Raw genomic sequence first — 47224 nt, forward strand, 5'->3', positions numbered from 1 at the left:
TCAACAACCTGCTTTTTGAATTCATAACTGTATTTTGCCATAAAAATACCGACCTCCAATCGTTAGATTTTTAGGTCTAACTTTTGGGGGTCGGTACAGTAATATCTATATTTCCGGCTTTTAAAATTCATTTTAATATTGATTTAAATTATTTAATATTTCTTCCATTTCATCACTGGTAAAACACCTATCTCTTTCCACTGGGAATTTATTATACTTTGGAAAAAGAAAACGCTTTCCAGCTGTCTTTATGACAAAACTTTTTACTGTCTCCTCTAATCTAACCTGTCCATTTATATAATATTTTTTCAATGTGGAATAAAATATAACGCTACCTGTTTTGTATTCAACTTTATATATAGTAATCATATTATTATAATATATAAGAAATAAAATCATAATAGTTGCAACTATGAATCCTGCTATTAAAATTAATATGTCTTCCCAGCTCTTTGCTATAACCATTGCTAATGCTTCAAAGCAAAAAAGTATAAAAGCCATTATCACAATCATCACTAATGACCTTCTCTCCATTTTTCTTAATTTATTCTTTTCTATTGTCATCATTACCTCACCTTATAATTTTATTTTCTTCTTTTTATAATAATATTTAATTGTTTTTTTAAACCTTGACACTTTAATTTTAACATAGTTCTTTTTCTTTGTGTACTTATATGTGAATCCCCATTTACTTTTCTTTTTAGTTTGATTTCTTTTCATTTTATCTAATGATTTATAACTTACATATCCTATTTCTTTTGTATATGTAAAACTAGAGCCCAAAGTTACTGGAAATAAACTTGCTGATCCACCCCCTGATCCTTTTGCTCCTCCTCTCATATTTGCAAAATCAAATGATATTCCTGTTGAAACATATGCTCCCCAAGAATAAGCTGCTGATAAATCTAGCCCCCATCCTAACATTTCTTTAAGACTTTTCATACGTGGAAACCATACAAAAGCCACTGAGCAACTAGCCGAAGCATTTATTTGGAATTGTACCCCTGGTGTAACTGTTACATTAAAGCCATGTTCATTTGCATTCACTCCAAAGCTGAGAACTCCACCCAATACACATGCTGCTTGTAATTCCAAATACACACCAACTACCCAATGTCCACTCGGATCAACATAATTTATCGGATTTCCAGCACAATATGCATATAGATTCCATGTATTTTTGTCAGTTCCTGTGCCTCTATAGGTATCCTGGCTTAAAAATTCTCCATCATTTGAATCATAATATCTTGTCTTCTATAATTAAAATTTTCATTCTGCCACCTCCTGAAATACTTAATTTATAAGTTTTTTCTCTTCAACTCAATTTCATAGGTTATTTAACACTATCAGGGTTCATTTTTAATTTGTCCCCGATAGCCAACCATTAATTTATAACTATTTTCTTACACGTATTTCTACTTTATTTAATCATAAATATTTTTTTAATTCTGTGTAATAACTATTATTCTGCGCAATAGCTATTATGCCAATATCAATCCTACAAAAGAAACATTAAACGAATATTAAATTTTCTCAATTTGCTATTCCTAACATAATCCTTGATTTTTTCAACTTACTATCCCAGAGCTAGTCCTTGAAATAGTTAATAATTTATATAACTTATTAATATATGAAAAACTCAAATCAATCATTTATACAACAATATATAACAGAGCAAAGAATGTCGCTTGCGACATTCTACGCAACCAGCGCGTGCCTATTTAGCAATATTTTTCCATTCGTGCGAGTGCGCATCCAAAGTGGAACGTTTCTTATTACATAATAAAAGATGCAGATTAAAGAACATATCTTTTTTCTGCATCTTAATTTTTCATATTTTATATCTGTTTTTATTTTGTATCTACGGCTATTTTATTTTTAACTTTTTAAATTTCCAAACCTTACCCTCTACTTATAAATATCAATCGCGAAAAGTTCTTCTCCGGCTTTGACTTCTCCTACTTTTATTACTCGGATTTTCTCATTGTCTTTTAATTCCGTACACATAACCGGTGTATCAAGAGATGGTGCATTTTTCTTCAAATAATCAATGTCAATTTTCATTATTGGCTCGCCTTTTTTCACCTTCTCACCCTTTTGTTTTAGAATTTCAAAACCTTTTCCCTGTAGCTTTACAGTATCAATTCCCACATGGATAATCAGGCTCACCCCATCATCTGTTGTAAAACCTATTGCATGTTTTGTATCGAAGACAAAAGAAATCTCACCATCTGCTGGAGCCTTAATAACACTATCTGTTGGTGTAACTGCTACTCCGTCTCCCATCATTCTGCTTGCAAAGGCCTCGTCATTTACTTCACTTAAATCTTTTGCCACGCCTATAACTGGACTATAGATAATTTTAGTGTCTAATGGAAACTTTCCAATCTTATCTTCATTATTTTGCTTCTCCAAACTGCCACCATTATTTTCACTACTGTTAATTCTTTCATGCCTGCTATCGTTGCTGTTTCCAGACTTCTCACCAACATATTCTATATTTTCCGCAGTTTCTAAATAATCTTCCAAATTAGATTTTATTACAGTAACTTTCGGTCCATAAATAATCTGCACGCCGTTGCCTTTGTGAATTACTCCCGAAGCTCCAGATGCTTTTAAAATATCATCATTTACAAGTTCAGATTTAAAAACCGTACATCTAAGTCTTGTTGCACAGCAATCTACATCCGAAATATTTTTCTTGCCACCTAGTCCATTGCAAATCATTTGGGAAATTTTGTCTGCTGCTTCTTCATTTGCAGATTTATCATTCTGCCAATCGTTCTTACCTTTTTTTGCTTCCACATCACTTCTGTTATAAAGCTTTACTTCATCGCTATCATCTCTACCTGGAGTTTTCAAATCCATTTTTTTAATAAGAAGTGTAAAAAGAAAATAATACACGATAAAATACACTACACCAACTACCACAATCCATATCCAGCTTGTCTTTCTGTTTCCCTGCATTATTCCAAATAGAAACATATCAATAAGTCCACCTGAAAAAGTCATTCCTACGCCAACGTTAAATAAATGCATAAGCATATATGCAAGTCCTGCCAACACACAATGTATTCCGTAAAGAACAGGTGCTACAAAAAGAAATGTAAATTCAATGGGCTCTGTTATCCCTGTAATCATAGATGTTAAGGCTGCTGACAATAACAAACCTGATACTGCTTTTCTTTTTTCAGGCTTTGCAGTTTTGTATATTGCAAGTGCTGCCCCCGGCAGTCCAAAAATCATTAAAGGGAATTTACCTGACATGAATCTGGTTGCAGAAACTGCAAATTTTGAAACAGTTGGATCTGCTAACTGGGCAAAGAAAATATTCTGAGCCCCTTCAATTAACTGGCCGCCAACTTCCATGGTTCCACCCACTCCTGTTTGCCAGAACGGTAAATAAAATACATGATGCAAACCAAATGGTATAAGAAGTCTTTCCATAAATCCGTACACCCATGTGCCAACATAACCTGAATTAAGAACAAATTCCCCCACAGAATATATACCGTTTTGTATTACCGGCCAAACAAAAAACATTAAAATTCCTACCAATGTGTAAACCAACGCACTAATAATGGGTACAAACCTAGTACCTCCAAAAAAGGACAACACCTGATGTAATTGAATTTTGTAAAATCTGTTGTGAAGTGCCGCCACACCTAAACCTACAATAATTCCACCAAACACACCCATTTGAAGAGAGGTAATACCTACTACATCGGCTGTTGCACCCCTAAGCATATTTTCCGCTCCACCGTTAATTGTAATCATGGCTCCAATTGATGCATGCATTATAAAAAAAGCAATTGCTGCTGAAAGTGCTGCAACTTCTTTTTCTTTTTTTGCCATACCAATTGCCACGCCCATTGCAAAAATAATAGGTAGGTTGGTAAATACAATATTCCCTGCATCACTAAGAACTCTGAAAATCCCATTTGCAATTGTTCCCGGTCCCATTAACTTCCACAAACCATAGGCTTTAAGCATTGTTTCATTTGTGAAGGAACTGCCAATTCCAAGCAATAACCCAGCCACAGGTAGTATTGCAATAGGCAACATAAATGATCTTCCTATACGTTGCAACACACCAAAAATTTTATCTTTCATAAAAAACTCCTTTTACCAAGAATAACTTTTATTCATCTAATTATTATTCTTAATAAAAGGAGTCAGTTTATACCTGCTAAAATATATTCGATTTGGAAACTTTTGTAATTATCACTTTCAACTATTTTATATTAAACTATACTTTGTTATTATTCTAATTTGAATTTTTCTTCTCTTAAATTTCTTAATTATACATCTATATTTTTTTGTTTTAAGCATTGTTATTCCGTTATTAAATTTTCTTTTCTATTTTTTATATATGAAAATACATTATTAAATACATGGTCAAACAAAACTGTATATAATGAAGCAAAAATATTTGCACAAATTCTTAACAATACTGCTGTCTTTACACCGAAAATTCCAGAGGCAATATACAACGCTCCAAATGTATTGTAAACTGTCTGCCATGAATAGCCGGCTGAATAACCAACACCAATTCCACCTATAATTCCAATATATGGATGCACCCACTTAGGGAGGGCATAGTAAAGGGCAACAAATATTAGGCTGCCCACAATGTTAAATGGTGCTCTTTTCTTTGCCTTTGGTGCAATGTCACTGGAAAATGGAACACATACTGACATGCAGGCAATTCCTACCCACATTGCCCTTGGTATATTTAAAAGATTAATAATTAACATTGCTGTTGAAACTGTAAGTGTTAATTTTAAATACCAGTTATTTCTAGCAGAGTGTATATTGAATTCTCTAAAAATATCCATAAAACCTCTTTTATGAGGTCTGTTTTTCTGATTTTTATAAAAAACCCCCATACAAATTAGCATACCTACAACAAGGCTGACTACACGTAACTGATAACTTTTTCCTGAAACATCGTAACCTTGAAGTAATAAATATCCCAGTACAAAAGTTGAATGATTGTACATTATTACATTATGGCATCCAAACATCATTAGTAAAAATATGCAAACAATATTAATAAGAAAGGCTGTAAAAGGATCAACCATGTTGCTTAACCTTGGACCGACTATTAATATTGCAAATATCCCGGCTATTGAGATTAGTCCATGGGTTGTTTTTATTCCAAAATCTGCCTGTCGCAACACAAGTATTGCAAGAAGTACCACAACTCCCGGCACACTGTTGTCATTTCCAAAAATCATGCTAAATGCTGTTACTACCAAAAAGCAAAATGCTACAACCAAATATACTTTGAAATTATAAATTAAAATGTGTCGTGTTTTTTCTTTTTTGTCTGTTGTGTTTTTTATTAATTGTTTTGAGCCTGTTGAGCTTAACTGTAATTCCTGATAAAACGTCATCTTCTATTCCTTTCATTTATGTTAAACAACTTTTAATAATCCGCGGCTAATAAAATTTAGCTATCACCAATCTGTATTTGCTAAAATTAAACTATTTCCAAATCTGCGTCTAATAAAATTACGAAAGCACGCTCCCGCTGCTTCCACCTCGTAGCGGTTCTATCAAGCCGACTACGCTGCCTTGATGAACCGACGGGTTCCAAGCACTTTCTTTAATTTTTATTAACCGCAGATTTTGTTTATATTTTCGATTTTATATTGTTGGCGGTTTATTTTGCCAATATACTATTTGCCTGTTTTATTAGTTTGAATAATTGTTCAAATTCTTCCTCCGCCATATTTTCCTTTAATGCATATAGTGGATTTAAATAATAGTAATACATATCATCAATTTCTTTTTTTCCTTTTTCAGTTATTATCAATGTATAACTTCTTTTATCCTCATTTGTGCGGATTTTTTCTATAAGCTGCTTGCTCTCTAGTTGCTCTATTAATCTGCTTATGATTGTTTTGCTTATGCCCATTGCATCTTTTAAGTAACCGGGTGTTACTTTTTCTTTGGACAAGGCAACTCTAAACAGCATATCCAGTTCCTGTGCTGATGTACTCTGACCTTTGTGGGCTTTCTTTATTGCCATACTACTGAAGAATCTAAGCTCTCCATGTTTTTCTATCATGTCTTTCCAATTTTTATCTTTCATTTTCTGTTACTTCCTATTTCTTTCTTTTTAAAATAGTTCACTTTATGAACTATTTATTTAAGTAATATATACTATTTTATATATTTAGTCAAGAAAAAATTAGTGATTTACTAAAACATAATAGTTGACACAAGTCCGAAATCATACTAGAATGTGTAAAGTATGCTTTCGGACTTATTAAGCCTATTTATTTTTATAAATGCAAATATTTTAAATTATTTTACCTAACTTATTTATTAATAAGATTTAGTTACAATTGCAAAGGAGTATTGTTATGGAACAATTTAATAAAGCATATATCAGCCCTAACTTAATGGCATTTAACAGAATTTATCAGACTTTTGATGGCATCTATCATGACATAGCTTTGAAGCTTGGATTATCTGATAGCGGATTTGTAATCTTATATACTATTTGCGAAACAGGTGACGGTTGCCTGCAAAAAGACCTAAGCACTATGCTTTCAATGTCAAAACAGACAATCAATTCATCTATCCGTAGATTGGAAAAAGATGATTTTTTAACCTTAACCAGCGGTAAGGGACGACAAATGCACATTTACCTTACCCCAAAGGGCAGACAGTTTTGTGAAAAAAAAATCTTTCCTCTCATAGCTATGGAAAATAAAGCTTTTTCCTGTATGAAGAAAGATGAATGCAACTTAATGTTGAAACTTTTTAACGACTACTGTCAGGCTTTAAAAGACAGTATCTCTAAGCTTTAACCAAATTATTATTTAGGAGAAAACATGAATATACAATTATCAGATCATTTTACTTATAAAAAATTATTTAGATTCGTACTACCATCAATTGTTATGATGATTTTTACATCTATTTACAGTGTTGTAGACGGGCTTTTCGTATCTAACTTTGTTGGGAAAACCGCCTTTGCATCTGTCAATCTTATTATGCCACTTATGATGGGACTTTCTGCGCTGGGCTTTATGATTGGTACAGGTGGTAGTGCCATTGTGGCAGCAACCCTTGGTAAAGGTCAGAAGAAAAAAGCTAATGAATACTTTTCAATGCTTGTTTATACAACTTTAATTGGCGGCATTGTTGTTTCAATATTAGGATTTTTCTTAGTTAAGCCAATCGCCATTGCTCTTGGTGCCACAGGTGACCTGCTTAACAACTGTTTGATTTACGGAAGAATTTCTTTTATTTCATTAACTGCATTTATGCTTCAAAATGTATTTCAAAGTTTCTTTGTAACTGCTACTAAGCCAAAGCTTGGCTTGTGCGTAATCGTGTCTGCGGGAGTTACTAACATGATTCTTGATTTTGTGTTTATTTACATTTTGCAAATGGGCGTTGCCGGTGCTGCTTGTGCAACAGTTTGTGGTGAATTTATTGGTGGGCTTGTTCCTATTATTTATTTTTCAAGAAAAAACTCAAGTTTGCTAAGACTTGGCAAACCTGTTTTTTCAGGAAGAATTTTGCTTAAAGCGTGCACAAATGGTTCATCAGAATTAATGACTAATTTATCAAGCTCCGTTGTTAATTCCTTATACAATTTGCAGCTTATGAAATTTGCAGGTGAAGACGGGATTGCAGCATACGGAACTATTATGTATGTAAACTTTATATTCGCTGCTATATTTATCGGCTACTCAATTGGTAGTGCTCCAATTGTAAGTTATCATTACGGTGCCAAGAACCATATTGAGCTAAAAAATCTATTTAAAAAAAGTCTGTCATTTATTAGCATATGTGGTGTATGTTTAACGATTCTTTCTTTTTCAATAGCATCACCATTGTCTAAACTTTTTGTAGGTTATGACAAGGATTTGTTTGCCCTAACAGTTCACGGTTTCAGAATTTATTGCCTTACATTCCTTGTTAACGGCTTTAATATATATGGTTCTTCATTCTTTACAGCACTAAACAACGGTCTAATATCAGCTACTATTTCTTTCTTAAGAACACTGGTATTTCAGATTATTGTTGTAATGACACTTCCAATCCTATTTGGAATTAACGGTATTTGGATTGCCGTTGCTGTTGCAGAACTTTTAACATTGTGCTTTACAGCCTTCTTCTTTATTAACAAACGAAAAGTATATCATTACTAAAAGTTAATTTTTACAACACAAAACATCCCTTGCGATGTTCTTCACACTGGATGCGTACTTAATCGCAACTAATTTATTTTCACACCTAAGTGTGTCTTTATTGGAATAACGGAAATTCTCGAAGAATTTCCATTACATATTAAAAGGGATTAGCCATTGTTACACAAACTAACAGTGGCTAATCCCTTTTTATGAAATACACTTTTTTGAAATATTCTTTTGCGAATTTCACTTTATGAAATACACTTTCCTTGTAGATTTCACTTCATGCTATTTTATCTTATGTAATTATTATTTGTTTGATTAAACAAATTTTCTCTATAAGTAAATTATTGAATATACTTAGCAGCATCTTTATCTACAATAACTGTTACATGATTATGTAACTGTAAAATTGATGCCGGTACCTTTGGAGTTACAGGTCCAAAGAAAGCTTCCTTAACAATCTCAGCCTTGTTGGCTCCGCTGGCAATAAGTAAAATATGCTTTGACTGCATAATTGACTTGATTCCCATTGTAAATGCCTTTTCAGGCACTTTTTCTCCCGGTTTGAAAAGTCTCTGATTTGCATCTTTTGTACTTTGAGTAAGTTCAACACAATGTGTCATCTTCTCAAATGATTCGCCCGGTTCATTAAAACCTATGTGACCATTTAAGCCAATTCCTAATAATTGCATGTCAATGCCACCTAACTTTTCAATGATGCCGTTGTAGCGTTCACATTCAGCTTCTTCGTCTTCTGCCATACCGTTTGGTAAATATGTATTTTTCTTATCAATATTAATTCTGTCAAAAAGATTTTCATTCATAAAGAATCTGTAGCTTTGTTCGTGAGTTCCCTCTAAGCCCTTGTATTCATCCAGATTAACAGTTTTTGTCTGAGAAAAATCTATATCACCTTTTTTGTACCAGTTTACAAGCTGATTATATGTTCCAATAGGAGTCTCACCTGTTGCCAAACCAATTACTGAGCCCGGCTTTAAAATCACCTGTGCTGACAAATAATTAGCTGCTTTTCTACTCATGTCCTTGTAATCATCTGCTATGATAATTTTCATCGTTTCGCTCCTTTTATAACTAACAATTAAACCATTGTTACAATTCATTTATTCCTGTTTATTTTTCTTATGTATTCTGACTTTTATCAGTTCTTTTTATCTTTTGTTCTTATCAATTTTACTCTTGATTACTACTGATTCTGCTCTTTTAGGAAATTGATAAATGTATCAACGCTACCGCCTACTACCTGAATCTTTTCAGGTCTTGTTCCTTCAAGTAATGATACATCAAAGAAATCACCATTCTTTGTTTTTTCTGTTAGCATAAAACTGTCACTTCCATACAAGCCTTCTTCTATGCCAACATATTCATCACCCCAAAATGAACAATCCTCAGGCAAAATGCCTTCCTTAGAAATTTCTTCAAAAATAGTATCAACATTGTCGCTTTTACATGAAATACCAACTTCCAAATATTTTGCATCACATGTAGCTGACACTTCCATGCCATTTTCTTTTCCGATTTTTTCTGAAATGTCAATTAAATCTCTTAAACCATTTTTTAAACCATGGTCACTAAGAAGTGTTTTTAATTTTGACATTTCATCTGCCTGCATAAATAACTGATCACCACGTAAATCTTCTACCATTAAATCAATTTTGCAGTAATTGGGTCTTGAAAAAACTATATCAGTTTTCAAGCCATATTCTTTTAACAGATATCTGTGAACCTGATAACATATATCATGTATTTTTAGCAAATCTTCATCCTTTGGAATACAGTCTGCAAAAACTTCCGGCTTACCATCAACCATTTGGTAATTAAAAGCACCTCTGCCTAAACCTAAATAAAGATTTTCATTTTCTTCTTTTGTAAAATACTTATGAATTTCTCCACCGGCAATCTTATCGTATGTAGTTCCACTAACAATGATTAATTTTATGCCTTTCTGTAGAAGCGGTTTCATTGCCTGAACTGTTTCTTCCACAGGTGCCTGTCTTGACATAACTGCTGTTCCGTCCCAATCGAAAAATATGGCTTTATATTTTTTGTACATATTTTTCTCCTTTCTTCAATGTCAGGCTTTCACCTAAACTTTCAAAACTGATTTCCACATCATTAAGTAACTGATAAGTTACATCCTCTTTTGTAATCTTTATGCTTAAATCACTTCCCTTATATTGAATATTAAATTCATAAGAGTTCCACTGATTTGGAATCTTTGGATTAATTTCTAAATAACCTCTGTTTGATCTTACGCCTGCAAAACCAAATACAATGCCCTGCCATGTACCTGCCATGTTTGCAGCATGGATACCTGCATAAAAGTTGTTATGCATATCCTCTAAGTCCATTGTTGCAGACTGTGAGAAATATTTATATGCTTCATCATCATATCCAATCTGACTTGCCAAAATTCCAAAAATACATGTTGATAAAGATGAATGATGCAATGTAACTGTCTGATAAAAATCATAATTTCTCTTTAACTCTTCGTTAGTAAAGTAATTGCTGTAAAGTAACATACCAAGAATTGCGTCTGCCTGCTTAGCCATCTTCTGTCTGTAAACAAACAGTGGATGATAATTTTCATAAAGCAAATGTCTCTTTTCTTCAGGTATCTTACTTTCATCCCATGGCTTTCTCATAAGGAAGCCGTCATCCTGTGGATAAATCTGCAATTTTTCATCGTATGGGAAATACATATTCTCAATAATTCTTTCCCAATACTCAACTTCATCTTCACTGAAATCTAACTTCTTAACTAACTTGTTGTAAGCTTCCTTATCTAATTCTTTTACTTTATTTAAAGCCCAAACTGCACTTCTTAAATTTTCTCTGGCAATTAAGTTAGTGTAGAAATTGTTATCTACAATTGCGTTATATTCGTCAGGTCCTGTTACTGCACAAATGCAATATTTATTATCCTTGCACTCTGCAAAACAGCCAACATCTGCCCATACTCTTGCTGTTTCAATTAAAACTTCTGCTCCTTTTTCAATTAAGAAGTCATAGTCTCCTGTAATATCAAAATACAATTTGTAAGCATAGGCAATATCACCGTTTATATGATACTGTGCTGTACCAAGTGGGAAATATGTTGACGCTTCCTCTCCATTAATTGTTCTCCATGGATATAATGCTCCCTTTGTGTGACCGAGAATTCTAGCTCTATCTCTTGCCGCATCTAAAGTATCATATCTGTAAGTTAATAACTGTTTTGCAAGTTCTGCGTCAGTGTAAATGAAAACAGGTAGTACATACATTTCTGTATCCCAAAAGTAGTGACCTTCATAACCTTCACCACTTAAACCTTTGGCGCCCATACCTGTTCTACCATCACGACCTGCTGACTGCATAATGTGGAACAAATTAAATCTGATACCCTGCTGTAACTGATCATCGCCTTCAATCTTAATGTCAGCCTTCTTCCAGAACTCCTGCATGTATTCTTTTTGTAATTTTTCTAAGCCGTCAAAACCTAATTCATTTCCTTTTTCTAATTTTTCCTGAATAAAGCCATATAACTTGTCTTTATCCATATCTAAGTCAGATGAATAAGCTATGATTTTTTCAAAAGTATATTCTTCATTCCCTGTTACATCTAATTGATATGTAACAACAGCAGTTTCTTCCTGAATATCTTTATCTGTAATTTCTCCACCACACTTACAAACACTTCCACATGCCATTGTAAATTTGTTATTTTTCACTTCTGCTTCATATATAAGTGTGTCACCCTTAACATCAAGTCCTCTTGGAATTAAATGTTTTCCATAAGGGCCATAATCAATTAATGGGTTTGTAGTGCTTGTGTGATTTTCCACTGCTCCATCAAAGAATGAATTTATCTTAACTTTTCCACTGAAATTTAATGGTGTAAATTTAATCTGTATACCCATTAAATTCTTATCACTAAAAGACACTAATCTTTTAAAAGTTACTTTTACTTCTTTGCCTTTAGGTGATTTCCAGTAAACATTTCTTATAACTTCACCGTCCTCCATCAAAAGGCTTCTCTCATATTCTTTGATTTCTCCTGTAAATAAATCAAATGGTTCATCATCAAATATGAGAGTTGTCTTTTTTAGATTAGGAAGGTTAAGTAATGATTGGCTTTTTTTAGGGAATCCAAAATTCCACTCGCCATATCTTATATTCTCACTTTCATAGAAACCATTAATAAAGTTTCCCTCTAAACCTTCATCTACTGTAAAAGGATAACCTTCATCAAAAGTTCCTCTTGTACCGATATATCCATTAGAAAGAGCAAATGTTGTCTCATTTCTATAATTCCATTCTTTTAAAAATTTTTTCTCTGTAACTTTCCAGCTTTCTACCGGATATGTATTTTTTTCCATTATAAGCCTCCATAATTTTCTCTAAAATTTAGCCCTTAACAGCTCCTGCTGTTAAACTTTCCATAACCTGTTTCTGTAATATAATAAAGAAAATAATTGTTGGTAATACTGTTATAACTACCGCCGCAAACAGTGCTGAATAATTGTTTGCAAATGTTCCTAAATAATAATTTAATGCAATTGGAACTGTTCTTGCTGTGTCTCCACTTGTGAGCATTAATGCAAAGTAGAACTCGTTCCATGTATTAATAAACTGAAGCATTGCTATTGTTGCAAATCCAGGTTTTGCTAAAGGAAGAATTACCTTTGTAAAAGACTGTATAAATGATGCTCCGTCAATATATGCTGATTCTTCAAGTGCTAAAGGAATTGTTTTATAATAACTTGTCATTACGAAGAATGACATTGGAATTCCCATGGCCGCGTAGACTATAATTAGTCCAAGTTTTGTATCATATATACCCAATGTTTTGAACATTGAGAATAATGGCTGTGATATAGCCTGTGCAGGTAACATTAATGATGCTGAAATCATAAGTACAAGCAAAGGTTTTAATTTAAAGTTGTATCTTGCAGTAACATAGGCACACATTCCTACTACAATAAGTGTTACAAGAACGCTGACACCTACTACAATTACACTGTTTAAAAAGTATTTCTGAATAGGTGCATATTTAAATGCATCTACATAGTTTGAGAAATGGAATGCCTTAGGTAATGATAATGCTGAGGCATTGATTTCCGCATAAGTTTTAAATGAACTTAATGCTGCCCATATAATTGGTCCAATTGATATAAATACAATTAGAAGAAGGAATAAATATTTAAATATGCTTAGAACAACCCTTAAGGCAGCCGGCTGTTTTTTTAATGATTTCGGTCCGCTTACTTTTTCTGCCATCTTTATACCTCCTCTAAATCTTTTTTCTGGTTAAATAGTTTCTGAATTAAAATTACTAAAACTAAACCTAATATAATCTGTACAACACCAACTGCATTTGCCTTACCATAATTGTTCTCTAAAGTAATTATCTTGTACAAATACATTGGCAGGTTCAACGTACTGTTACCAGGTCCGCCCTTGGTTGTCATATAAATAATGTCAAACTGTGATACCATTGCAACTGAAGCTAAAATTACACATGTTCCAAATGCATTCTTCATTAATGGAATTGTTATGTATCTGTCAGCCTGTCCCGGTGTTGCTCCGTCTACCTGTGCTGCTTCGTAAATGTCAGGGCTTATTGCCTGCATTTCACCTAAGAAAATTAACATGTTAAATCCTGAATAAAATACCCATGTTGCTGTTACTGTCCAGAATGCATATTTTGAATTACCAAAAAGGTTAATTACCATTGTTGTGTCAATTCCTAATTTCTCGTATATCATTTTTACTACACCGAATGTAGGATTTAATAATAATGAATACATTACTGCTGTTGCAGCTGTAGGTATAATGTTAGGTATTACATAAGCTACTCTTGTAAATTTCCAGCCTCTTGGTTTTCTTCTTAAAATAAGAGCCATAATAAAACCAATAGAAACATGTAATGTTGACTGTATTAACACCCATTTTAATGTGTTAATAATTGCGACTTTGAAATCCGGATCTGCAAAAATTGTTTTAAAATTATCCAATCCCTGAAATACCGGTGACTGTGCCACTGAATAATTACAAAATGATGTAACTATAACCATTATCAAAGGTATTGCATACACTATGCAAAATAGAATCACACAGGGTAATGCAAATGCCAATATCCATCCTTTTTTATTTTTTGTAGACATTTTCTCACTATCCTTTCACAAAAAAAGACTGTCCCATATAATTTTCTTTGTGATTATTTATATGAGACAGTCATCAACCTTAATTTACTTTAATTTTTCTTAGCTGCGTCTGATAATTTCTTACAGAATTCTTTTGGTGTAATGTTTCCATAAGCTAATTCAGGCAACTGATTTGAGAATACATCAATAACATTCTGATACCAGTAAGCTTGGTTCTGACCGTATGTGTACTTAGCTTTTGACTGAATCTCTAATACGTCTGCCATTAATGGATCTGAATCTTTAAGAGACTGTGGTACTTCAATGTTGCTTGATACTGGCTGCAATCCTGCCATTTCTAATGCTTTAATCTGATTTTCAGCAGATGTTTCGAATTTTAAGAATGCTACTGCTGCTTTAATCTTATCAGGATCCTTTGCACCTACCATGTCACCAGGTGTTGGAACACTTTCCATACCTGAACCTGGAAGAAGCATAATACCAACTTTGTCATAGAAACCTTCAGGAGCTTTGTCTGTGCTCTTGAAATCAGGAATCATCCAAGGTCCATTTGGAAGCATTGCAACTTCTCCGTTAAAGAAGTGTGTAGCCATTGTGTCATATTTTCCGCCAAGTGCATCTGATGTTGTATACTTCTGAAGCATTTTCTGAAGTGTTGCTGTTGCATCTTCAACAACTGATGTATTGTAGTCTGTTGGGTACTGCTTGTTCATAAAGTCGTTTCCTTCTTTTCCTGCTGTACCAATTAAACCGCTGTACCAAAGATTTGATAACCAGCCAAGGTCTGCGCTGTCCATACTTACAGGTGTAATTCCTTTTGCTTTCAACTTATCACATGCTGCAAAGAATTCATCCCATGTTGCATATCCTGTTTTAGGAGCTTCAATTCCTGCTTTCTTAAATAAGTCTTTGTTATAGTAAATGTATGAAATTTCTTTTGATACTGGAATTCCATAAACCTTACCTTTGTATGAGTTAAACTCAAGGTCTGTATCACTAAACATTGCTTTCCATTTTTTGTCATCTTCAAGATACTGTGTTAAGTCCTGAACCTTACCTGACTTAGCAGCTAATGCTGTAATGTTGTTTCCACCATTTAAAACGATGTCTGGTAAATCACCACTTGAAATTAATAATTTAATCTTCTGGTTAAATGCATCTGTTGTAGGAATTTCTTCAAAATTAAATTCAACGTTCTTTCCTTCATCTGTTTTCTTAAATGCATCAAATAAGTATTTGTAGTAATCTGCTGCGTAATCTGTACCTACATGATAGTTAATTACGTTAAGTACTACCTTTCCGTCCTTTGATTTTCCTGAATCACTCTTTGATGTGTCCTTGCTTGAAGAACCACATCCTGTTATAAGTCCTGCTACCATTGTTCCAACAAGTAACAAGCTTAACAATTTCTTCTTTCTCATAAAATATTCCTCCTTCGCTCTGTTTGATGATTACATTATATTTGTTTTTTGTGTGTTTCTGAATAGAATATTTTTACTTAAACTTGTGATTTTTTTACATATTTTTACATTTTTTTGTAATTTTTTGTCTATTTTCCATAAACGCAACTTTTATTATTTTCTTATGTTATAATTAACATAAACAAAAAGCAATACAAATAGGATTCTATTTTATACATTTATACAGAAGAGGTTTACATGACTATTAATAAAGAAAAAACTAATAATGTGAACATTACCGAAATAACAAAAGCCGGCAAAGCTCACACACACAGAAAAAAAATCAAAACACAGGTTACTGCTCTTATTACCATTACAATCGTAGTTGCCCTACTTGTAAGTGGTATTCTTCTTTCTTACAAAACTGCTAAGGAATTTACCAAAAGCTATCAGGAGCAGATGTTACAGGAAGGCCGTTCCACAATTGATGCCATTTCCAATAATATAGATACAATAGATTCTGTATACAGAATACTTACTTTAAATGATTCAGTTTATAAATGGCTGGAAAAAAACTATGAATATAATGCTAATTCATCAGTAGTTTTAAAACAAATGACTTCTGTTCTTATTATGAACAATATATGGGAGAAATCCTACATTAATTCAATATACGTTTATAATAATCAGGGTAGCCAGATTCACGTCTCAAAAGATGAATCTGTTTTATCCACAACAGAGACAACAACAATATATAGAACTTATAATGAGGAAACTCCAACTTTAACAATACGTTCTTTGGATAATTCCAATTGCCTGTATTTCATCAGATCCATTTACAGTTCAGATAGTGGTGAAATTCTAGGCACAGTAATTATTTCCATTGACAAAAAGGAATGGCTTGCTGACTTAACTCAAAGTATTTCTAACGGTTGGCATATTTTTCTATATAATAAAGATGTTGAACTTATTTCCGGGACCGATGGAAATACTACTAAACACGAAATGAATGCACTAAAAAATTCTATTATAAAAAACAGTGACTGGGTATTTTTTGATACAACTTTTAAAGATAATAGTTATCTTGCCCTATCAAACAATATAGAAAAAATGGAACTTAACACTGTAGTTATGGCACCTAAAGCTCAAATATCAAAACAATTATTTAATGTATTACTTCCATATATAGTTGTAATTATTTTAATAATTGTTGCCGTAACAATTATTGCTTTCTTATTTAGTAGGGTTATTACCCGCCCTATAACAGTTATGAAGGGATATGTTGACAGAATAGCTGATGGAAATTATTCAGAACACATTTCTTCCCTTGATGATTACGAAGAGTTCTATTCTCTTCAATTATCAGTTAATAATATGTTAAGCGAAATCCATTCATATCATGATGATATTTTAGAACAAAACATGCTTTTAAAAGATGCAGAAATCAGAGCCTTACAGTCACAGATTAATCCACATTTTCTATTTAATGTGCTTAATACAATGGCTTGGAAAGCTCAGATGTCAGATAATAATGAAATTTATTCCATGGCAATTGCTCTCGGGGAACTGTTAAAAGCCACAGTTATTTCAAGAGATAATTTTGAAGCTACTGTTGAAGATGAATTGTCTTATGTTAGATTTTATAACTATTTACAAAAAATGAGATTTGAAGATAAAATACAGGTATTTTTTGATATTGAACCAAATCTTGATAAATGTCATATACCAATTTTCTCAATTCAAACATTAGTTGAAAATGCTTATGTACATGGCTTGGAGCCAAAAGAAACATCAGGTACTTTAACTATTTCCATAAAGAAAATTAGTGACAATGTTTGTATATCTGTAGTTGATGATGGTGTTGGTTTTACCAAAATTCCAACTTTTGATACCAACGAAACACAGGATGTACAGGTTGGTGGTCACACTCATGTTGGATTAAAAAACCTAAACAGACGTTTATTTCTTATGTATGGAGAAAATTCCAGCTTACATATAGAAAGTATACCAATGGAAAAAACTACAATTTCCTTTATGGTACCATTTAACTTTGAAGATACAACTTTGTAAGGAGGAACACACTATGAAATTTCACTTGTTAATTGTTGATGACGAAGTTGTCATTAGAAAAGGCTTATCTGATTATATTAATTGGGATGCTTATGATTGTCAGGTTACTGCCACTGCCAGTAACGGCAAAGAGGCAATCGAAATTATAGAAAACAACAATATTGACATTGTTTTAACTGATATAAAAATGCCTGTTCTTGATGGTATAGGGCTGGCAGAATATGTTTATGAAAACCACCCTGATATTGCAGTTATTATTTTGTCAGGTTATTCCGAATTTGAATATGCCCAGTCTGCAATTAAATATCAGGTAAACGAATATATATTAAAGCCTGCGGCAAAAGAAAAAATTATTGAATCTGTTCAAAATGTAGCCCAGAAACTGATTACCTCAAGAAGCAACAAAACAATTGATGAAAAGGAATTTGCTTATTTAAAAGATACTGTTTTTCAGGAATTAACAGACTCTTCTGTTGTAACTGAGGATATAAAAAAACGTGCTGCTGAACACGATATTAATTTGAATGGCTTCTATGTTGCGGCCTTTCAATTAGTTGATTCAACAGATTCAATTAATCTGCTTAAAGACACAATTATTGATTTTAAATCCAACGGCTATTGCTACAGATATAATAATCTGATTATAACTATTTATTATGAAACAAACGAAAATTACATAGGGCAGATAGTAGACAACTGTAACCTTGTTATTAACGAATTTTATAAAGAATACAACGAGCCGGTATTTGTTGGCATAAGCGAACATCATAACTGCATTGAAGAATTTGCAGCAGGTGTTTCACAGGCTATTTCGGCTTTGTCGCTATGCTTTTATTCTTCTTCGCACATTGTAACTTACACTGCCAAAGCCGCTGATGGTAATAACAATCTTTCAGCAGAAACTACATTACTTTTACATGATTTTGAAACAGCCATAATACAACTTGACTTTAAGAAATCTAACGATATTGCCTCTGACATTTTCATTAAACTGCAAAGCTCTTTTGCTGATGAAGATACTGCTGTAAATATATGTTTCCAAATTTATTATATTTGCTACAGAGTAGTTTTGAAGTCACATTTGATTTTGCCTGAAAAAGATTACAGTGGCATGATAAATAACTGTTCAGATATTTTTCAGTTAAAAACTTTCATAGGAGATTTACTTAATACCGTTAAACAACTCCTTACTCAATCCACTAAGAAATACAGTGATTTTGTACAGGAAACTATTTCTTACATTCAGGACCATATAGCTGAAGATTTATCTTTGGAAGTTTTAGCAAAAATTGTAAATTCAAATGAATCTTACCTTAGCAGAACTTTTAAGAAAGAATGTGGCATTTCAATAATCAATTACATTACTACTTTGAGAATTGCCTTAGCAAAAGATTTGTTAGCAGGCTCTACTCTTAGAACTTTTGAAATTGCTGATAGTATCGGTATACATGATGCGGCTTATTTTTCTTCTCTTTTTAAGAAGAATACAGGACTTAGTCCAAAAGAATATAGAAATCAGTTTATACATCAAACCAATTAACAATAACTAAAAGAAAGGACTTTCAATTACATTGATTGAGGTGAAAATAATGGGACATATTTTAGATTACGACGGAAAATTTATTAACTTTTTAAACAAAGCTACAGACACTCTAATTGCTACTTTACTTTGGCTTGTATGCTCAATACCTATTATAACCATCGGTGCTTCTACTACAGCCTTTTACTCTGTAATGCTTAAACTTGTAAAAGATGAGGAATCCTACATTACAAAAAGTTTCTTTAAGGCTTTTAAAGAAAACTTCAAAATTGCCACTATTGTCTGGTTAATACTTGGAGTAATCGGAGCTGTTTTACTTACAAGCATTTACATAGTTTTAAATACCAAAACCATTGGCGGTGTATTTCAATATGCACTACCTTTGTATGTGATTATTTTTCTATTCTATTACATGGTTTTAAGTGCTGCCTTTGCATACATTGCCCAGTTCTATGACAGTGTGAGAAGAGTTCTGAAATTATCCTGGCAGTTTGTAGTTAAATATATATGGTCATTCTTAATAATGACAGTTGTAGATATTGTTATGTGGGTAATAGTTATTAAAGGCTTTACAGTTTTTATTGTATTTCTACCTGAAATATCAGGCTTTGTACATGCTTATCTGTTAAATAGAATGTTTACTAAAGAAATCAAGAACTAATTTATGACAATAAAAAACACAGGTAATTTAGATATTTGCTATCCTTCTCCCTGTGTTTTTTTAATCAATTTAAGCTTTTGATTTTTTCATAACAAAATTTACAATAACGCATAATATAAGTGTTATTACCATATCTGGTAATGTGTTTCCTACAATTATGTCTACTGTCATTAAATATCTATATAGCGCAAATCCGATTACCCAAATAACAATGTTTACAGCATTGAAGCTTTTATCTTCACTAGATCCTTTAATTACAAAATAGTCTGCAATCTGAATTGCTATCATTGGGGCAAATACTGAACCTATTAAATATAAGAAATCTGTAATATCGTCCATTGGATAGACTATTGCGCCAACAGTTCCAATAACTGTAATTATTATTGCCATATATTTTCCATTAATTTTTTTCCAAATCGACTCGCTTGAAATACCTGCTGAATAGGCATCAAGGTATGTAGTTGTAACTGTTGAAAATACTATAATAAGTAGTCCGGCAATACCTAAACCTGCTTTTAACATAATCTGGTCTATACCGGCATTTTCTGCAAAAATAGCTGCTCCCATACCGATTATGTACATCCAACAACTTACCAAACCGTAAACAATGGCACTTGCCGCTGTTGCCTTAACAGGCTTCTCTGCTTCTCTTGTATAATCACTGATTAAAGGTAACCATGAAAGTGGCATCGCTACTGCAAGCTCTACTGCTGCCCCAAATGTAAGTCCATCTGCTGCCACTGCTGTAGCACCTTTCCCTGTGAAAAATACAACTCTACATAAAATAATTGTTAAAACAAACAATGCTGTCATTGCCACAACATTTATTTTTTCAATATTTTTAATTCCAATAAAAATCCAAACAATAATTAAACAGCCAATTACAATACACCAAATAAGACGACCTGTGCCAAAAATTCCATTAGCTGAAACTGCGCCGTCATATATCATAATTGCTGTCCAACCTGCCAACTGAATTACATTTAAAACTGCAAAAATAATACTGCCTTTTTCACCGAAACTGATTTTTACAGTTTCCATGGCACTTTTCTTTGTTTTTGCACCAATTAATCCTGCAAGAAAAAGCAAGCCACACCCTATAAGATGTCCTATAATAATTGCTGCGATTCCCTTTGCCATTCCTAGCGATGCAAGATATGTACCTGTAACTATTTCTGCAATTGATACTCCTGCTCCAAACCAAATTAAACTGTTGCTAAATACTGATGTTCCTTTTTTATCCATTTTGTACCTCCCATTAATTCTAGTATTCGCCTTCTACTGCAAATGCATGATTCATTGGTCCACTACCCTTTCCTAAATCAAGCATTGCTCCTAAAGCACCTGAAATATATGCTTTTGCTTTCTCAACTGCCTCATCAAGATTTCTTCCCTTGGCAAGATTTGAAGCAATAGCACTTGAAAGTGTACATCCTGTTCCATGTGTATTTGGATTGTTGATTCGTTTCCCCTTAAACCATTTGTATTCACCATCTCTGTACAATAGATCATTGGCATCATTAATGCTGTGACCACCTTTGCACAAAACTGCAACATTATACTTTTTGCTGATTTTTTCTGCTGCCTTAATCATTTCCTCTTCATTAGTTATTTTCATTTCTGATAAAACTTCTGCTTCCGGAATGTTCGGTGTGATTACAGTAGCCATTGGAATTAAATATTCCTTCAGTGTTTCTATTGCATCATCGCTAATTAATTTTGCTCCACTTGTTGCTACCATGACCGGATCTAACACAATGTTCTTGCCATTGTATTTCTTTAGGCTCTCGGCAATTGCTATAATCAAATCTTTTGAAGATACCATTCCAATCTTAATTGCATCAGGTGTAATATCCTCAAATATTGCCTTTAGCTGTGCCTTTAAAAAATCTGCTGTTACTTCGTAAATGTCTGATACGCCGGTTGTATTTTGAGCAGTTAAAGCTGTAATGGCACTCATGCCATACACTCCATTAGTTGTCATTGTCTTTAAATCTGCTTGTATTCCGGCGCCTCCACATGAATCACTTCCCGCAATGGTTAATGCTGTGTTCATTTTGCTTCCTCCTTATGTCTTCTATTGTGGTACAGTATTTCTACTGTTTTTTATAGCGGTAAAAAGTGGTGCCCCCGATTTACCGCTTTACTAACTTATCATTTTAGTAACTTATCAACTGTTAATTTTTGTTATTAAACACTCTTTTTGCTGGTAAACATTCTTTTACCCTGTGTCAACAACGGTTCATCATATGTTTATGTTTTACTTAACAGCCTTAATTACTTTTTCATATTCATCCCAGCTTGTTATATAAACATCTGCAAGGCTCTTAACCATATCCTGATCCTTATCACTGGACTTATCATATATACCAACTGTGTGAATACCCATTTTCTTTGCTGTGTCCATGGAATAAACTCCGTCTTCGAACAGCCATGTTTCATCAGGTTTTGTACCTAATGTTTCCATTGCTCTCATAAAAATTTCCGGTTTGTCTTTTCCTGAACCAACCTCTGTAGTTGTATATATTTTCTTAAAATATTTTCCAAGATTCAACCTTTCAAAAGCCGCCTCAATCATAGGACGGTCTGTTGATGTTGCAACCACCATAGGTATGTTATTCTTTTGAGCATACTCTAAAATTTCAATTGACTTCCCTTTAAGTGGAGCTTCTTCTTTGTAAAAACCAAAAACCTTTTGGTTTATACCATCGCAAATTTCCTTGTCAGAAAGATTAACCTTATATGTTTTTCTAATATACTCTGCTCCTTCTGCCATAGTCAGGCTAAACATAATGTCTCCTAAGTTTTCCTCAGCCTCAATACCTAAATCCTTTAAATACAACTTAGCTGCATCCATCCATATTTCCATAGAATCAAGTATTGTCCCATCAACATCAAAAATAAATCCTTTTGCCATTATTCACCTTTTTCTAACATTTTGATTGCTTTTTCTTTTAATTCCTTAGTTGCTTCTTCAATATCCTTTGCTGCAAAAATAGCGCTAATAACTGCTATACCGCAAATGCCACTGCCTGCAAGTTCTAAAACATTGCCTTTTGAAATTCCACCAATGGCAATAACAGGAATTTTTACTGCCTGACATATTGCTTTCAGTGTTTCAAAAGTAACTTCTTCTGCATCATCTTTGGAGCCGGTTGGAAAAACTGCGCCTACTCCTAAATAATCTGCTCCGTGTTTTTCCGCTAAAATTGCCTGCTCAACAGTTTGCGCTGACACACCAATAATCTTATCAGGACCAAGCTTTGCCCTTACATCTAAAGCTTCCATGTCACTTTGTCCAACATGAACGCCGTCAGCATCCATTTCCAAAGCAATATCAACATTGTCATTAATTACAAATGGTACATTGTACTTTCTACATAATTCTTTTATCTCAATGGCTTCCTTCAAAAAACTTTCTTCATCAAGTTTCTTTTCTCGAAGTTGCATAAAAGTTGCTCCGCCTTTTAAAGCTTTTTCAACCTGACTGTACAAAGTTTCGCCATTTAACCAAGCTCTGTCAGTTACGCCGTATAAAAGCAATTCTTCCTTTGTTGTATTACTTAACTTCATATTTAGCTCCTTTTTCTAATGTTTCACCATCCATATTGTAGATGGCATCAATAATTCTGTTTCTGTATGTTGAGTTTCCATCGCCTTCACTCATTCTTGACCATGCAATTTCTCCGGCAAGTCCCATTGTACAAACTGCTGCCGCTGCTGCTTCCAATTTGTTTTCTGGATTTGCAACTAAAAACGCTGTCATCAAACCTGATAACTGGCATCCTGTTCCTGTAATTGAACTCATTTCGGCTCTACCATTTCTTATAACATAGCATTTTTCGCTGTCACAAACTAAATCAATTGCGCCTGTTACTGCGATAATGCTTCCTGTTGCCTTTGAAAAACTCTTGAGCTTGCTAATAGTGTCGTCTAAGTTTTCATCTGTTACTTTGTCAGAAACATCTGCATCTACACCTTTTGTACTTCCTGTACCCAGCATTAAAGTCTTAACTTCTGAAATATTTCCTCTTACAACATCAAATTTCACTTTTTCCATTAATTCATTTGCTGTATTAGTTCTTAACTTGCTTGCCCCTGCCCCAACAGGATCAAGTAAAACAACATGTCCTAATTCATTTGCTTTCTTTCCTGCTGCAAACATAGATGGTATGGTGTTTTTATTTAATGTTCCAATATTAATGTTCAAACCACCACAAATAGATGTAATATCTTCCACATCATCAATATCATCTGACATAATTGGGCTGCCGCCACAAGCCAGTAAAACATTAGCCACATCATTTACTGTTACATAATTAGTAATGTTGTGAACTAAAGGCACATTATTTCTTACGTTTTCTACACATTTCTTAAACATATTTCCTCCTTATCGTTCTGCTGAATACTTTTTACAGCAGAATCTCATCATAATTGTTACGTTAAAATGAAAAACAGACAAACCTAATCTGGTTTGTCCGCATTAAATCCTATACTTAATTCCTACGTTGGCATTATCCAAATCAGGTTTAAGGGTCGAAGTTGATTACTTCCTCTCAGCCTGCCTACAAGCTCCCCTATATTTAATTTCCTATAGCATTGTATCGCTCAATTCAATATAATGCAATAGTGGATTTGTTATTGTTGTATGCAATTAAAATTCAAATGCCTGCATAAAATCAATCTTTTCATCTAGATTGCTTGTATAATGATTTGTTGCTTTCCCTTTTCGTCTGACTACATACTTATATGTCCCGTCATCCTTACAATTATCTTCGCCTTTAACAAAGATTTTTCAAACGGGTCTCTTACGGACATTGGAATGTACTGCATTCATCCGCTGGTTAAATTATTTGGACTTCCTGAGGAAATATCAGATATTCTCTTATGGCATTGAAGGTTATGGATAAAATAAGAAATCAGCAGGATATTGTTTTTCCTGCTGACTTAAAATAAGTGAGTTATAAAAAAGAGATAGGGAGTTATCACTATTGTATCAGCCCCATCCCGGAACCTTTTTAAACAAAGTTTTCTTTCCCCAGCTTGACATTTTCTTACTTAAGAAAATCCATCCCTTCTTTCCGGTTTTAGTTTTTACATATGCAAACCCGTTATCCCTCTTATCAAGACTATATTTTCCCTTAGGGCGTTTTGCTACATTCTTTGCCGGCTTGATTTTTATAATTCTAAGCTTATCTCCCTTTTTCAAAGTAAATTTATTCTTTGATTTTTTAGATGCAGTTTTGTACACTTTCATATTTTTCTTTACAGTATACATATATTTTTTTGAGCTTTCCACAAGTTTGTAAGTTCCCGTAGCCGGTACAATTTTATCACCTTTTAACTGTAATGGAATATCTGCGTAAAAACATCCTATTGGCAATGCGTAAGGTGTATCCACAATAATATGGAACCTTCCATTACCTTTCACATTCTTGAACCGATATCCTCTCCCATACATCAGTGCCTTGTTACTGCTTGTTTCAAATTCTGTAATTTCTTTTCCGTTCCATCTTTGAAAAGAACTGTAATCCAATGTATACGAATAACTGCCTATCTGAAAATTTAACTCTATTGTCTTGTCAGAAGTGTCAAAGTCAATTACCTTATAGCTTGCCCATACGTCTGTTAATTTTTTTGTATATACATTTTTGTCATTTATAAACAGACTTACACTGTCAAAAAACTCATTGTCTTTAGCGCTTACATGGGTCTGGTAATATATCTTTTCCTTAGTGCCATCTCCATCCAAATCATAATAGTATACCTTGTCCTTCTCCAACAGTCTGTTGGTTGCCGCATAGGCATTGTCACTCTTTAGTATGGTAAATAAACCACATAACGAGATTACTGCAATTACAAAAGTTAACATCTTCTTCATGATTCTTTCCTCCTTCTACTTACCATCAAATTTATTAATTACATACACTCCAAGTGCCACAAGCATTCCTGCTACAAAGTACTTAAACTTCATTGGCTCTCCTAATATTATTGCCGAGAATATAACTCCCAATATAGGAATAAATGCATTAAAAATTGCTATTTTGCTTATTAGGTTACAGGCAATCAGCTGATTGTATATACCAAAACATACTGCTGATATTAACACAAGAGAAATTATTATTAATATTGATTTTGCTTCCAAGATCATCTGATGCCACATTTAGATTTGAATATCCAAGTTTTATAAGAGGATACGCCAATGACCATCCTGCCGCACACAAAAATGCCAAAGCCGATACAAATTTTTTATTTTTAAATATCCAATTACTCATGTCTCTTTTCCTATCATTAGAAAATCGTATTTCAGTCTTTTTAATTATATTCCTTCATAAGTTTCACATACTCCATAGCATTTTCTTTATTAGCCATTATCTCTTTTGATGTAAGTTTTCTAATTATTTTTGCCGGATTTCCAAAGGCCATTGAATTATCAGGAATTTCCATTTTCCCCGTAACAAGAGTTCCTGCTCCTATAATACAGTTTCTTCCTACTTTGGCTCCATTTAATAAAATACTACCCATTCCGATTACTGTATTATCTCCAATATGGCATCCATGTACAATAGCATTATGTCCTATGGTTACTCCCTCTCCAACAACAATTGGAAATCCATTTCCTGTATGCAATGTACAATTATCCTGTATATTAGTGTTGTTTCCAATTGTAATACTTTCCATATCAGCACGGACTACTGCATTGTACCATATTCCTACATTTTCCCCAAGACTGACATTTCCCACAATATGGGCTCCAGGTGCTAAAAATATTTTTTTATTATCCATTCTCAACTCCTTAAATATCCTTTCATTTTTATTTTAACCTAAAAAAACCCTTTATGCCACTGTTAATAGCATAAAGGGTCATTAAATATTTTTCTATCTGTTATATAACTGAAGTTCGTAAAGTCTTACAGTACCAACTCCACCATTATCTGAATTAAATATCTTAAATACAATGTATCTTGCTGTCTGTTTTCCTATGTCAAAGGATGAAATTGCATCATTCTGATTTACTTGATAATCTACTGACTTCCATTCTTTTCCATCGTTTGATACAAGAACTTCCCATTCAGTAGTATTACCAAAACCTTCCTTACTTTGTGTATTGTAAAGAGTATAGGTATTAAATGTCTTTGTACTTCCAAGGTCTATCTTTACAAAGTGCTGAGCACCTGATAAAGCATATGCCTGGTTTTCGACGCTTCCAGATGTTGCACACCATTTTGTTGACAAATCGCCATCAATAAGTTTAGATGAAGACTCACCATCCTTTGTGTAACCTGATTCACTGATAATTGTTGCACCTGACAATAAATTTGTTCCGCTTGTTACTGCTGAAGACAGTTTTGTACCGGTTGTATTTCCATGATTTTTTCCTACGTAAGCAGGATAATCAATATTAGGTACTCCCGGCAAATCTGTAGTGATCCAATTATCTGAATAATTTCCAAATCCGGTAAATGTCCATGTACCGTTTTTAAGTTCATCTACATAATGTAATCTAAGAGCTTCTATACAATCATATCCTGTAATCTGTTTTACTAACTGATTCCATGGTGTTGATGTATCATATGGATTATCATCATATGTTGTACCCTTATTGTCCTTTAATAAATGGTTGAGACTATCAATAAGACCGTATTTTACATTGCCATTACTATCCTTTGTTGTTGGATATTTTGAATCCATATATGAGAAGAACCATTTATTATTTCCATATGCCTCATAGCCCCAGTCCTGAAGGGATGTATCGTTGGCATAATATACCTGCGCAGTATCTTCATGTGCCCAGTGATAGTAACGGAATCCACCGTAATTTGCCATATTTTCTACCCACCATGCTTTTGATGATGAAGATACATTTCCGTACTGCTGTACAGCATGTGTTAACTCATGTGTAAAATATCCAATTCCTCTTGGATTATTATTCATCCAATCAACTGAAATTACTATTGAAGAACCGGATGTGTATGCCACTCCATCATATCCCTTGTCAGCTCTTACAAATATTTTTTTAGGTTCCGAACCTGTTCCCCAACGTTTATACTGTCTTGGGTAAACCTCGTAGAATGCATTATACAATGCTTCTTTATATCCCTTTGCTGTAACCTGTTCCCAGTCACCTACAAACAAAGCTTTGAACTCACTATCAGTTACTGAATTACCCCTTAATGTAATGTCTGAAATCTGGAAACTATTTCCGTACAATTCTGTAATTTCCATTTTATACTGAGTATATGTTCCTATCTTATCAACAAGATATGTGTAATCAGCATAATCCTGATCTGCCATTCCGCTTTCATTTACCGTATCAATTAATTCCCAGTTTTTTCCGTCAGCCAAGCCGTATAACTTCCATGCCTTAATTGTTCTGTTTGTATATTTTGAATTATCGTTAGCAGTTGTAATTGTGTAACTGTAAAGTGTTGTATTCTGTTTCATTTTCCATACTATATTCCCCGGTATCTGAGATGTAGAATATAATTTAGTTGCTCTCTTACCATCAAATATATTTTCCACACCTTCATTTGAATTAAATCCGTTTATTGTAGTAGCCCCAGTATCTATTCCACTTACCTGATCCGTAATATCACTTCCTCTACTTTCTGTAATTCTGTCGACATCACCTTTCAGATAAATTTCAGACATCTGTGAACCATAATACAACTTTCCATCATCACCACTATTTTTAATAATAATCATAAAATATTGTGCTGACATCTTTGTTGTACAATTAAATGTGTATTCACCATTATTTGTGTGGGTAATTCCACCATTATCAACATCTGAAACAGTTGTCCAGTTTTCACCATCCATTGATGCATATACTGCCCAGCTGTGAGGATCTCTATGCTTATATGTGGATGCATCCCCTGCTAATACAAATGTGTAACTCTTAAGTGTAACTGCTCTCTTCATTTTCCATGCAATAGTGATTGCCGGAGCATCATTTGTAAAGAACTTTGTATTAACATTATTGTCAAATAATTTTTCTATTCCTTCGTTGTCACTTGTATTTCCTTTGGTTGATGACAATTTATCATCAATACCATCCCAATATGGTGTAAGTGAAATGTCACTTGCTACCTGAGAATCAGCTGCTTCCTCCTGAACCCCCGGATTCTTTACTACATGAGATGCATCTTCCGGTGCCTTAGTTGGAGCTTCCGTTGGTGCTTCGGTAGGTGCTTCTGTAGACGCCTCTGTTGGTGCTACCGTTGGTGCTTCTGTAGACGCCTCTGTTGGGGTTACCGTTGGTGCTTCCGTAGACGCCTCTGTTGTAGCTACATTATCTTTTGTTACTTTAAAATCGATTGTAGCTTTATCTGACTCATATCCATTTTTTTCTGCTGTTACGGAAATTTTATAATCTCCCACTGTTGTAAAATATTTTGAATCACAATTATAGAATCCTGCAACAATTCCTGATTCAATTTTTGTATCATTTATGTAAAAATTATATGTAACTCCTTCAGTAATTGCCCATGCAAAATAGAATGGTAAATCCTTGCTTCCTGCAAATGTTAATCCTATCGGTGCTGCAGGTTTATTAGGATCCGCTGTTGATGGTGCTACCGTTGGTGCCTCTGTTGGGGCTACTGTCGGTGCCTCTGTTGGCGCTACTGTTGATGCCTCTGTTGGCGCTACTGTCGGTGCCTCTGTTGGCGCTGCTGTCAGAGTTTCCGTCGTAATCTCTGTTTTTGATTCTACAACTTTAGTTGTAACTACTACACCATTTGCAGTTGTAGGAGCAACTGTTGTAGATGTCTGTGCATTTCCTGATGTTTGCTGTTCCCCTTTACTATTTTTTACCGTTACTTTTACTTTGTATTTCTTTTTCTTATATGTAGCTTTTATTACTGCCTTTCCGGCTTTTTTAGCTTTAATTACAATTTTGTTTTTTAATTTTCCTTTTTTCTTAATGGAAACTACTTTTTTCCCTTTTACTACTTTCCATTTAACCTTTTTCCTTACATTTTTTAATTTAATAGTTTTCTTTTTCCCAACTTTTAGACGTACTTTCTTTTTACTCAGCTTTACTTTTTTAGTAGCTGCATAAGTTGGTACTTCTGAAATTGGCATGTAAGCTCCTGCCACGGCAATTACAAGTACAATTGCCAGTATTCTACTTTGTAACTTTTTCATTTTTTAACTCCTCCTCTTTTTTGTTTACATTGTTATATTCTAACATACAAAAAAAACTTTTCTAGATACCATTTGTTATAAAGGTGTCATAATTTTATTTTTTACTTTGTAATTTACACCATTATATATTCCCTCAACATTTCTTTCACATTGATTTCTATTTCATTTGTGCTTTCAATACATTGATTTTTTTGAGTCCTCCATTAGTACCAACTTCAGCCTTCAATATTAAAGACTAACAATTTTATCATCTTACATTCCTCATCTACTAAAGAATATTTCCCAAGAAAAAAGTTCCAAACCAAGCCATTTCTACAATCAACTTAATTGGGAACTTTCTATATTTATTCTTTTAATTATATTTTCAAATATTTGTACTAAATCAAGTTTTCCATCATAATTTACAGTTTATGATATTTCCTTCCGTCATGCTCATACTTTGGTTCGCATGTAAGTTGGATTCCTAATTTTTTAAATATATTCTCATCTACTGATGACAATAATACTGTTGAGTGTGCATCACATCCTTTTAATTTATGTAGCTGGCTCATTGCTTTCTTTGCGTTTTCGTTATGAGCTGCTGTTGATGATAATGCAATTAGGATTTCATCTGTATGAAGACGTGGGTTCTTGCTACCAAGATAATTTGTTTTCAAAATCTGTATTGGTTCAATTGCTTCTTTTGCAATTAATTTCACATCGTCTTCTATTTCCCCTAAAGCTTTTATTCCGTTAAGAAGAGCTGCTGCCGCTGCTCCTAACAAATCGGATGTACTTCCTGTTACTATTTTTCCATTTGGAAGTTCTAATGCCACAACAGGTTTTCCATCTGTTTCTTTTTCCTTCTTTAATGCTTCAACAATTACTTTTCTGTCTTCTACGGTAATCTGCGCCTGCTGCATTAAATTCTCTAACTTTGAAATATTCTTCTTTGTTTCACCGGCTCTTCTTTTTTCACAAAGTGCCTGATAGTATCTTCTGATTATTTCCTGCTTTGAAGCCTTGCAACAAACTTCGTCATCTATAATACAGTTACCTGCCATGTTAACACCCATGTCTGTAGGTGACTTGTATGGACTTTCTCCTGATATTAATTGGAATATTGCATTTACAACAGGGAAAATTTCAATGTCTCTATTGTAGTTGACTGTTGTTTCACCGTAAGCTTCAAGATGATATGGGTCAATCATATTAACATCATTTAAGTCTGCTGTTGCAGCTTCGTATGCTAAGTTTACCGGATGTTTTAATGGAATATTCCAAATTGGAAAAGTTTCGAACTTGGCATATCCTGCGTTAATTCCTCTTTTGTGTTCATGGTACAACTGTGAAAGGCAGGTTGCCATCTTTCCGCTTCCAGGTCCCGGAGCTGTTATAACAACTAATGGTCTTTCTGTTTCAATGTAATCATTTTTACCATATCCATTATCACTAACTATGTAATCAACATCATTTGGATAGCCCGGAATCTTGTAATGTCTGTAAGACTTAATTCCTAATTCCTGCAATCTGTTCTGGAATGATTCTGCTGCAGGCTGTCCTGTAAATTTTGTTAAACATACACTTCCCACATACAAACCTACTGACTGGAATTCGTCAATTAATCTTAACACGTCCATGTCGTATGTAATTCCGTAATCTCCACGAATCTTGTTTTCTTCAATGTCTTCTGCGCTAATTACAATTACAACTTCTGCATGGTCTTTTAACTGTAATAACATTTGTAACTTTGAGTCTGGCTCAAATCCCGGCAACACTCTTGATGCATGATAGTCATCAAAAAGCTTACCACCAAATTCCAAATACAACTTGTTCCCAAACTGTGCAATTCTTTCCTTAATATGCTCTGATTGCATCTTTAAATATTTCTCATTATCAAATCCTTTTACCAAAACCTTAACCTCATTTATCCTATATATTTTATTTTGTACTCATCTTTGTTGTATTCTTTCCAGAAAAAAGAACTTATAATAGTTTTTGCATTTTTTTCAGCATTGCTCAAAAGTCCATTTGCCTTAGCATCTTTCTTCGCTGTGGCTTTTAATTTTTCAAAAGACTTATTGTTATCCTTTAGTGATATTTTTGTAAAAATACTTTCTTCCTCATGGTAAACCTTAAAAGAATCCGTCTTTACTTCACAACTTAAAATTCTTCCTAGGAAATAAAGTACATTAGACTTATTTTCTCTTTTGTTTTTTTCCATTCTTTCTCCTTAAAGTCCGTTTTCCATTCTATCATATTGTAGTTACTTTTTGTATTATTTATTTAAAATGAAACAACTAATTCCATTTTAAATCTTTTCTCACCAAATACTGCATGTGGCACATCTTTTGGCATTACGATTGTGTCCCCTTCTTTTAAAAAATTACCATTCTCATTTTTCAACTATTTTATGCATCCTTTAAAAATGCCTTATAGCACTTATATGCTTCATAAACATCTGCCTTGTTTGTTACTTCCCATGGTGCATGCATGCTTAATACTGCAACACCACTATCAATAACTTCCATACCGTATAATGCCATAATGTAAGCGATTGTACCGCCGCCACCAATATCTACTTTTCCAAGTTCAGCCATCTGGTAGTTTACATTATTGTCATCCATGATCTTTCTTAAGGCTGCAAGATATTCTGCGTTAGCATCATTTGAACCAGACTTGCCGCCACGTCCTGTAAACTTGTTAAATACAACACCTTTTCCCATAAATGATGAACTGTTCTTCTGGAAAGCTTCTGCATATAATGCATCGAATGCTGCATTTACATCTGATGATAACATTCTGCTGTTAGCAAGACATCTCTTTAATTTGATTTCACTGTAATCATCAAATAAATTTAATAATTCTGCCACTGTATTTTCAAAGAAGCGTGACTGCATTCCTGTAGCACCAACACTACCGATTTCTTCTTTGTCTACTAAAAGGCAACATGAAGTCTTATCAACCTTCTCCATTTCAAGCATTGCTACTAATGAAGTGTAAGCACACACTCTGTCATCCTGACCGTATGAAATAATCATGCTTCTGTCAAATCCCATTTCTCTTGCTCTTCCTGCCGGTACAACTTCAAGCTCTGCAGACATGAAATCTTCTTCTTCCATGCTATACATTTCTTTAAGAATTTCAAGAACACCTTTTTTAGTAGCTTCCTTTTCTTCATCATTAAGAGGTATTGTTCCAACTAAAATATCAAGATTTTCTCCTTCAACAACTTTTGCTGCTTTCTTTTCCATTTGATTAGCCGCAAGATGAATAAGTAAATCTGTAACACAAAATACAGGATCCTCCGGTTTCTCACCAATATTTACATTAACTGTTGTGCCGTCCTTCTTAACAATTACGCCATGGATTGCAAGTGGTAATGTTACCCACTGATACTTCTTAATACCACCGTAATAATGTGTGTCAAGGTAAGCCATACCTTCGTTCTCATATAACGGATTCTGTTTTATGTCCATTCGAGGTGAATCCACATGTGCCCCAAGAATATTCATACCTTTTTCTAATGGTTCCTTACCTATATTAAATAAGGCAATTGTCTTGTTCATACAAACTGCATAAACTTTATCGCCCTGTTTTAATTTCTTGCTATTTGCAATAGCTTCTTCTAAACTAATATAGCCTTTTTCCTTAGCTCTTTTTACTGTTTCGCTAATACATTCTCTTTCTGTTTTGCATTCAGACAAAAAATCTATATAGTCTGCATTTAAACTCTGTAATTGTTCTTTTTCACTATCATTATATGTTTTCCAAGCGTTCTTTCTTTCCATAATACGTCTCCTTCATTTTCAGTCTTTTCTCCATCTTAATTCAATTATAATGTAATGTCAAATTAACCATTTTACTATTTTAGTATAAACAAATATACTATTTTTATATTAATCAAAGATTATTTTTGTATAAGTTAATTTTTCCTTTTCGTAATATATAAGAAACAATGTTGTTTAAAAGAAATACTTTTAAATACGGAAGAAACACAATGAATAAGAAATATATTTTTTTCGATATTGACGTAACTTTAGTTGCCGGTGGTTATGGTATAACAATTGATAACAAACTAATTGATATAAAACCACTTCCTAGAGAAGATATGATTTCTCTTATAGATGAATAGATGAATGTCAAGCTAAAGGGTACACTTGGGCTATTCAAACAGAAAACTCTGACATCAGATTTGCTCCTGATGAAAATTTTTACAACCTGACTCATCACATCTATATGAATACAAGAATTGTCCTCAGTTTGGATCCTAAAAACTTTCCTCAAATTTACAAAGCTTACATTGCCTGTTTATATCCTGATGAATTCAAGTTGGATTCTATCAAAAATTCACCTTGGTGTCGTTTTCACAAGGAATATTTCTTTGTTGAACCTTCTTACAAAGCTTACGGAATCAAGCAGATTATGTTACTACCAATGTAGATGACAATGGTATTTATAATGCCTGTAAACATTTTAACTTGTTTTAAATTAAAATATATTGTACTTTAATATTAAGAAAGGAATAACTATTTTAATAGTTAGAAAGGTGATTAGTATGAGAAGAAAAGATCGTGAAATTACAGATTTTGATGAAATTGTTGAAATCATAAAGAAATGTGATGCCTGTAGATTAGCATTTAATGACGGAGACTATCCTTACATTGTGCCTCTTAATTTTGGTCTTAATGTAGTTGACGGAAAACAGGTTGAATTATATTTCCACTGTGCAACTAAAGGAACTAAGTTAGATTTAATTAGAAAAGATAATCGTGCAACTTTTGAAATGGACTGTAACCACAACTTTATTCTATATGAAGAGCGTATGTCATGTACAATGGGTTATGAAAGTGTTATTGGTCACGGAACAATTGAATTCATTGACGATGAGCATAAATTCGAGGCTTTAAAGATTTTAATGAATCAATATCACGCAGAAGATTTCAAATTCAACACAAATATGATGAAAGTTACAACAGTATTTAAACTTGTAGTTTCTGACATGACAGGAAAAAGACGTAACAATATTCATTAATTTTCAAAAAAAGTTAAAATATGTAGCTTCTGTAAAACGAGAGTGTGAAAGTTTAAATTCAACATACAGGAAACTTAATCGTCAGAGAAGTGTATTTCCAAGCGACAAGGCATTATTGAAAGCACTGTACCTGTCAACCTTTGAAGCAACGAAGAAATGGACAACGACCTTAAGGAACTGGGCTCAGGTGTATGGAGAACTGAGCATTATGTACGAAGGCCGTTTGCCTGAATAGCATAAAAAATACCCAATATCAAGGATGAATATACGCCCGTTATAAAACGGGCGTCCTTGACATGGGTATTTTTATATGCTAGTTATATAAACAAGAGCTGCAAGCTCATTTCATGAACTTACAGCTCCATCACTTATCATAGAATGTCTATTTACAGACTTTATTTCACAGACTCACAACTCCTTACTCTTTATAACATTCTAAAATCATTACTGTCTGTTAGTTTAATATAGTAATTTTTCTGATTTAGAATACTCTTCTTTTCCACCAAAACATATACTTTAAATTCTATTGAATCCTTTAATTCTACAAAAGGTTCTTCAATATAAAGTTGCGTTTTTACATTTTTTTCTGCAAACTGTTTCTGGAGCTTTTTCCCTTTATTTATAATTAGCTTATACTTTTCGTCATTTGCTTTTCCGAAATGTCTTTTTGGATATTCATCTGTAATTTCTATAAAACGGTTTGTTATATAGTCAATTATTTGTTTATGACTGTTTCGGTGTAGCATAGTTGCAATCTTCTTAGCCTGCTTTTTTCCCGGATTGTTTCTGTACTTTTCAAGGGCTTTAACCAACGATTCGTCTTTAACAAGCTGGGCATATTTTTTCATTATGTCTATTGCTTCACTTGTTGGCACCCATGGATTTTCCTTTGGCACAAGATATTTTTCCGGCACCGATGGATAACAGCAATAATTAAGTGGTGGAAAATCCTTCAACCTTGAAAGTTCCAATTCTTCCTTATTGCAATATTCTTCTCCTAAATAATCTCTTTTGTCTGTTAGGATTGCGATTTTATATTCTAACTGTCTTATGTTTTCGTAACCTTTCACCCAGAAATGTCCTGTTCGACCGTATTGGTACAAATTAATTTCCATGGATAATTTTTCAAACCAAATTGTTAAAACCACATCTCTCTGATGGACAACCAAAACATATTTATTTGCATCTTCTTTGCTTAATGAGTAAAATATTTCACCCTGATATTCTTTCAGGTACTCACCTGTAGTTTTGGCATTTTCAAATACAATAAAACTTTCAACTGCATCATTCATAAGATAAATTAATTTCAGTTTATTTTGTTTTACTTTGCCTGAAACCAATTCGAATTGATTCTGTTCCAACAATTGTTCTAACTTAAGCAAAATGTCCTCATCTAACACTTCATTCAAATCACTTTGCTGCTCAACAGAATTCAGCTTCTTTAAATTATCCTGTTCACTGAACTTATTTTGTTTTTCCGAATTCTGCTGTTTTTCTAATTTATTTTGTTTTTCTGAATTATGTTGTTCTTCTAATTTTTTGTGTTCTCTCAAAGAAGCATCCACATTCTTTTTTATCGTCATAGTCATTCTTCCTAATTATCTCTTTATTTTCACAGATTTCTTTCCACTGTAAGAGCCATAAAACTTGCTACCTGAAACTGTTTTGTATGCTCTTACTCTTACATAGTATGTTTTATTCTTCTTAAGCTTTGATAATACTTTTGAAGTCTTCTTAACAGTTACAGTCTTTGCTTTCTTCATTGACTTATTTGTAGCATATTGAATTTCATAGCCTGATGTCTGCGATACTTTCTTCCAGTTTATCTTTGCCTTTTGTTTGCTGTTGTTTTTTACCGTTAATTTCTTTACTGTTCCAGGTACTATTTTAAAAGTTTTATTAGTAGTTCCCTGATAATTGCCCTTAAGGGTTATTGTTACTGTAGCAACTCCTACGTTTTTATTCTTGCTATAACTCACTGAATAATCATTTTGGGTTAAAAGACTTCCTTTTGAATTAGTTATTTTCACTGTAGGCTTATTTAACTTGCCTGTATACTCATATTTTGTTTTTGATAAAGTTACGCTTTTTACTTTTGGTATTATGTCTGTTTTCTTGTGACCACAGGTTTTACAATAATATGTAGCTTTACCTGACTTTGATATTGTTCCTTTTGTAATTAACTGTTCCACTGCGTAGTTATGACCTGTCACACTACATTCCCTTGACAACAATATATTTACATCTGTCTTATTTCCACCGATTCCGTTAACTGTACTGTTTTCACTATACTGCCAAATATCATATTTTTTTTCGTAACCACTTTCATTATTATATCTTGCAACCCATCTTGCCCAATTTTCAAATCTGGCATCGGTAAGCTTATTTGTCCACCAATAATAATTGGAATAAACTCCAACTTTATAACCTTTTTCTTTCATAATATTGCAAAAAGTTTCTGCAATATCTCCTAACTTTGAAGCTTTTAGATTACCCTGAGTTTTTTCATCTTCTATGTCATAATAAATTGGCATGGTAGGTTTTGCACCTGCACCATCAAGCATTGTTAAAACATGGTCAGCTTCGTTCTTTGCCATTTGTGTATTCACTGCGTAAGAATATATGTACACGCCGTATTCAATTCCATTTTCTTCACAGCCTTTTACATTCTGCACAAATTTGCTGTCATGCTGAGATTCAATATTATCGCCGTATCCACATCTTAGAAGTGCAAAAGTAAAACCTTCAGCTTTAACCTTCGCCCAATCAATATCTCCCTGATGGTAACTTATGTCTATTCCTTTTGCAATTGCACCTTTAATTTCATTTCCATTACCGTCATAAAAAATACCGTTACTTTGGGACCATGGTGTAGCTGCACTTACGGTAGTTTGGAATATGCACAAGCACATTCCCAAGACTAAGCATTTCTTTAATTTTAATATAAATTTTTCTCTCATTTTATTTTTTCTTTTTCTCATCCTATTTTCCTTTTTCTTATCTAATTTTCATTTTCTTTTTTTTAATCATACATTTCGTATTAAAAATCTGATTCCTTTATGCGTGATTTATTTTCACTCAAGTTTTCATTACAGGAATTTTTTATTACACAATTTACTCTTGTATGTCTAAACATTTGCAATTTTCTGATTTTCTAATAAAACTGAATATTTTTTTTAACTAACTTTTCATCTTCATAAATTAATTTCAATGTAAAAAATTTTTCTTCATTATCAAGTAGTAATTTCAAGAAAACAGCATCTCCTTCCCAAGTTGGAAGTTGCAAAACATCTTTCTTAGGCACCCACATTAAATCGCCCTCATCGCAGGATGTAATTTGTCCCTCAAACTTATCTGCCGTGAATAAACACATCATTTCAGGTTCACATTGATTACTTACAAAAGTTATTAACCCTCTTAACTTATAAGACAAAAGTTTTAATCCTGTTTCTTCTTGTACTTCTCTTTTTAAACATTCTTCCGGACTCTCGCTTCCTTCAGCATGCCCTCCTACTCCAATCCACTTACCTTCATTAATGTCATTTTTCTTTTTGATTCTGTGTAACATTAAATATTTATCATCTTTTTCTATGTAACACAATGTAGTCATTTGCATAAATTTTGCTCCTTATTTGTATGCATTAATTTAACTCTTTACTTGCTTTCATTAACTTAACATACTCTTCTGCATTTTTCTTGTTTGATTCAATCTCAGATTCTGTAAGTTTTCTAACAACTCTTGCCTGACTTCCAAGAGCCATGGAATTATCCTGAATGTTGCTATTGTCACCAATTATTATTTCTTCCATATCACCGCGAACAACTGTATTGTACCATATACCTACATTCTCTCCTATTGTCACCTTGCCAACCACATGTGCCCCACGGTGCAATAAATGTATTACTCATTTTTTGTCCTTTCACAAATTAATTTCCTTGCTATTTATTTTACCACACCACCCAAGTTTATTCCATATAGCAAAGAATGTCGCTTACGACATTCTTTGCACCAAGCACGTACCCGTTAGAAACATTTTCCTTTCGTGCAAATGTGCATCCCTAGTGGAACGTTTATTTTTTAGACGTATTCAGTTTAACACCCTGATTTTATTTTTTTTATCTTTAGCAATTCACATTTTGGCACTTGCAATAGAAAACCTCCACACTTTTAAGGTGTAGAGGTTTTCACTTATTTTATATCCTGCTGTTTTACCATATTAACAATATCACTATTGACTTCCATTATTCTTGAATCACATTCCATCTCTGCAATTGACATCCAATAGAATTTTTTGCCATCTATTTCGAAGCAATCTCTCTTCAAATTTTCAGAAAAATTACTTATTACATATTTATAGAAACGATGTCTATAACATTTATTTTCCTGCGAACTTATTGAAAATTTTTCATGCACTTTTTCAAATTCATAAGCACCTTTAATATCGTAATCTGCGACTTTCAATTCCATTTGCAAGTGCTTACTAATATTTGCCTCATCTTCTTTTATTCCAGAAGTTATAGTCGAATAATTTAAAAATAGTTTGCAATTCCATCTTGAATCATAATATAAAAGATATCTATTAGTATGTTGATTAAATGTATCTTTAATTAATACAATTGAATGTGGATGTTCTTTCATTAAATTCTGCTCCTCTATTGATTGATATAATTTATTACTATCAAAGTGATTCCTTCCAGAATATATAATCTCATATATTCCATAAATTGTTAATACAATTCCAAAAACAACTAAAATAACCTGCACTGTTATTCCTATTAAATGTAAATCAATTTAGGTACTTGCATTGGTGCAAAATGTGTATCAACCTTACTGCTTTACAACACTAACACGTTAAATTGACAAATTCTTCTTATTTCTTTAAGATGTTGTTTGCAGCATATCCATTGTAAAATAATTTTTTTAATTTTAGTTGACTTTGGAATGATGTAATAAAAATAGAATTGAGATTGTATATGGAAAGAGAAAAATTTAAATCCAGACTTGGATTCATTCTTATTTCTGCCGGCTGTGCCATAGGTATTGGAAATGTATGGCGTTTTCCTTATGTTGTTGGAAATAATGGCGGTGGATGTTTTGTATTATTTTACATCTTATTCCTTGTTATTTTAGGGCTTCCTATTTTAACAATGGAGTTTTCAGTTGGTCGTGGTAGTCAGCAAAGTATTTCAAGAGCTTTTAAGACTCTTGAGAAAAAAGGTCAGTATTGGCATCTGCATGGTTACAGCGGAATGGCAGGTAACTATATTCTTATGATGTTCTACACAACAGTTTCCGGTTGGATGCTACGATACTTTTTTGATACAGCAAAAGGTGACTTTGTAAACGCAGACACTAATGCTGTTCAAAATCATTTTTCAAATATGAATGCCATTCCTTCGGAAATGATATTTTGGACAACTCTTGTTATTATTGTAGGTTTCCTAGTTTGTTCACTTGGATTACAAAACGGAGTTGAAAAAATTTCCAAAGTAATGATGATTGCCCTTTTGGTGATTATGGTTGTTTTGGCAATTAACAGTATTTTTCTTGAAGGTGCCGGCAAGGGCTTGTATTTTTATCTGGTACCTGACTTTGAACAAATTAAAAAGGTTGGCCTTATTAATGTTATAGTAGCTGCAATGAATCAGGCATTTTTCACACTTAGTATTGGCATGGGCTCTATGACAATTTTTGGCAGCTATCTTGGAAAAGACCGTTCACTACTTGGAGAATCAATTAACATTGTTGCATTAGATACATTTGTTGCCATTGTGTCAGGCTTGATTATTTTCCCAACATGCTTTGCATTTGGTGTTAGCCCTGATCAGGGACCAAAACTTATATTTGTTACTTTGCCAAATATTTTTGCAAAGATGCCGGGTGGTCGTATCTGGGGAAGTTGCTTCTTTATTTTCATGGCTTTCGCAGCATTTTCAACTGTAATTGCCGTTTTTGAAAACATTATGTCATCATGTATGGATCTTTGGAAATGGTCACGTAAGAAAACTGCAATTATAAATGCAATTATTATAACTGTTACTTCCATCCCTTGCGTTCTTGGTTTTAACGTTTGGTCAGGATTCATGCCTTTTGGAAAAAATACAAATGTTATGGATTTAGAAGACTTTTTAATAAGTAATTTAATCCTTCCAATTGGCTCACTTATTTACACTCTATTCTGCACAAGCAGATATGGTTGGGGATGGGATAATTATATTAAGGAAGTTAATTCAGGCTCAGGTTTGAAAGTTCCAAAACAAATTCGTTTTTACTGTAAATGGATTCTCCCTATTACGATTATATTCATTATTGTAAATGGGTTAATTTCCAAATTCTTTTAAAAGAATCTGGAATGTCACTTGCCACATTCTACGCAACCAGCGCGTGCCTATTTAGCAACATTTTCTTTTTACGTAAATGCGCATACATTAAAACCTCAGTTGACTTTTTTATCAACTGAGGTTTTGTTTTATCCTTCTTCTCTTTTATTTTATTACTTTTTATTTTTTATCTTTGACCACCTTTTATTCTATTTCTTTATCCTTGTAAGCACTTTTTATTCTACCGACTTTTCTTTTTTCATTGTAAACGCTTAAGTTTATTTCCTTTATTATTAGTTATTTCTTTTCTTCTGTTCTAACTAATTTAAAACCGGTTCCATCATCTTTTATAGAATAAATTCTACTTTCATCATAATGTTCACCCGCAATGTAGATTTTTAAAACATTTCCTTTTTTGATAATTTTGCTTGCATATTCAACATCTACTTCTTCTGGGGTTTTAATTACTTTCACAGCTTTGGTTTTCATGTTGTACTCATGGATTGTCTTTGCCTGAATCTTATTTTCTTCGTCTGCTTTATAATTGAAATAATACATATTATCACCATCGAAATTAATAATTTGTGCATTACTTATCATTTCTTCAGGTTCATTCTTCAAATCCCACTTGAAAATTCTATAATCATCTGATGTATATGTTGCTATTTCTCTATTCTCGTTTTTTACAGTAGTTTGATTACCTGTAAAATATAATATATTGTTATTCATCTTTATGTTTTTAATAAACATTCCTACTGGCAATCTTGTTAACATCATTTTATCTTTTTTCATATTATACGCATATAATTTTTCCTGATGTTTAACATACTTTTCGCAGTATGCGTAATCTCCATAAATGCCAAAATTATAAACATTCTTTGGGAACTTATCTGTAAGGACTTTCATTTTACCTGTTGCAACATTATAAGCCTTCAAAACATTCTTACTACGAATAATCAAATTCTTCTTCCCATAAATTCCCGCTATGTAAGTGATTTTTTTTATTGCCTTTACTCTCTCAACCTTCTTACCTGGAACATATTTGTATGTTCCATGTTGTTTTCCCAAGAAAAAAACACTTTTTTTGTAAGTAAAGTATTGATTTCCATTTACCACTCTGCCCAAACATTCTTTTTTCTTACCTGCTTTTTTTGAATAAATGCAACGTTTGTTATCTTTATTCTTTCCAGTGGATATGGTGTACTTGCCTAATTTTGTTTTAGTTCCATAATGTATTGTCAAATTCTTTCCACCTGCACTATTAAAAGATGTGTCACTGGAATAGTTTACATAAGCACCAACTGGTGTTCCCTGACATACACCTCCTAATGCCATCGTAATAATTAATGAACCAACTAATAACTTTTTCTTAAAATTTCTCATAATCGTTACTCTCCTTTCTCTTTAATTTAATTATGAAACGTTGGCATTTTGAAAAATATTGCATTGGGAGAAAGTTATTTAAGTTTATTTAATTTTTATTTAATTTTCACCCGTAACATTCTCATTTTTCCTGCCACAACCATTGCGATATTTATCTTTTACTGAAATACGTCTACCCCAATCAGGGCAAATTGTAAAGATTGCTGTTCCACACAGTGAACAATTATTTGCAGTTTTATATTGTTATGCCTCTAAATTCGTTCAATTTCAACACAAATTTTTCTGTATCAGTGTAATTGCCGATTTTTTAAGAAGTTGTAACTATCTATGTGTAAATAGTAAACCTTGCCCTATAGGCAAAGTCAAGCCTTTAATTTTATTCGGTTATCTCCGACTTGGGTTGTTCCGAGTTAATTAGCTATTTACCTACTTATTCATGCCCTTCACAATTCCATTGGCAATCTTATTTAATGCCTTACCTGAATGATTACTTCGTTTATCCCCAACTTCTAAATCAACAGATGCTATTGTTGAATAAGATGTTTGTGTTAAGTCAATTGCCATAGCTCCATTTCCATAAATTTTTACACCGGCATTTTTCATTCCCCAAATAAGATTTTGTCCTAATTTATTATGTTTTTTCCAATTCTTTGAAACCGGATACATGTTTCTGTAAGACTTGTTATTTGGAACGCTAATATAAAATGCGCCTTTATTTGCTGATGAAGAATCATAATGTAGGGCAATGTGGTAATCTGCATTGTTGTTTGCGTATACCGTTCTTCCTATGTTGTCTATCTGTGAATCTTCACTTTCTCTTACCATCAAAACATTATAGCCTGCTTTTAAAAGTTTCTTTTTCACAACCTTTGCCAGTTTAAGTGTTGCCTTTGCCTCCGATGTTCCGTCACTTAAAGTAGTTCCACCGTTAATTGAAGTAGCTTTTACAGCTCCCTGAGCTGTACTTCCACCTGTCACCTTTGCACTTTTGTCAGGATGACAGTATGTCTTAACACTTTCGCCACCTTTTGTTCCATGACCGGCATTTACGCAAACTGTTTTCTGCTTAAGTTTAGATGCTGTTGAAAAATATAATGTTGCTGCGTCTGTATGTATTTTGGAATAACCTGCAAATTCCCATTTAGAATTCCATGCAATTATTTCGGCGCAGGTGCTCCAAACTGAATAATATTTGTTTTTTCCTTTCTTCACATATCCCCTGACTCTCACGTAGTAATTTTTCTTCTTTAATTTACTAAGCTTTGCAGAATTTTTGTTTTGTACGTTTATAGTTTTACCCTTTGTAAAATTTTCTTTTGTTGAATATTGAATTTCATATCCGTTTGCTTTACTGTTTTTGCGCCATGAAATCTGATTATTTCCAGATTTTCCTGATAATATGTTAATGCTGCTTCCTTTAAGGAAATAGTTTTTAACTTCTAAAGAAGGTTTGCTCTCGTATCTCCTACCTTTTGCTGTTTTGTATGCCACAACCTTAAAAGTGTACAAGCTTCCATTCTTATTTGCTTTCTTATCAGTATACTGTATTGATTTTTTTACCTGACAAATTTTTTTTCCGTCTCTATAAATATCATATCCCTTAGCACCTTCTATTTTGTTCCATTTTATAGTTGTGCTGTTTTTATTATTTATAACGGATGTTATTGTGGGTCTTTCCTTTTCAAAATCTGTAGCTGATCTAGTAATCTCTTCTGCCCCAACAATGGTGTTTATGGAATTTGTTCCTGTCACTTGCGAACTTTTATCAGCAATTTTTGTTCCTGCAGCTATTATTGCTATAATTAGTCCTGATGCAATTATCTTTTTAATCGTATTTTTATTCATATGTGACCACCTTTTCTCACTGTTAAAATACTGTATTCACTTGATTTTATGAATACATTTTTGCAACTGCTACTAATACATATCTGTTTAATTTATATATTTTCTTAAATTCACTATTTTTTACAGGCGCCGGTACTTTACCAGTTTCTAATGTGCAATTTAAAATATTTCTGGCATCTAAATAATCGCTGAATGTTCCATAAGCTGTTGGCTCACTTATTACGTGAGTATATTTTGTCATGGAATACAACATATTGCTAAGTTTTGTGTTTTTACGGTGATACATAACTTCTCCAGCCTGATGATAACAAATTACTACATTAGGTTTTACTTTTTTAACTACGGCTATCTGTGCCTTTGTCTCAGGTTCAGATACAGCTTTCTTTCCTGCATATAGCTTTTGACCAGGTGCTTTTGCACTTTCTCTTCCAAAGCCTTCTGCAAAATTTCTATTGATATCCACGCCTCTTGCATTTGTCTTCCATTCTTTAAAACTAGCTCCTTTTGCTATTTTGTAAAGGTTCTGACGTAAATTAATATCTCTTATTTTCTTAGGTCCATATTGACTAATTGTTACACCATCCGGATTTACCATTGGCATAATTACTAATTTTACCTTGTTAAAAATTGTACTGTAATTCTTTCCCTGATATTTTTTGGTATCATATCCTCTACAATACTCTTCAATGACTTTCATCATAAATTTAGTATTCATATACTCTCTTGCATGTATTGACGTTTCTACATAAACAGTCTTCTTAGCCGTTTCCTTACCTAAAGTAACGTAATACAAATTTCTCTTATCTAAACTTTTTCCTGCAACTTCAACTTTCAATATTGAGCCGTAGGCTTCTTTTAATTTCTTAAGGTCAGATTTCATGTTTGCATAGGAATATTTCTTATCTAATGTATTTACTATTTTTTTAGCATTACATTTGTAGACAACATATTTTGATTTTACTAATAGCTTCTTATTTCCAACTTTTAACATTGAATATCCGCTATTGCATTTCTTATAAACATAGTAGCGGACTCCTTTTTTGACCTTTGTTACTTTCTCCAACTTTAAATTATATGCATAAACTGATTTCTTAACATAGCCACCTTTTTTAACTTTTGTTCCTTTTGTGTCCACGTTAGGTTTCGTTGTTGTTTTTTCAATAGTAGGCTGCTTCGTAGTTGGTTCTTCCACCTTTGTAGTGGTTTCCGGTGCTGTAGTTGTTTCCTCTGTCACCGTAGTTGCCACAACCGTTGTTTCTTCTACTGCCTGGGCTTTTACCCCCGCAAAATTCATTCCTAATGCTATTGCTCCAATTAGCATTAGTGTTTTCAAAGTTTTTTTCATATGTTCCTTCCTTTCAATTTTGGGTATATTTGCTGCGTTTTTTCCTTATTTATATTATAATTTCTAACATATTAAATAGCAATTATTGTTTATTTTTTGACAGATATATTAAAGCATATTTATGTAAAAAAAGAACTGGCACTGAGTTCAATGCAGGCATTGTCATAAGGATAACCTTTATGTGAATAACTGCGTTGCATGTTTTTGGTGGCTTCACGCCATGCCTGAGACACATACTGGCTTCCGCGGTCAGTGTGTATTATTAAAGGTAAATCGGTGTTACGTATTGCATTGGCTTTTTCAATTGTTTTTATTACAGTGGAAACTTCCATTGTGTCGACAAGAGTCCATGCAATTATCTTTCTGGCAAACAGATTCATTACACAGTTAAGATACACAAAGCCGTCATTGGTCCATACGTATGTAATGTCAGTACACCAGACAGCATTTGGCCGTTCGGGATTGAATTGTTCTTTAAGTATGTTATGGAATTCACTGCTAAAGTCAAAGTCTTTTGCTTTGAATCATTATAGATTTTGAGGATCTCCTCCTTGATGGAATTCTTGCGTTTGGCAGTGGCTGACAGTTTGCGTTGATGGTGGTTTGGTTCTCAGAAAAACAGATAAAAAAGATTTATTACTTTTGTTAAAAATAGTAAATATTAATAATATTGATGAAGTAAAACAGAATAAAAGATTAAAATTTATTAAAGAAAAATATGAAAGAAGTTATATGTATCTTGATAACATAAAAGAGTGGTAACAAAACTAAAAGATTAAATAGGAGTAAAGATATGTGTAAACTTTGCAAATGTGATACAGTTAAACAAAGTACTACAACTCATGTTATTAATTACAAAAATAGTATCATTGTAATTAAAAATGTTCCTTGTTAAGAATGTGAGCCAGCAATAGTAAGACTACTCACTGATGCCATTTGCATCAAGCCATTGCTTGGCAGTCATTCCTTCCGGTCTTTGCATACACTGCGTGATGATGTTTTTCCAGCTTTGTTTGCGAACTTCGCGTGTACATTTATCCATAGCTTTTAGCCTCCTATAAAAACTTTAAAGTTAGTGTAAAATTTTAGTTGGCAAAAAATAAATAAAAAAATGGGAAGTAGAAAAAACCACTTCCCAATCATACAGTTTTTCTTTATGATATTAACTGC

At 33.1% G+C, this 47224-nt stretch carries 44 protein-coding genes, 1 pseudogene and 1 riboswitch; of the genes and pseudogenes, 10 read left to right on the forward strand and 35 right to left on the reverse strand.

Annotated elements, in window-relative coordinates; translation table 11 throughout:
* Nucleotides 1–132 precede the first annotated feature (132 nt).
* The 6 genes and pseudogenes from ACZM4J_RS08545 to ACZM4J_RS08570 all read right to left on the reverse strand — a co-directional run bounded on the left by ACZM4J_RS08545 (nucleotide 133) and on the right by ACZM4J_RS08570 (nucleotide 6100).
* Nucleotides 133–567, reverse strand: a complete 435-nt coding sequence (locus ACZM4J_RS08545) for a hypothetical protein (RefSeq protein ID WP_428244823.1) — start codon at nucleotides 565–567, stop codon at nucleotides 133–135.
* 9 nt (nucleotides 568–576) lie between these two features.
* Entirely contained in the window at nucleotides 577–1101 is a 525-nt protein-coding gene (locus ACZM4J_RS08550) for a hypothetical protein (protein WP_428244824.1), read from the reverse strand.
* A gap of 24 nt (nucleotides 1102–1125) precedes the next feature.
* Nucleotides 1126–1239: pseudogene (locus ACZM4J_RS08555) on the reverse strand (RHS repeat-associated core domain-containing protein); the annotation flags it as partial.
* A gap of 669 nt (nucleotides 1240–1908) precedes the next feature.
* Nucleotides 1909–4113: a PTS sugar transporter subunit IIABC gene (locus ACZM4J_RS08560; RefSeq protein ID WP_428244825.1), complete on the reverse strand. Its 2205-nt coding sequence runs from the start codon at nucleotides 4111–4113 to the stop codon at nucleotides 1909–1911.
* 221 nt (nucleotides 4114–4334) lie between these two features.
* The gene (locus ACZM4J_RS08565; protein ID WP_412622489.1) at nucleotides 4335–5399 is read right to left on the reverse strand and encodes an FUSC family protein; all 1065 of its coding nucleotides are present in this window, start codon (nucleotides 5397–5399) and stop codon (nucleotides 4335–4337) included.
* A gap of 269 nt (nucleotides 5400–5668) precedes the next feature.
* Nucleotides 5669–6100, reverse strand: coding sequence for a MarR family winged helix-turn-helix transcriptional regulator (locus ACZM4J_RS08570; protein ID WP_302689570.1), 432 nt, complete (start codon nucleotides 6098–6100; stop codon nucleotides 5669–5671).
* Between the two features lie 274 nt (nucleotides 6101–6374).
* Between ACZM4J_RS08570 and ACZM4J_RS08575 the strand changes: the two genes are divergently transcribed.
* Entirely contained in the window at nucleotides 6375–6824 is a 450-nt protein-coding gene (locus tag ACZM4J_RS08575) for a MarR family winged helix-turn-helix transcriptional regulator (protein ID WP_022164969.1), read from the forward strand.
* Between the two features lie 24 nt (nucleotides 6825–6848).
* The gene (locus tag ACZM4J_RS08580) at nucleotides 6849–8177 is read left to right on the forward strand and encodes an MATE family efflux transporter (protein WP_412622491.1); all 1329 of its coding nucleotides are present in this window, start codon (nucleotides 6849–6851) and stop codon (nucleotides 8175–8177) included.
* Nucleotides 8178–8506: 329 nt separating this feature from the next.
* Here ACZM4J_RS08580 and nagB read toward each other — a convergent pair whose 3' ends face one another.
* The 6 genes from nagB to ACZM4J_RS08610 form a co-directional block, all read right to left on the reverse strand.
* On the reverse strand, nucleotides 8507–9235 hold the full coding sequence (gene nagB / locus ACZM4J_RS08585) for a glucosamine-6-phosphate deaminase (RefSeq protein ID WP_022164971.1): 729 nt from the start codon (nucleotides 9233–9235) through the stop codon (nucleotides 8507–8509).
* A gap of 131 nt (nucleotides 9236–9366) precedes the next feature.
* On the reverse strand, nucleotides 9367–10233 hold the full coding sequence (locus ACZM4J_RS08590) for an HAD family hydrolase (RefSeq protein WP_117998768.1): 867 nt from the start codon (nucleotides 10231–10233) through the stop codon (nucleotides 9367–9369).
* Complete coding sequence (locus ACZM4J_RS08595; protein WP_412334377.1) at nucleotides 10217–12538, reverse strand: glycoside hydrolase family 65 protein; 2322 nt, start codon at nucleotides 12536–12538, stop codon at nucleotides 10217–10219. The genes ACZM4J_RS08590 and ACZM4J_RS08595 overlap by 17 nt, the downstream gene beginning before the upstream one ends.
* Before the next feature lie 28 nt (nucleotides 12539–12566).
* Entirely contained in the window at nucleotides 12567–13439 is an 873-nt protein-coding gene (locus ACZM4J_RS08600) for a carbohydrate ABC transporter permease (RefSeq protein ID WP_022164974.1), read from the reverse strand.
* A 2-nt stretch (nucleotides 13440–13441) separates the two neighbouring features.
* The gene (locus ACZM4J_RS08605; protein ID WP_022164975.1) at nucleotides 13442–14326 is read right to left on the reverse strand and encodes a carbohydrate ABC transporter permease; all 885 of its coding nucleotides are present in this window, start codon (nucleotides 14324–14326) and stop codon (nucleotides 13442–13444) included.
* An 89-nt stretch (nucleotides 14327–14415) separates the two neighbouring features.
* Nucleotides 14416–15747, reverse strand: coding sequence for an ABC transporter substrate-binding protein (locus ACZM4J_RS08610; RefSeq protein WP_412622497.1), 1332 nt, complete (start codon nucleotides 15745–15747; stop codon nucleotides 14416–14418).
* Nucleotides 15748–15984: 237 nt separating this feature from the next.
* On the opposite strand from ACZM4J_RS08610, the gene ACZM4J_RS08615 reads away from it, so the two are divergent.
* The 3 genes from ACZM4J_RS08615 to ACZM4J_RS08625 are packed head-to-tail and all read left to right on the forward strand — an operon-like array spanning nucleotide 15985 to nucleotide 19997.
* Nucleotides 15985–17796: a cache domain-containing sensor histidine kinase gene (locus ACZM4J_RS08615; protein WP_303000510.1), complete on the forward strand. Its 1812-nt coding sequence runs from the start codon at nucleotides 15985–15987 to the stop codon at nucleotides 17794–17796.
* 13 nt (nucleotides 17797–17809) lie between these two features.
* On the forward strand, nucleotides 17810–19336 hold the full coding sequence (locus ACZM4J_RS08620; protein ID WP_290988550.1) for a response regulator: 1527 nt from the start codon (nucleotides 17810–17812) through the stop codon (nucleotides 19334–19336).
* A 49-nt stretch (nucleotides 19337–19385) separates the two neighbouring features.
* Entirely contained in the window at nucleotides 19386–19997 is a 612-nt protein-coding gene (locus tag ACZM4J_RS08625) for a YesL family protein (RefSeq protein WP_412622499.1), read from the forward strand.
* A gap of 69 nt (nucleotides 19998–20066) precedes the next feature.
* Here ACZM4J_RS08625 and cytX read toward each other — a convergent pair whose 3' ends face one another.
* The 13 genes from cytX to ACZM4J_RS08690 all read right to left on the reverse strand — a co-directional run bounded on the left by cytX (nucleotide 20067) and on the right by ACZM4J_RS08690 (nucleotide 33916).
* Nucleotides 20067–21242, reverse strand: a complete 1176-nt coding sequence (gene cytX / locus ACZM4J_RS08630; protein ID WP_302689579.1) for a putative hydroxymethylpyrimidine transporter CytX — start codon at nucleotides 21240–21242, stop codon at nucleotides 20067–20069.
* Between the two features lie 19 nt (nucleotides 21243–21261).
* On the reverse strand, nucleotides 21262–22053 hold the full coding sequence (thiD, locus tag ACZM4J_RS08635; RefSeq protein ID WP_022164982.1) for a bifunctional hydroxymethylpyrimidine kinase/phosphomethylpyrimidine kinase: 792 nt from the start codon (nucleotides 22051–22053) through the stop codon (nucleotides 21262–21264).
* A gap of 204 nt (nucleotides 22054–22257) precedes the next feature.
* On the reverse strand, nucleotides 22258–22914 hold the full coding sequence (locus ACZM4J_RS08640; protein ID WP_412622502.1) for an HAD family hydrolase: 657 nt from the start codon (nucleotides 22912–22914) through the stop codon (nucleotides 22258–22260).
* Nucleotides 22914–23570 (reverse strand): thiamine phosphate synthase, encoded by a 657-nt coding sequence (gene thiE, locus ACZM4J_RS08645; protein WP_428244826.1) that lies wholly within the window; start codon nucleotides 23568–23570, stop codon nucleotides 22914–22916. The genes ACZM4J_RS08640 and thiE overlap by 1 nt, the downstream gene beginning before the upstream one ends.
* Nucleotides 23557–24378 carry a hydroxyethylthiazole kinase gene (gene thiM, locus ACZM4J_RS08650; RefSeq protein WP_022164985.1) on the reverse strand — a complete coding sequence of 274 codons (822 nt, stop codon included), beginning with the start codon at nucleotides 24376–24378 and terminating at the stop codon, nucleotides 23557–23559. Before thiM ends, thiE begins: the two co-directional genes overlap by 14 nt.
* Before the next feature lie 102 nt (nucleotides 24379–24480).
* A riboswitch (TPP riboswitch) is annotated at nucleotides 24481–24586 on the reverse strand.
* A gap of 407 nt (nucleotides 24587–24993) precedes the next feature.
* Nucleotides 24994–25878 carry a hypothetical protein gene (locus ACZM4J_RS08655; protein ID WP_022164986.1) on the reverse strand — a complete coding sequence of 295 codons (885 nt, stop codon included), beginning with the start codon at nucleotides 25876–25878 and terminating at the stop codon, nucleotides 24994–24996.
* A gap of 15 nt (nucleotides 25879–25893) precedes the next feature.
* Nucleotides 25894–26160, reverse strand: a complete 267-nt coding sequence (locus ACZM4J_RS08660; RefSeq protein ID WP_428244827.1) for an EamA family transporter — start codon at nucleotides 26158–26160, stop codon at nucleotides 25894–25896.
* A 152-nt stretch (nucleotides 26161–26312) separates the two neighbouring features.
* The gene (locus ACZM4J_RS08665) at nucleotides 26313–26783 is read right to left on the reverse strand and encodes a gamma carbonic anhydrase family protein (RefSeq protein WP_022164988.1); all 471 of its coding nucleotides are present in this window, start codon (nucleotides 26781–26783) and stop codon (nucleotides 26313–26315) included.
* A gap of 93 nt (nucleotides 26784–26876) precedes the next feature.
* Nucleotides 26877–30146, reverse strand: a complete 3270-nt coding sequence (locus tag ACZM4J_RS08670; protein WP_428244828.1) for a discoidin domain-containing protein — start codon at nucleotides 30144–30146, stop codon at nucleotides 26877–26879.
* Between the two features lie 401 nt (nucleotides 30147–30547).
* Nucleotides 30548–32038, reverse strand: a complete 1491-nt coding sequence (locus tag ACZM4J_RS08675; RefSeq protein ID WP_022164990.1) for a DUF1846 domain-containing protein — start codon at nucleotides 32036–32038, stop codon at nucleotides 30548–30550.
* A gap of 14 nt (nucleotides 32039–32052) precedes the next feature.
* Nucleotides 32053–32349: a DUF4230 domain-containing protein gene (locus tag ACZM4J_RS08680; RefSeq protein ID WP_022164991.1), complete on the reverse strand. Its 297-nt coding sequence runs from the start codon at nucleotides 32347–32349 to the stop codon at nucleotides 32053–32055.
* 62 nt (nucleotides 32350–32411) lie between these two features.
* Nucleotides 32412–32531: a cupin domain-containing protein gene (locus tag ACZM4J_RS08685; protein ID WP_489485986.1), complete on the reverse strand. Its 120-nt coding sequence runs from the start codon at nucleotides 32529–32531 to the stop codon at nucleotides 32412–32414.
* A 5-nt stretch (nucleotides 32532–32536) separates the two neighbouring features.
* Nucleotides 32537–33916: an aminopeptidase gene (locus ACZM4J_RS08690; RefSeq protein WP_022164992.1), complete on the reverse strand. Its 1380-nt coding sequence runs from the start codon at nucleotides 33914–33916 to the stop codon at nucleotides 32537–32539.
* A gap of 209 nt (nucleotides 33917–34125) precedes the next feature.
* On the opposite strand from ACZM4J_RS08690, the gene ACZM4J_RS08695 reads away from it, so the two are divergent.
* The 3 genes from ACZM4J_RS08695 (at nucleotide 34126) to ACZM4J_RS08705 (ending at nucleotide 35395) form a co-directional block, all read left to right on the forward strand.
* Nucleotides 34126–34260, forward strand: coding sequence for a hypothetical protein (locus tag ACZM4J_RS08695; RefSeq protein ID WP_022164993.1), 135 nt, complete (start codon nucleotides 34126–34128; stop codon nucleotides 34258–34260).
* 423 nt (nucleotides 34261–34683) lie between these two features.
* A complete protein-coding gene (locus ACZM4J_RS08700) occupies nucleotides 34684–35160 on the forward strand; it encodes a pyridoxamine 5'-phosphate oxidase family protein (RefSeq protein WP_022164994.1) in 477 nt (158 codons plus the stop codon).
* Nucleotides 35150–35395 carry a transposase gene (locus ACZM4J_RS08705; protein WP_412335122.1) on the forward strand — a complete coding sequence of 82 codons (246 nt, stop codon included), beginning with the start codon at nucleotides 35150–35152 and terminating at the stop codon, nucleotides 35393–35395. The genes ACZM4J_RS08700 and ACZM4J_RS08705 overlap by 11 nt, the downstream gene beginning before the upstream one ends.
* A gap of 190 nt (nucleotides 35396–35585) precedes the next feature.
* Here ACZM4J_RS08705 and ACZM4J_RS08710 read toward each other — a convergent pair whose 3' ends face one another.
* From ACZM4J_RS08710 to ACZM4J_RS08730, 5 genes are all read right to left on the reverse strand, one after another.
* A complete protein-coding gene (locus ACZM4J_RS08710) occupies nucleotides 35586–36743 on the reverse strand; it encodes a DUF3878 family protein (protein WP_428244829.1) in 1158 nt (385 codons plus the stop codon).
* 15 nt (nucleotides 36744–36758) lie between these two features.
* On the reverse strand, nucleotides 36759–38141 hold the full coding sequence (locus ACZM4J_RS08715) for a GH25 family lysozyme (protein WP_022164945.1): 1383 nt from the start codon (nucleotides 38139–38141) through the stop codon (nucleotides 36759–36761).
* A 173-nt stretch (nucleotides 38142–38314) separates the two neighbouring features.
* A complete protein-coding gene (locus ACZM4J_RS08720; RefSeq protein WP_022164946.1) occupies nucleotides 38315–38776 on the reverse strand; it encodes an NUDIX hydrolase in 462 nt (153 codons plus the stop codon).
* Between the two features lie 25 nt (nucleotides 38777–38801).
* Nucleotides 38802–39023: a hypothetical protein gene (locus ACZM4J_RS08725; protein ID WP_428244830.1), complete on the reverse strand. Its 222-nt coding sequence runs from the start codon at nucleotides 39021–39023 to the stop codon at nucleotides 38802–38804.
* Between the two features lie 326 nt (nucleotides 39024–39349).
* The gene (locus ACZM4J_RS08730) at nucleotides 39350–39799 is read right to left on the reverse strand and encodes a hypothetical protein (protein WP_428244831.1); all 450 of its coding nucleotides are present in this window, start codon (nucleotides 39797–39799) and stop codon (nucleotides 39350–39352) included.
* Nucleotides 39800–40134: 335 nt separating this feature from the next.
* Here ACZM4J_RS08730 and ACZM4J_RS08735 point away from each other — a divergent pair, with 335 nt between their 5' ends.
* On the forward strand, nucleotides 40135–41502 hold the full coding sequence (locus ACZM4J_RS08735) for a sodium-dependent transporter (RefSeq protein ID WP_412622527.1): 1368 nt from the start codon (nucleotides 40135–40137) through the stop codon (nucleotides 41500–41502).
* A gap of 276 nt (nucleotides 41503–41778) precedes the next feature.
* Here ACZM4J_RS08735 and ACZM4J_RS08740 read toward each other — a convergent pair whose 3' ends face one another.
* The 4 genes from ACZM4J_RS08740 to ACZM4J_RS08755 all read right to left on the reverse strand — a co-directional run bounded on the left by ACZM4J_RS08740 (nucleotide 41779) and on the right by ACZM4J_RS08755 (nucleotide 46536).
* Entirely contained in the window at nucleotides 41779–42864 is a 1086-nt protein-coding gene (locus ACZM4J_RS08740) for a hypothetical protein (protein WP_428244832.1), read from the reverse strand.
* A 426-nt stretch (nucleotides 42865–43290) separates the two neighbouring features.
* On the reverse strand, nucleotides 43291–44709 hold the full coding sequence (locus ACZM4J_RS08745) for an N-acetylmuramoyl-L-alanine amidase (protein WP_022164953.1): 1419 nt from the start codon (nucleotides 44707–44709) through the stop codon (nucleotides 43291–43293).
* A gap of 46 nt (nucleotides 44710–44755) precedes the next feature.
* Entirely contained in the window at nucleotides 44756–46054 is a 1299-nt protein-coding gene (locus tag ACZM4J_RS08750) for a M14 family metallopeptidase (RefSeq protein WP_022164954.1), read from the reverse strand.
* A gap of 119 nt (nucleotides 46055–46173) precedes the next feature.
* The gene (locus ACZM4J_RS08755; protein WP_428245279.1) at nucleotides 46174–46536 is read right to left on the reverse strand and encodes a DDE-type integrase/transposase/recombinase; all 363 of its coding nucleotides are present in this window, start codon (nucleotides 46534–46536) and stop codon (nucleotides 46174–46176) included.
* A 311-nt stretch (nucleotides 46537–46847) separates the two neighbouring features.
* Between ACZM4J_RS08755 and ACZM4J_RS08760 the strand changes: the two genes are divergently transcribed.
* Entirely contained in the window at nucleotides 46848–46949 is a 102-nt protein-coding gene (locus ACZM4J_RS08760) for a YgiT-type zinc finger protein (protein ID WP_412622537.1), read from the forward strand.
* 24 nt (nucleotides 46950–46973) lie between these two features.
* Here the strand turns inward: ACZM4J_RS08760 and ACZM4J_RS08765 are convergent, their stop codons facing one another.
* A complete protein-coding gene (locus tag ACZM4J_RS08765; protein ID WP_412622538.1) occupies nucleotides 46974–47096 on the reverse strand; it encodes a hypothetical protein in 123 nt (40 codons plus the stop codon).
* Nucleotides 47097–47224 lie beyond the last annotated feature (128 nt).

The organism is Eubacterium sp. (genome assembly GCF_057858645.1).

Coding starts and splice junctions, on each gene's coding strand:
- ACZM4J_RS08545 (WP_428244823.1), bottom strand. CDS start 567: ATGATGACAATAGAAAAGAATAAATTAAGAAAAATGGAGAGAAGGTCA.
- ACZM4J_RS08560 (WP_428244825.1), bottom strand. CDS start 4,113: ATGAAAGATAAAATTTTTGGTGTGTTGCAACGTATAGGAAGATCATTT.
- ACZM4J_RS08565 (WP_412622489.1), bottom strand. CDS start 5,399: ATGACGTTTTATCAGGAATTACAGTTAAGCTCAACAGGCTCAAAACAA.
- ACZM4J_RS08570 (WP_302689570.1), bottom strand. CDS start 6,100: ATGAAAGATAAAAATTGGAAAGACATGATAGAAAAACATGGAGAGCTT.
- ACZM4J_RS08575 (WP_022164969.1), top strand. CDS start 6,375: ATGGAACAATTTAATAAAGCATATATCAGCCCTAACTTAATGGCATTT.
- ACZM4J_RS08580 (WP_412622491.1), top strand. CDS start 6,849: ATGAATATACAATTATCAGATCATTTTACTTATAAAAAATTATTTAGA.
- nagB (WP_022164971.1), bottom strand. CDS start 9,235: ATGAAAATTATCATAGCAGATGATTACAAGGACATGAGTAGAAAAGCA.
- ACZM4J_RS08590 (WP_117998768.1), bottom strand. CDS start 10,233: ATGTACAAAAAATATAAAGCCATATTTTTCGATTGGGACGGAACAGCA.
- ACZM4J_RS08595 (WP_412334377.1), bottom strand. CDS start 12,538: ATGGAAAAAAATACATATCCGGTAGAAAGCTGGAAAGTTACAGAGAAA.
- ACZM4J_RS08600 (WP_022164974.1), bottom strand. CDS start 13,439: ATGGCAGAAAAAGTAAGCGGACCGAAATCATTAAAAAAACAGCCGGCT.
- ACZM4J_RS08605 (WP_022164975.1), bottom strand. CDS start 14,326: ATGTCTACAAAAAATAAAAAAGGATGGATATTGGCATTTGCATTACCC.
- ACZM4J_RS08610 (WP_412622497.1), bottom strand. CDS start 15,747: ATGAGAAAGAAGAAATTGTTAAGCTTGTTACTTGTTGGAACAATGGTA.
- ACZM4J_RS08615 (WP_303000510.1), top strand. CDS start 15,985: ATGACTATTAATAAAGAAAAAACTAATAATGTGAACATTACCGAAATA.
- ACZM4J_RS08620 (WP_290988550.1), top strand. CDS start 17,810: ATGAAATTTCACTTGTTAATTGTTGATGACGAAGTTGTCATTAGAAAA.
- ACZM4J_RS08625 (WP_412622499.1), top strand. CDS start 19,386: ATGGGACATATTTTAGATTACGACGGAAAATTTATTAACTTTTTAAAC.
- cytX (WP_302689579.1), bottom strand. CDS start 21,242: ATGGATAAAAAAGGAACATCAGTATTTAGCAACAGTTTAATTTGGTTT.
- thiD (WP_022164982.1), bottom strand. CDS start 22,053: ATGAACACAGCATTAACCATTGCGGGAAGTGATTCATGTGGAGGCGCC.
- ACZM4J_RS08640 (WP_412622502.1), bottom strand. CDS start 22,914: ATGGCAAAAGGATTTATTTTTGATGTTGATGGGACAATACTTGATTCT.
- thiE (WP_428244826.1), bottom strand. CDS start 23,570: ATGAAGTTAAGTAATACAACAAAGGAAGAATTGCTTTTATACGGCGTA.
- thiM (WP_022164985.1), bottom strand. CDS start 24,378: ATGTTTAAGAAATGTGTAGAAAACGTAAGAAATAATGTGCCTTTAGTT.
- ACZM4J_RS08655 (WP_022164986.1), bottom strand. CDS start 25,878: ATGAAGAAGATGTTAACTTTTGTAATTGCAGTAATCTCGTTATGTGGT.
- ACZM4J_RS08660 (WP_428244827.1), bottom strand. CDS start 26,160: ATGTGGCATCAGATGATCTTGGAAGCAAAATCAATATTAATAATAATT.
- ACZM4J_RS08665 (WP_022164988.1), bottom strand. CDS start 26,783: ATGGATAATAAAAAAATATTTTTAGCACCTGGAGCCCATATTGTGGGA.
- ACZM4J_RS08670 (WP_428244828.1), bottom strand. CDS start 30,146: ATGAAAAAGTTACAAAGTAGAATACTGGCAATTGTACTTGTAATTGCC.
- ACZM4J_RS08680 (WP_022164991.1), bottom strand. CDS start 32,349: ATGGAAAAAAACAAAAGAGAAAATAAGTCTAATGTACTTTATTTCCTA.
- ACZM4J_RS08690 (WP_022164992.1), bottom strand. CDS start 33,916: ATGGAAAGAAAGAACGCTTGGAAAACATATAATGATAGTGAAAAAGAA.
- ACZM4J_RS08695 (WP_022164993.1), top strand. CDS start 34,126: ATGAATAAGAAATATATTTTTTTCGATATTGACGTAACTTTAGTTGCC.
- ACZM4J_RS08700 (WP_022164994.1), top strand. CDS start 34,684: ATGAGAAGAAAAGATCGTGAAATTACAGATTTTGATGAAATTGTTGAA.
- ACZM4J_RS08710 (WP_428244829.1), bottom strand. CDS start 36,743: ATGACGATAAAAAAGAATGTGGATGCTTCTTTGAGAGAACACAAAAAA.
- ACZM4J_RS08715 (WP_022164945.1), bottom strand. CDS start 38,141: ATGAGAAAAAGAAAAAATAAAATGAGAGAAAAATTTATATTAAAATTA.
- ACZM4J_RS08720 (WP_022164946.1), bottom strand. CDS start 38,776: ATGCAAATGACTACATTGTGTTACATAGAAAAAGATGATAAATATTTA.
- ACZM4J_RS08730 (WP_428244831.1), bottom strand. CDS start 39,799: ATGAAAGAACATCCACATTCAATTGTATTAATTAAAGATACATTTAAT.
- ACZM4J_RS08735 (WP_412622527.1), top strand. CDS start 40,135: ATGGAAAGAGAAAAATTTAAATCCAGACTTGGATTCATTCTTATTTCT.
- ACZM4J_RS08740 (WP_428244832.1), bottom strand. CDS start 42,864: ATGAGAAATTTTAAGAAAAAGTTATTAGTTGGTTCATTAATTATTACG.
- ACZM4J_RS08745 (WP_022164953.1), bottom strand. CDS start 44,709: ATGAATAAAAATACGATTAAAAAGATAATTGCATCAGGACTAATTATA.
- ACZM4J_RS08750 (WP_022164954.1), bottom strand. CDS start 46,054: ATGAAAAAAACTTTGAAAACACTAATGCTAATTGGAGCAATAGCATTA.
- ACZM4J_RS08760 (WP_412622537.1), top strand. CDS start 46,848: ATGTGTAAACTTTGCAAATGTGATACAGTTAAACAAAGTACTACAACT.
- ACZM4J_RS08765 (WP_412622538.1), bottom strand. CDS start 47,096: ATGGATAAATGTACACGCGAAGTTCGCAAACAAAGCTGGAAAAACATC.